Source organism: Roseateles chitinivorans (genome assembly GCF_050632145.1).
Taxonomy (GTDB): Bacteria; Pseudomonadota; Gammaproteobacteria; order Burkholderiales; family Burkholderiaceae_C; genus Roseateles; species Roseateles chitinivorans_B.
On the sequence record NZ_CP192577.1, the window covers coordinates 3,886,445 to 3,941,677 of the forward strand.

General features: G+C 68.4%; 53 protein-coding genes and 3 pseudogenes (2 of these 56 only partly in view). 36 read left to right on the forward strand and 20 right to left on the reverse strand.

What is annotated here, in order from left to right:
- The 4 genes from ACQ86G_RS17895 to ACQ86G_RS17910 form a co-directional block, all read right to left on the reverse strand.
- Positions 1–964, reverse strand: the 5' portion of a protein-coding gene (locus ACQ86G_RS17895) for an alpha/beta hydrolase family protein (protein ID WP_431256589.1). The gene continues 284 nt to the left of window position 1, outside the view; the window shows 964 of its 1,248 coding nt (coding positions 1–964); the start codon lies at positions 962–964; its stop codon lies beyond the left edge, outside the window.
- Between the two features lie 150 nt (positions 965–1,114).
- On the reverse strand, positions 1,115–2,860 hold the full coding sequence (gene ybaL, locus ACQ86G_RS17900; RefSeq protein ID WP_431256590.1) for a YbaL family putative K(+) efflux transporter: 1,746 nt from the start codon (positions 2,858–2,860) through the stop codon (positions 1,115–1,117).
- Positions 2,860–3,213, reverse strand: a complete 354-nt coding sequence (locus tag ACQ86G_RS17905) for a DUF4936 family protein (RefSeq protein ID WP_431256591.1) — start codon at positions 3,211–3,213, stop codon at positions 2,860–2,862. The genes ybaL and ACQ86G_RS17905 overlap by 1 nt, the downstream gene beginning before the upstream one ends.
- Positions 3,197–4,186 (reverse strand): YgfZ/GcvT domain-containing protein, encoded by a 990-nt coding sequence (locus ACQ86G_RS17910; protein ID WP_431256592.1) that lies wholly within the window; start codon positions 4,184–4,186, stop codon positions 3,197–3,199. The genes ACQ86G_RS17905 and ACQ86G_RS17910 overlap by 17 nt, the downstream gene beginning before the upstream one ends.
- 117 nt (positions 4,187–4,303) lie before the next feature.
- On the opposite strand from ACQ86G_RS17910, the gene mltG reads away from it, so the two are divergent.
- From mltG to ACQ86G_RS17965, 11 genes are all read left to right on the forward strand, one after another.
- The gene (gene mltG / locus ACQ86G_RS17915; RefSeq protein WP_431261439.1) at positions 4,304–5,290 is read left to right on the forward strand and encodes an endolytic transglycosylase MltG; all 987 of its coding nucleotides are present in this window, start codon (positions 4,304–4,306) and stop codon (positions 5,288–5,290) included.
- 49 nt (positions 5,291–5,339) lie between these two features.
- The gene (tmk, locus tag ACQ86G_RS17920) at positions 5,340–5,951 is read left to right on the forward strand and encodes a dTMP kinase (RefSeq protein WP_431256593.1); all 612 of its coding nucleotides are present in this window, start codon (positions 5,340–5,342) and stop codon (positions 5,949–5,951) included.
- Complete coding sequence (gene holB, locus ACQ86G_RS17925; RefSeq protein ID WP_431256594.1) at positions 5,945–7,018, forward strand: DNA polymerase III subunit delta'; 1,074 nt, start codon at positions 5,945–5,947, stop codon at positions 7,016–7,018. The genes tmk and holB overlap by 7 nt, the downstream gene beginning before the upstream one ends.
- A 109-nt stretch (positions 7,019–7,127) precedes the next feature.
- Positions 7,128–7,517, forward strand: a complete 390-nt coding sequence (locus tag ACQ86G_RS17930; RefSeq protein WP_431256595.1) for a PilZ domain-containing protein — start codon at positions 7,128–7,130, stop codon at positions 7,515–7,517.
- 65 nt (positions 7,518–7,582) lie between these two features.
- Positions 7,583–8,368: a TatD family hydrolase gene (locus tag ACQ86G_RS17935; RefSeq protein WP_431256596.1), complete on the forward strand. Its 786-nt coding sequence runs from the start codon at positions 7,583–7,585 to the stop codon at positions 8,366–8,368.
- Position 8,369: 1 nt separating this feature from the next.
- Positions 8,370–9,134, forward strand: coding sequence for an ankyrin repeat domain-containing protein (locus tag ACQ86G_RS17940; protein ID WP_431256597.1), 765 nt, complete (start codon positions 8,370–8,372; stop codon positions 9,132–9,134).
- 187 nt (positions 9,135–9,321) lie between these two features.
- On the forward strand, positions 9,322–9,591 hold the full coding sequence (locus tag ACQ86G_RS17945; protein WP_431256598.1) for a hypothetical protein: 270 nt from the start codon (positions 9,322–9,324) through the stop codon (positions 9,589–9,591).
- 164 nt (positions 9,592–9,755) lie between these two features.
- Positions 9,756–10,415: an OmpA family protein gene (locus ACQ86G_RS17950; RefSeq protein ID WP_431256599.1), complete on the forward strand. Its 660-nt coding sequence runs from the start codon at positions 9,756–9,758 to the stop codon at positions 10,413–10,415.
- A 27-nt stretch (positions 10,416–10,442) separates the two neighbouring features.
- Positions 10,443–11,153: a hypothetical protein gene (locus ACQ86G_RS17955; protein ID WP_431256600.1), complete on the forward strand. Its 711-nt coding sequence runs from the start codon at positions 10,443–10,445 to the stop codon at positions 11,151–11,153.
- Positions 11,154–11,420: 267 nt separating this feature from the next.
- Positions 11,421–11,582 carry a DUF1328 domain-containing protein gene (locus ACQ86G_RS17960; protein WP_067270282.1) on the forward strand — a complete coding sequence of 54 codons (162 nt, stop codon included), beginning with the start codon at positions 11,421–11,423 and terminating at the stop codon, positions 11,580–11,582.
- A gap of 62 nt (positions 11,583–11,644) precedes the next feature.
- Positions 11,645–12,193, forward strand: coding sequence for a hypothetical protein (locus tag ACQ86G_RS17965; protein WP_431256601.1), 549 nt, complete (start codon positions 11,645–11,647; stop codon positions 12,191–12,193).
- 362 nt (positions 12,194–12,555) lie between these two features.
- Here ACQ86G_RS17965 and ACQ86G_RS17970 read toward each other — a convergent pair whose 3' ends face one another.
- Positions 12,556–12,771 (reverse strand): hypothetical protein, encoded by a 216-nt coding sequence (locus ACQ86G_RS17970; protein ID WP_431256602.1) that lies wholly within the window; start codon positions 12,769–12,771, stop codon positions 12,556–12,558.
- A 218-nt stretch (positions 12,772–12,989) separates the two neighbouring features.
- Entirely contained in the window at positions 12,990–13,469 is a 480-nt protein-coding gene (locus ACQ86G_RS17975; RefSeq protein WP_431256603.1) for a carboxymuconolactone decarboxylase family protein, read from the reverse strand.
- A gap of 243 nt (positions 13,470–13,712) precedes the next feature.
- On the opposite strand from ACQ86G_RS17975, the pseudogene ACQ86G_RS17980 reads away from it, so the two are divergent.
- Positions 13,713–14,908 (forward strand): annotated as a pseudogene (locus ACQ86G_RS17980) (MFS transporter).
- Positions 14,909–15,045: 137 nt separating this feature from the next.
- On the opposite strand, the gene ACQ86G_RS17985 reads toward ACQ86G_RS17980, so the two are convergent.
- The gene (locus ACQ86G_RS17985) at positions 15,046–15,267 is read right to left on the reverse strand and encodes a hypothetical protein (protein WP_431256604.1); all 222 of its coding nucleotides are present in this window, start codon (positions 15,265–15,267) and stop codon (positions 15,046–15,048) included.
- A 335-nt stretch (positions 15,268–15,602) separates the two neighbouring features.
- On the opposite strand from ACQ86G_RS17985, the gene ACQ86G_RS17990 reads away from it, so the two are divergent.
- Complete coding sequence (locus ACQ86G_RS17990) at positions 15,603–15,725, forward strand: hypothetical protein (protein ID WP_431256605.1); 123 nt, start codon at positions 15,603–15,605, stop codon at positions 15,723–15,725.
- The gene (locus ACQ86G_RS17995) at positions 15,722–16,123 is read left to right on the forward strand and encodes a hypothetical protein (RefSeq protein WP_431256606.1); all 402 of its coding nucleotides are present in this window, start codon (positions 15,722–15,724) and stop codon (positions 16,121–16,123) included. Before ACQ86G_RS17990 ends, ACQ86G_RS17995 begins: the two co-directional genes overlap by 4 nt.
- 92 nt (positions 16,124–16,215) lie before the next feature.
- Here ACQ86G_RS17995 and ACQ86G_RS18000 read toward each other — a convergent pair whose 3' ends face one another.
- On the reverse strand, positions 16,216–16,911 hold the full coding sequence (locus ACQ86G_RS18000) for a Bax inhibitor-1/YccA family protein (RefSeq protein WP_431256607.1): 696 nt from the start codon (positions 16,909–16,911) through the stop codon (positions 16,216–16,218).
- A gap of 104 nt (positions 16,912–17,015) precedes the next feature.
- Here ACQ86G_RS18000 and ACQ86G_RS18005 point away from each other — a divergent pair, with 104 nt between their 5' ends.
- The 5 genes and pseudogenes from ACQ86G_RS18005 to ACQ86G_RS18025 all read left to right on the forward strand — a co-directional run bounded on the left by ACQ86G_RS18005 (position 17,016) and on the right by ACQ86G_RS18025 (position 23,335).
- Positions 17,016–17,417 carry a GlcG/HbpS family heme-binding protein gene (locus ACQ86G_RS18005; RefSeq protein ID WP_088406615.1) on the forward strand — a complete coding sequence of 134 codons (402 nt, stop codon included), beginning with the start codon at positions 17,016–17,018 and terminating at the stop codon, positions 17,415–17,417.
- 492 nt (positions 17,418–17,909) lie between these two features.
- Entirely contained in the window at positions 17,910–19,037 is a 1,128-nt protein-coding gene (carA, locus tag ACQ86G_RS18010) for a glutamine-hydrolyzing carbamoyl-phosphate synthase small subunit (RefSeq protein WP_431261440.1), read from the forward strand.
- Between the two features lie 18 nt (positions 19,038–19,055).
- Positions 19,056–22,321, forward strand: a pseudogene (gene carB / locus ACQ86G_RS18015) (carbamoyl-phosphate synthase large subunit).
- An 85-nt stretch (positions 22,322–22,406) separates the two neighbouring features.
- Entirely contained in the window at positions 22,407–22,886 is a 480-nt protein-coding gene (gene greA, locus ACQ86G_RS18020; RefSeq protein ID WP_088406621.1) for a transcription elongation factor GreA, read from the forward strand.
- Positions 22,887–22,897: 11 nt separating this feature from the next.
- Entirely contained in the window at positions 22,898–23,335 is a 438-nt protein-coding gene (locus ACQ86G_RS18025) for a DUF4149 domain-containing protein (protein WP_431256608.1), read from the forward strand.
- A 105-nt stretch (positions 23,336–23,440) separates the two neighbouring features.
- Here ACQ86G_RS18025 and ACQ86G_RS18030 read toward each other — a convergent pair whose 3' ends face one another.
- Positions 23,441–23,920 (reverse strand): YhbY family RNA-binding protein, encoded by a 480-nt coding sequence (locus tag ACQ86G_RS18030; RefSeq protein ID WP_431256609.1) that lies wholly within the window; start codon positions 23,918–23,920, stop codon positions 23,441–23,443.
- An 18-nt stretch (positions 23,921–23,938) separates the two neighbouring features.
- On the opposite strand from ACQ86G_RS18030, the gene ACQ86G_RS18035 reads away from it, so the two are divergent.
- The 11 genes and pseudogenes from ACQ86G_RS18035 to phoR all read left to right on the forward strand — a co-directional run bounded on the left by ACQ86G_RS18035 (position 23,939) and on the right by phoR (position 36,511).
- Complete coding sequence (locus ACQ86G_RS18035) at positions 23,939–24,613, forward strand: RlmE family RNA methyltransferase (protein ID WP_431256610.1); 675 nt, start codon at positions 23,939–23,941, stop codon at positions 24,611–24,613.
- Positions 24,614–24,846: 233 nt separating this feature from the next.
- Positions 24,847–26,751, forward strand: a complete 1,905-nt coding sequence (gene ftsH, locus ACQ86G_RS18040; RefSeq protein WP_431256611.1) for an ATP-dependent zinc metalloprotease FtsH — start codon at positions 24,847–24,849, stop codon at positions 26,749–26,751.
- 212 nt (positions 26,752–26,963) lie between these two features.
- Positions 26,964–27,812 carry a dihydropteroate synthase gene (gene folP, locus ACQ86G_RS18045; protein WP_431261441.1) on the forward strand — a complete coding sequence of 283 codons (849 nt, stop codon included), beginning with the start codon at positions 26,964–26,966 and terminating at the stop codon, positions 27,810–27,812.
- 155 nt (positions 27,813–27,967) lie between these two features.
- On the forward strand, positions 27,968–29,305 hold the full coding sequence (gene glmM, locus ACQ86G_RS18050) for a phosphoglucosamine mutase (protein WP_431256612.1): 1,338 nt from the start codon (positions 27,968–27,970) through the stop codon (positions 29,303–29,305).
- 377 nt (positions 29,306–29,682) lie between these two features.
- Positions 29,683–30,716, forward strand: a pseudogene (gene pstS, locus ACQ86G_RS18055) (phosphate ABC transporter substrate-binding protein PstS).
- Positions 30,717–30,885: 169 nt separating this feature from the next.
- Positions 30,886–31,899, forward strand: a complete 1,014-nt coding sequence (pstC, locus tag ACQ86G_RS18060) for a phosphate ABC transporter permease PstC (protein WP_431261442.1) — start codon at positions 30,886–30,888, stop codon at positions 31,897–31,899.
- The gene (gene pstA, locus ACQ86G_RS18065; protein WP_431256613.1) at positions 31,896–32,756 is read left to right on the forward strand and encodes a phosphate ABC transporter permease PstA; all 861 of its coding nucleotides are present in this window, start codon (positions 31,896–31,898) and stop codon (positions 32,754–32,756) included. Before pstC ends, pstA begins: the two co-directional genes overlap by 4 nt.
- Positions 32,757–32,829: 73 nt before the next feature.
- Positions 32,830–33,615 (forward strand): phosphate ABC transporter ATP-binding protein PstB, encoded by a 786-nt coding sequence (gene pstB / locus ACQ86G_RS18070; protein WP_067270340.1) that lies wholly within the window; start codon positions 32,830–32,832, stop codon positions 33,613–33,615.
- Between the two features lie 19 nt (positions 33,616–33,634).
- Positions 33,635–34,342: a phosphate signaling complex protein PhoU gene (gene phoU, locus ACQ86G_RS18075; protein WP_088406637.1), complete on the forward strand. Its 708-nt coding sequence runs from the start codon at positions 33,635–33,637 to the stop codon at positions 34,340–34,342.
- Between the two features lie 77 nt (positions 34,343–34,419).
- Positions 34,420–35,121, forward strand: coding sequence for a phosphate regulon transcriptional regulator PhoB (gene phoB / locus ACQ86G_RS18080; RefSeq protein ID WP_091733626.1), 702 nt, complete (start codon positions 34,420–34,422; stop codon positions 35,119–35,121).
- 10 nt (positions 35,122–35,131) lie between these two features.
- Positions 35,132–36,511 carry a phosphate regulon sensor histidine kinase PhoR gene (gene phoR / locus ACQ86G_RS18085; RefSeq protein WP_431256614.1) on the forward strand — a complete coding sequence of 460 codons (1,380 nt, stop codon included), beginning with the start codon at positions 35,132–35,134 and terminating at the stop codon, positions 36,509–36,511.
- 250 nt (positions 36,512–36,761) lie between these two features.
- Here the strand turns inward: phoR and ACQ86G_RS18090 are convergent, their stop codons facing one another.
- From ACQ86G_RS18090 to trxA, 5 genes are all read right to left on the reverse strand, one after another.
- Entirely contained in the window at positions 36,762–38,843 is a 2,082-nt protein-coding gene (locus ACQ86G_RS18090) for a hypothetical protein (protein ID WP_431256615.1), read from the reverse strand.
- Positions 38,844–39,012: 169 nt separating this feature from the next.
- Positions 39,013–40,662, reverse strand: a complete 1,650-nt coding sequence (locus ACQ86G_RS18095) for a hypothetical protein (RefSeq protein WP_431256616.1) — start codon at positions 40,660–40,662, stop codon at positions 39,013–39,015.
- Between the two features lie 226 nt (positions 40,663–40,888).
- Positions 40,889–41,158 (reverse strand): type B 50S ribosomal protein L31, encoded by a 270-nt coding sequence (locus tag ACQ86G_RS18100; protein WP_331614594.1) that lies wholly within the window; start codon positions 41,156–41,158, stop codon positions 40,889–40,891.
- Between the two features lie 140 nt (positions 41,159–41,298).
- Positions 41,299–42,561, reverse strand: coding sequence for a transcription termination factor Rho (rho, locus tag ACQ86G_RS18105; RefSeq protein WP_067270357.1), 1,263 nt, complete (start codon positions 42,559–42,561; stop codon positions 41,299–41,301).
- A gap of 235 nt (positions 42,562–42,796) precedes the next feature.
- Complete coding sequence (trxA, locus tag ACQ86G_RS18110; protein ID WP_067270361.1) at positions 42,797–43,126, reverse strand: thioredoxin TrxA; 330 nt, start codon at positions 43,124–43,126, stop codon at positions 42,797–42,799.
- Positions 43,127–44,604: 1,478 nt separating this feature from the next.
- Here trxA and ACQ86G_RS18115 point away from each other — a divergent pair.
- The 4 genes from ACQ86G_RS18115 to ACQ86G_RS18130 are packed head-to-tail and all read left to right on the forward strand — an operon-like array spanning position 44,605 to position 49,568.
- Positions 44,605–44,808 (forward strand): hypothetical protein, encoded by a 204-nt coding sequence (locus ACQ86G_RS18115; RefSeq protein ID WP_431256617.1) that lies wholly within the window; start codon positions 44,605–44,607, stop codon positions 44,806–44,808.
- The gene (locus tag ACQ86G_RS18120) at positions 44,787–46,160 is read left to right on the forward strand and encodes a RecB family exonuclease (protein WP_431256618.1); all 1,374 of its coding nucleotides are present in this window, start codon (positions 44,787–44,789) and stop codon (positions 46,158–46,160) included. The genes ACQ86G_RS18115 and ACQ86G_RS18120 overlap by 22 nt, the downstream gene beginning before the upstream one ends.
- Positions 46,161–46,198: 38 nt before the next feature.
- The gene (locus ACQ86G_RS18125; RefSeq protein WP_431256619.1) at positions 46,199–48,361 is read left to right on the forward strand and encodes a UvrD-helicase domain-containing protein; all 2,163 of its coding nucleotides are present in this window, start codon (positions 46,199–46,201) and stop codon (positions 48,359–48,361) included.
- The gene (locus ACQ86G_RS18130; protein ID WP_431256620.1) at positions 48,285–49,568 is read left to right on the forward strand and encodes a 3'-5' exonuclease; all 1,284 of its coding nucleotides are present in this window, start codon (positions 48,285–48,287) and stop codon (positions 49,566–49,568) included. The genes ACQ86G_RS18125 and ACQ86G_RS18130 overlap by 77 nt, the downstream gene beginning before the upstream one ends.
- Before the next feature lie 7 nt (positions 49,569–49,575).
- Here ACQ86G_RS18130 and ACQ86G_RS18135 read toward each other — a convergent pair whose 3' ends face one another.
- Positions 49,576–50,322, reverse strand: coding sequence for a hypothetical protein (locus tag ACQ86G_RS18135; RefSeq protein WP_431256621.1), 747 nt, complete (start codon positions 50,320–50,322; stop codon positions 49,576–49,578).
- A 133-nt stretch (positions 50,323–50,455) separates the two neighbouring features.
- Between ACQ86G_RS18135 and ACQ86G_RS18140 the strand changes: the two genes are divergently transcribed.
- Positions 50,456–51,148, forward strand: coding sequence for a glutathione binding-like protein (locus ACQ86G_RS18140; protein WP_431256622.1), 693 nt, complete (start codon positions 50,456–50,458; stop codon positions 51,146–51,148).
- 98 nt (positions 51,149–51,246) lie between these two features.
- On the opposite strand, the gene ACQ86G_RS18145 is transcribed toward ACQ86G_RS18140, so the two are convergent.
- Positions 51,247–51,474, reverse strand: coding sequence for a hypothetical protein (locus tag ACQ86G_RS18145; RefSeq protein WP_431256623.1), 228 nt, complete (start codon positions 51,472–51,474; stop codon positions 51,247–51,249).
- Between the two features lie 52 nt (positions 51,475–51,526).
- The gene (locus ACQ86G_RS18150; RefSeq protein WP_431256624.1) at positions 51,527–52,351 is read right to left on the reverse strand and encodes a PEP-CTERM sorting domain-containing protein; all 825 of its coding nucleotides are present in this window, start codon (positions 52,349–52,351) and stop codon (positions 51,527–51,529) included.
- 382 nt (positions 52,352–52,733) lie between these two features.
- On the opposite strand from ACQ86G_RS18150, the gene ACQ86G_RS18155 reads away from it, so the two are divergent.
- Positions 52,734–52,991: a hypothetical protein gene (locus ACQ86G_RS18155; RefSeq protein ID WP_088406659.1), complete on the forward strand. Its 258-nt coding sequence runs from the start codon at positions 52,734–52,736 to the stop codon at positions 52,989–52,991.
- A 28-nt stretch (positions 52,992–53,019) separates the two neighbouring features.
- Here the strand turns inward: ACQ86G_RS18155 and ACQ86G_RS18160 are convergent, their stop codons facing one another.
- The 3 genes from ACQ86G_RS18160 to ACQ86G_RS18170 form a co-directional block, all read right to left on the reverse strand.
- The gene (locus ACQ86G_RS18160; RefSeq protein WP_431256625.1) at positions 53,020–54,003 is read right to left on the reverse strand and encodes a PA2778 family cysteine peptidase; all 984 of its coding nucleotides are present in this window, start codon (positions 54,001–54,003) and stop codon (positions 53,020–53,022) included.
- Between the two features lie 7 nt (positions 54,004–54,010).
- Positions 54,011–54,478 (reverse strand): PA2779 family protein, encoded by a 468-nt coding sequence (locus ACQ86G_RS18165; RefSeq protein ID WP_431256626.1) that lies wholly within the window; start codon positions 54,476–54,478, stop codon positions 54,011–54,013.
- 209 nt (positions 54,479–54,687) lie between these two features.
- Positions 54,688–55,233, reverse strand: the 3' portion of a protein-coding gene (locus ACQ86G_RS18170; RefSeq protein WP_431256627.1) for a hypothetical protein. It continues 351 nt past the right edge of the window; the window shows 546 of its 897 coding nt (coding positions 352–897); its start codon lies off the right edge, out of view — the gene reads right to left on this strand; the stop codon is at positions 54,688–54,690.

Below are 55,233 nucleotides of genomic sequence, written 5' to 3' on the forward strand. Positions count from 1 at the left end.
GCTTCTGCTCGCGCTCGACATCCTCCGGACGCGGCTCGTTCCCGCCGAAGGCCGCGTGGCGGACCTCGTTCACGCTGAGCAGCCAGCCGCGACACGGCGGCATGGCGGTGAACGGCGCCCGGCGCCACTGGACGTCGCGCACCAGGCCGAGCACGTCGCTGTCGTCCGGCCCCGTCAGGCCGAGGACCGGAATGGCGACGTCGCGGTAGCGCGCCGGATCCGGCTGCGAGAACACCTGAGGACTGATCACGATCGCGGCGACGGGCCGGACCGTCTTCAAGGCGAGCACCGTCCCGTCCGCCTGCCGCTCGCCCGCCAGCGCCATCGCCGTCTGCGCGCCGAGCTCGTACCCGGCGACGACTGTCTTCGACCAGTCCAGCGAACGCCAGGGCGCGTCGCCCTGGCGGCCGAGCCGCTGCGCCTCGGCGAGCAGCTCGTCGAGCCGGGCCAGCCGCTGACGCATCTGGGCCTCGGCATAGTGCCGGCGGCCCAGTTCGGTGAATTCCGCGGAGCGGGCCAGCGCCGACGACCAGGCCGCGGCGTCGTCCTCGAGCGGCTGCAGCGACAGCACCGCATAGCCCGCCGCTGCCCAGGCGCGGCGCCAGCGGATGCCGGCGGCGTCGGACTCGCCGAGACCGGGCAGGTAGACGATGACCGGACGCGGAGCGGCGCTCGCGCTGCTCGGCAGCGTCAGGCTCAGCGGCACGTCGTCGCCGCGCAGGCGCCAGTTGATCGGCAGCACCGACACCGCCTCGCCCTGCGGCGCGTACCCGCGGGACGCGAACTCGCGTTGCTGCTGCTGTTCCTCGATGCGCGCCTTCGGCGGCCCGCCGCCGCAGCCGCTCAGCAGCAGCACCGTGCCGAGGAGGGCCACCGCCGCGAGCGCCAGGGCGCTTGCGCCGGCGCGCGAGGGCGGCGTGGCGGCGGAACCGGTACGGAAACGGGGACGGGTCGGGTCGATCATGGGCGGCGACGCTAAGCGGACGATGTAAAGCGGGGATTGCTGGGCGCAAGCCCCGACGCGCGGGCATGAAAAAGCGGCCCCGCGGGGCCGCCCATCATCGTCGCTGCGGCACCGCCCCGGCATTGATCGCGCGGCGCCGGAACGGGAGGCTCAATGCGCCGGCGCCGCGACCGGCGACAGGCCTTCCGGGAGGTCCGCGTTGAAGCGCTGCAGCACGTGGCGGCTCATGCCCTTGGCGAGTTCCTCCTCGCCGTAGAACACGGTGCCGAGCTTCTCCCGGCGCAGCAGCTCGGATTCCTCCTCGCCATGCGTGCGCAGCACGATCTCGATGCCGGGGTTCAGCTGACGCGCCGTGTCGGCCATCTGCCGCGCCTTCATCGAGTCGGGCACCGCCACGACCAGCATCGCCGCATTGGCGATGTGGGCCTGGATCAGCACCATGGGCTCGCTCGCGTCGCCGCTGACCGCCGCCATGCCGCGCTTGCGCAGCGCCTCGACGGTCTCGCGCCCCTCGTCCGCGACGACGAACGGGATGCCCCGCTCGGTCAGCGCGTCGGCGATGCGACGTCCCACGCGACCGTAGCCGACCAGCACGACCTGACCCTCCAGGAACTGGCGGTCGGTGGATTGCGGCAGCTCGGCGTAGGGATCGTCCCGCTCCTCGAGCTTGCGTGCGAACGACGAGCGCGCCAGCACCCAGCGCTGCAGCGGCGCGATCATCGCGAACATCACCGGATTCAGCGCGATCGAGATCAGCGCCGCCGCCAGCACCAGGTTCATCCCGGCCTTCGGCAGCAGTCCCAGCTGGACGCCCAGGCCCGCGAGGATGAAGCTGAACTCGCCGATCTGCGCCAGGCTGGCCGACACCGTCATCGCCGTGTTCAGCGGATAGCGGAACACGATCACCAGCGCCGCCGCCGCGATCGCCTTGCCCAGCATCACGATCGCGACCACGCCCAGCAGGTGCAGCGGCTGGTCGATCAGCGTCATCGGGTCGAAGAGCATGCCCACCGACACGAAGAACAGCACCGAGAACGAGTCCCGCAGCGGCAGCGATTCCTGCGCGGCGCGGTGGCTGTACTCCGATTCGCGCATCACCGTGCCGGCGAAGAACGCGCCCAGTGCGAAGGACACGTGGAACAGCTCCGAGGCGCCGTAGGCAATGCCGATCGCCACGGCGATGACCATCAGCGTGAACAGCTCGCGCGAGCCGGTCCGCGCCACCTGCCACAGCATCCACGGCAGCACGCGACGGCCGACCACCAGCATCAGCACGACGAACGCGGCCATCTGGGCCAGCGTCTCGGCGATGGTGCGCCACAGCGGCGCGTCGGCTGCGCCGGTTCCTGCGCCCGGTGCCGCGTTGCCGCCCAGCACCGACGCCAGCGGCGGCAGCAGCACCAGGATCAGCACGGTGGCGAGGTCCTCGACCACCAGCCAGCCGACCGCGATCCGGCCGTTCATGGATTCGAGCGTGCCGCGTGACTCCAGCGCCTTCAGCAGCACCACCGTGCTGGCGCAGGACAGCGTCAGCCCGAAGACCAGCGCCTGACCCGCGGGCCAGCCCCACCACATCGCCAGGCCCATGCCCAGCGCCGTGGCCGCGGCCATCTGCACGACCGCGCCGGGCAGTGCGATGCGCTTGACCGCCATCAGGTCCTTCAGCGAGAAGTGCAGGCCGACGCCGAACATCAGCAGCATCACGCCGATCTCCGACAGCTGCGCGGCGATGCCGACGTCCGCGACGAAGCCCGGCGTGGCCGGGCCGATCGCGATGCCGGCGAGCAGGTAACCCACGAGCGCGGGCAGCTTCAGCCGCTCGGCGATGAAACCCAGGATCAGCGCCAGGCCGAAACCCGCCGCCAACGTGGAAATGAGGGAGACGTTGTGTTCCATCAGTGCGCCGCTCCCGGACCGGCGACGGCGGCGAAGGCCTCGCGGTGACGGGGACCCTGCGCGAACGCGCCCAGGGCGGCGGCGATCCGGCGCTCCGCGTCCGCCGCGTCGGGCAGGTCGGGGCCGTAGATCTCCATCCAGGTCTGGAAGACCGGATCGTTGTCGTGGCGCTGGAGCAGCCGCACCGGCTGCGCCTCACGCGCCTGTTCGAAGGCGGCCAGCGCGGCCGTCAGCTGGTCGGCGTGGACGCGGTAGTAGACGTAGAGCTCGACCGGTGCGGTCGAGCGGTCGACAAGACGGGCAGGGGCGCGGCGGCGCGCGTCGGCGGCGATGCATTCATTCAGGTTCTCCAATGACGTAAGGCAGGGGACGGGGGGTGAGGACGGCGCCGGACGCGCTGCCCAGGTGCAGGGTGCCGGACTCGAGCGCGGCGAGTTTCACCTCCGCCAGCAGCAGCGGGCGGCCTTCCTGCCGGCCGAAGCCGGCGACCATGCCGGCGGGCTGGTCCGGATCGGCGCTGTGGAAGATCTCCTGGCCCGGCGTGGCATCGGCGTCGCTGCCGTCCAGCGCGAACAGGTGGGTGCGGCGCTTGATCGTGCCGCGGTACTGGCTGCGCGCGACGATCTCCTGGCCCGGATAGCAGCCCTTCTGGAAGTTCACGCCGCCCAGCAGCTCCAGGTTGAGCATCTGGGGCACGAACTGCTCCACCGTGCCCTGGCGCACCCAGGCCAGGCCTGCGGTGACGTCCAGGCCCTGCCATTCCTCGGGATCGATCACCGGCAGCGCGGGAGCGGGCGCGTCGGCGGGCTGCAGCAGCAGGAAGCGCGGCGTGAGGCCGTCGTCGGGCAGTCGCGTGGCCAGCGCCTCGCGGCCGTCGGCCAGGGGGACGCGGCCCACGGACCAGGTCGCCGCCGGGGCCGCGCCTTCCCCTGCCTCGGCCAGCCAGTCGCGCGCCTGGGCGCCGGACAGGCCCCAGACCGCCCAGGCCGCGCTGTCGTCGCTCAGCTTGCACTTGGCGCGCAGCACGAACATCGACAGCCGCTTGACCGTTGCCGGCACCACCTCGGCGGGCAGGGCCAGCAGCACGGACTGGTCGTCCGGCTTGACCGCCAGCATCGTCGCGAGCAGGCGTCCCTTGGCCGAGCAGTAGCCCGCCAGCCGGGCCTGGGCGCCGGTCTGCAGGGCCAGGTCTTGCGTCAGCTGGGTGTGCAGGAACTTGGCGGCTTCCTCGCCCTGGGCGCGGATCACGCCCCAGTCGGCGAGCCGGACGGCGCCCAGCGCCGAGGACGGCACGGGCGGCGGAGCGTGGTGGAGGTCTTCGATCATGGTCCGATTATCATCAGCCCCCGCATTTCACGAAGGGCATCGGGTCTTGTCACGCGCGAAAAACAGATCTCGCGGCACCGCGAGGAAAACGAAGAAGCAGTCGGGCCGCATCGGGCGCTGGCTGCTGTCCGCGCTGGTGGCGGCGATGGTGCTGGCCGGCGGGGCGCGGCCGCGCTCTGGTGGTGGCTGCAGGCGCCGCTGGTGCTGGAGAAGCCGGGCATCGAGCTGTCGATCGAACCGGGCACGCCGCCGCAGCAGGTCGCGCAGGACTGGGTGGCCGCCGGCGTGCAGACCGATCCGCGTTTCCTGTATGCCTGGTTCCGATATTCGGGGCAGGCCCGGAAGATCCGCGCCGGCAGCTACGAGATCCACGCCGGCGTCACGCCGCGCGAGCTGCTCGACAAGATGGTGCGCGGCGACCAGGTGCTGGAACAGCTGCGCCTGATCGAGGGCTGGAACTTCCGTCAGCTGCGCGCCGCGATCGCGGCCGCGCCGGCCCTGAAGCAGACCACCGCGGCGATGACGGACGAACAGATCATGGCCGCGCTCGGCGCGCCCGGCCAGGCGCCCGAGGGACGTTTCTTCCCGGATACCTATGCCTACAGCCTGGGCGTCAGCGACCTGACGGTGCTCAAGCGGGCGCATGCGCTGATGCAGAAGCGGCTGGAGAGCGCCTGGGCGGGCCGTGGCGACGGGCTGCCGCTCAAGAGCGCCGACGAAGCGCTGATCCTGGCCTCCATCGTCGAGAAGGAGACCGGCGCGGCGGCGGACCGCGGCCTGGTCGCGGCGGTGTTCGTCAACCGGCTCAAGGTCGGCATGCCGCTGCAGACCGATCCGACGGTGATCTACGGCCTGGGCACGGACTACGACGGCAACCTGCGCAAGATCCATCTGCAGACCGACACGCCGTTCAACACCTACACGCGGGGCGGCCTGCCGCCGACGCCGATCGCGATGCCCGGCCTGGCCGCGCTGCAGGCGACGCTGCATCCGACGCCGTCCAAGGCGCTGTACTTCGTGTCGCGCGGCGACGGCACCAGCCAGTTCAGCGAGGACCTGGCCGCGCATAATCGCGCGGTCAACAAGTACCAGCGCGGCCGCTGAAGCGCCCGCGCTTCGCTTTTTCCATTCGGGTTCCGAGAGAGCACCACGCGTGAGCGGTCGATTCATCACCTTCGAAGGCATCGACGGGGCGGGCAAGTCCACCCACATCGAGTCCGTCGCGCAGCACCTGCGCCGGAGCGGCGCCGAACTGGTCCAGACCCGCGAGCCCGGCGGCACGCCGCTGGCGGAGTCGCTGCGCGGCCTGTTCCTGCATCAGGACATGGACGGGCTGACCGAGGCGCTGCTGGTCTTCGCCGCGCGCCGCGATCACGTGCAGCGCGTCATCGCGCCGTCGCTGGCGCTGGGCCAGACGGTGTTGTGCGACCGCTTCACGGACGCGAGCTTCGCTTATCAGGGCGGCGGCCGCGGCATGGACGTCCAGGTGCTGGCCACCTTGGAACAGTGGGTGCAGCAGGGGCGCCAGCCGGACCTGACCTTCTGGTTCGACGTGGATCCGGCGATTGCCGCGCAGCGCCGGGCGCAGGCACGCGATGCGGACCGGCTCGAGCAGCTGGACCTCGATTTCTTCGCCCGCGTGCGGGCCGGTTACCAGCGCCGCGCTGACGCGTCCCGCGGGCGCATCGTGCGCATCGATGCGGGCGACACGATCGAGGGCGTCGCGGCCCAGATCCGCGCTGAACTGGAGCGCCGCGGATGGTGACCGAGGCCTCCCTGAACGCCGACGGCGCCGACGGCGCCGCGGTGCTGGCCGAGGGCGGCCGTCTGCCGCTGCCCTGGCTGGCCGAGCCGCTGCATCAGGCGCTGACGCAAGGCCGCAGCCATGCGCTGCTGCTGCAGGGGCCGGCGGGCGTCGGCCAGTTCGAGCTGGCGCTGCTGCTGGCCCAGGCCTGGCTCTGCGAGGCGCGCACCTCGACCGACCAGCCCGGCTGCGGCCGTTGCGCGAGCTGCCACCTGTTGCGCTCTCGCTCGCATCCCGACTTCCAGGTCCTGCTGCCCGAAGCACTGCGCGAGGCCCTGGGCTTCGGCGCGATGGAGGGGGATGGGGAGGGCGCGTCCTCGGCCAAGGCCAGCAAGACCAAGCCCAGCCGCGAGATCAAGATCGAGGCGGTCCGCCAGATGCTGTCGTTCGCGCAGGTCAGCGCGGCGCGGGGGCAGGCCAAGGTGGTCCTGGTGTACCCGGCGGAGGCGCTGAACACCGTGGCCGCGAACGCGCTGCTGAAGACCTTGGAGGAACCGGCCGGACTGTTGCGTTTCGTGCTGGCGAGCGCCGCGCCGCAGCAACTGCTGCCGACCATCCGCAGCCGCTGCCAGCCGCTGCAGATGGCGCTGCCCGCGCGCGACGCCGCGCTGGCCTGGCTGACGGGGCAGGGCGTGGACCAGGCCGGCGTGCTGCTGGACGCCACCGGGGGCCGTCCGCAGGAAGCGCTGCAGTGGAGTGAGGAAGGCATCGCCGCCAGAACCTGGCTGGAGCTGCCTCGCCGCATCGCCAAGGGCGAGGCGGTGGCGCTGACGGACTGGCCGGTGCCGCGCGCGATCGCCGCGATGCAGCGCCTGGTCCACGACCTGATGCGCATCGCCCACGGCGCCGGACCCGCCTACTTCCCGCGCGACGCGCTGCCCAAGCTTCCGGCGGTGCGCGCGGCGCTGGACCAGTGGGCCAGGACGCTGCAGCAGGCGGCGCGGCATGCGGACCACCCGCTCAACGCGGGGCTGCTGATGGAGTCCCTGGTGGCCCAGGGGCAACAGGCGATGCGGCCAGCGCGCTGAACAATGCAGGATCCGCGCGTGATCCACGTCTGCTCAAGGCGGTAACCAAGTCTGACGCCGGGGCGCGGCGAGTAGACTTGTGGCCATGAGCGAACTCAGCCTGAAACCGATGAGCACCACGCCCCCCGCGTCCGCCCCCGTCCCGGCTCCTGCCGGCGGTGCCCGACCCAGCGTGATCCAGCTGGTGTTCAAGGAGAAGGGCGCGCTCTACGCCGCCTACATCCCGATCTTCTCGGAAGGCGGCGTCTTCGTGCCGACCACGCGCGACTACAAGCTCGGCGAGGACATCTACCTGCTGATGACCTTGCCCGAGGATCCCAACCGCTATCCGGTCGCCGGCAAGGTCGCCTGGCTGACGCCGGCCAATGCCTCGGGCGGCCGCACGCAGGGCGTGGGCGTGAAGTTCCCCGGCGACGAGAAGACCCGGGTGATCAAGCTCAAGATCGAGGAACTGCTGGGCACGGCGATCTCCTCGTCCAAGCCGACGCAGACGATCTGAGATCCCGGAGATCGGCGGCGCTGGCCGCCGCAGCGCCCGGCCTTGAGCCGGGCGGAGTTGTTGCCATGTACATCGATTCCCACTGCCACCTGAGCTTCCCCGAGCTCCAGTCCCAGCTCCCCGACCTGCTCGCCGCGATGGACGCGGCCCTGGTGACGCAGGCCGTCTGCATCTGCACGACGATGGAGGAGTTCCCCGAGGTCCGGGCGATCGCCGACGCGCATCGGCAGCTGTTCGCCACGGTGGGCGTCCATCCGGACAGCGACGAGGTCCATGAGCCGAGCGTCGACGAACTGGTCGAAGGCGCCGCGCATCCGAAGGTGGTGGCCATCGGCGAGACCGGGCTGGACTACTACCGCCTCAACGGCAGGACCGTGGCGGAGATGGAATGGCAGCGCGAGCGCTTCCGCAACCACATCCGCGCCGCGAAGCGGACCGGCAAGCCGCTGGTGATCCACACCCGCTCGGCCGCCGAGGACACGCTGCGCCTGATGCGCGAGGAGGATGCCGGCCAGCCGGGCGGCGTCGTGCACTGCTTCACCGAGACCATGGATGTCGCCAAGGCGGCGCTGGACCAGGGCTTCCACCTCTCGTTCTCCGGCATCGTGACCTTCAAGAACGCGGCGGACCTGCGGGAGGTCGCGAAGATCGTGCCGGCCGACCGGATCCTGATCGAGACCGACAGCCCCTATCTGGCCCCGGTGCCCTATCGCGGCAAGCTGAACCAGCCGGCTTATGTGCCGCACGTGGCCAAGCTGATCGCCGAGGTCCGCGGCGTGCCCGTGGAGACGCTGGCGGCGCAATGCACGGCGAACACGCGGCGGCTGTTCCAACTGCCCGAGGCCGCCTGACATGACCGCCGGTTCGCCCCCGAAGGCCCCGGCCCTGAAGGTTCGGGTTGCGTTCGCCGTGGGAGGAGCGCTCGCCGGCCTGATGCTGGCGGCAATGCCCGTCACGGCGGCCCTGGCGCAGGGACGATTCGGATCGCAGGCGCCGACGGCGTCGTCCGACACCGCGGCAGTGCCCGAGCTGCATGTCGCCGCCCGCAACGACCATGCGAGCACCGTGATGAAACTGCTGCTGGCGGGCGTCGATCCGAACGTCCGCGACGCGCAGGGCAATACCGCGCTGCACGTGGCGATCCGCGAGGAATCCGGCAAGGCCTTCGAGACGCTGCTCAAGAGCCCCGGCACCGACGTCAGCGCGATCAACCAGGCCGGCGAGACGCCGCTGATGCTCGCCGCGCTCAAGGGCCAGCTGGACTGGGCCAAGGAACTCGTGAAGCGGGGCGCCTTCGTCAACGAGCCGGGCTGGTCGGCGCTGCATTACGCGGCCGCCGGTCCCAACGAACACGTGGTGCGCTGGCTGGTGGAGCAGGGCGCCGACATCGACGCCCGCTCGGCCAACGGCACGACGCCGCTGATGATGGCGGCCGGTTACGGAGGGCTCAGCGGCGCCGAGGTGCTGATCGCCGCGGGGGCGGATGCCTCGCTGAGCAATGATCACCAGATGACGGCGGCCGACTTCGCCCGCCGTGCCGGCCAGGACGAGATGGCCGAGAAGCTCGACAGGCTGGCCCGGGCGCGACATCCGTCACGCCCGCGCACGTCGCCGTGAGGCGGCTGCTGGCAACCCCCTAGGAATCCGTCTGACACGCGGTTTGGCCCGCCGCCCACTGTCGGCGGGACGGGTCGGTCCCTACAGTTCATTCCATGCCGACACGGTGTCGGTGCCGCCCTCGGGGCCTCGCAAGCCGCACTCGCGAGCCGCCCCCCGGAATGGACTGAATCCCCTGGAGACCGACATGCAGACCACGACCCAAGAGTTCTTCGTCGCCAACCCGTTCGCGATGCTGCTGGATCCCGAGCGTGTCGCCCATGAAGTCGCGACCTCCGAGCGTCTGTCCCGTCTGCGCAGCCGCATCTACCGTCCGCTGGACAAGCCGCTGATCGCGCACGTCGGTGCCGACGGCCAGGCCGCCTTCGACGAGGAAGTCGATGCCGCCGAACTGTCCGAAGCCGACCTGCTCCCGCTGGACGACGACACGTCGGCCGGCGCCCCGCTGAGCGCCTGATCACTGCCGGGGCAAGGATCCGGTGGCCGTTCGGTTTGTCAGTCCAGTCTGACTTGCGCTTCCGACAGCCGACTACACCTGCCGCCCCGCAATCTCCCTAGCATGACGCTCAGCAAGGTCGATTTATCGTGTGACCAAGCCCCACAGCCGCCCTGGAGACTGTCATGCGCCGCCCCCTCGTCCTCACCGTCCACGCCGCCGACGCCTCGCGCGTCTCCGTCGACAGCCGCTGGCGGCTGATGGCGGCGATGAGCCTGCCGGTACTGTCGGTGGCGTTGCTGCTGATGCTGGGTGGCTGCGGCTCGATGCAGGGCACCGCCGGCAGTCCCCAAGGCGCCGTGACCGGTACCGCGCCGGCTGCCGCTCCCTCCGTCCTTGGCGGCAACCTCTGGTCGCCGCAGATGGAAGAGCGCCGCCAGGCCCTTGTCCAGGCGGGCGCCGGTGCAGGCATCAGCGTTGCCCGTACTGCGGACAACCAGCTCAAGCTGAGCGTGCCCGCCGATTTCTCCTTTGACATCGGCCGTTCCGAACTGAAGCCGGCACTGCGGCCGGTGCTCGACGAGGTCAGCCGCAACCTCGACGACGCGGTCCGTGTGACCGTGGTCGGCCATACCGACAGTTCGGCCGGCGACGCGATCAACGGTCCGCTGTCGCTTGATCGTGCGGAAGCCGTGCGTGAGTATCTGGTCCATCACGGCGTCCGGCGTGGCCGGTTGCTGGTGGAGGGCCGCGGCGGACGTCAGCCGGTGGCCAGCAATGCCACCGAGGCCGGACGGGCCGCCAATCGTCGGATCGAGATTTTCCTGTCGCAACCCGCGTCCTAAGTTGTCATCAAGAACGGGAGTTGAGTCATGAATGCCTTCTGCCCCCGGAACCTCCTCCGCGCCGCATTGATGCCGGCGACCCTCTCGCTGGCCTCGCTCGCCCAGGCCGTACCCGCCGTCGATGCCGCGCCGAGTTCGCTCGACGATCATGTCGAGTTGTCAGGACGGAATCTGGCGGAGCGCACGCGCCAGCCATCCTTGCGCGATGCCTCGTCGGGCGCCCGCTACACGGTGACCCAGAGCGCCGCTGAACCGTTGGCCACGGCCAACCAATCCGCCGGAGCCGCTGGTTGGTACGGCCGGGCGCCGCAGGCCACGCAGACGATGCTCTGGGCCAAGCCCTTGTCCGGCAGCGGGCTTCGACTGGGCGTGGGGGTGGAGCAGCGGGGCGCCGCGGTCGGCGGCGGCTTGTACGCGACGCCTTACCAGAACCTGCGTCCCGGCGCGGCGGGGGATGCCGGTGTGCTGGTCGGGTTGGCGATGCCGACGGGGCCGCGTTCCCATGCCTTCGTCCAGACGCCGTTGGTCGACGCGCAGCGTGCGCAGATCGACGACCTCAACGTGCCAGGGCTCAACAACCGGGATCAGCGCCAGGTGCGCGTCGGCCTCGCGTTCAACAGCCGCAAGCCCTACGCGGATCTCCGCAAAGGCTTCAAGATGGAACTCAGCGGGCAGTCGTCGCTGACCTTCCGCCCACGGGGCGGGCGCGTCGGGGTGACTTTCCAGAAGATCTGGTGAGGCGGTCGTCTCAGCGACCTCGTCGTCCTCGTCCCCACTCCAGGAAAGCCGGCGTCAGCCGGCTTTTTCGTTGGCATCCGTCGCCGACTGCGCGGATCAATCCCCCTCAATCTCCCCTTCGGCAGGGGTTCCTCGACCGGTAGGTCCTCTCCTACAGCGCGTCGGTTGCGGCTCCGACGCACGCTCGCGGTGCGGGACTGCCTGGGGCGGCCCCGCCTGTCCCTACAGTTCATTCATCGCGGCACGGTGCCGCGCAGGAGAACCGAGATGCTGCACTACGCCGTCGTCTTTTTCGTCATTGCCTTGATCGCCGCGCTGTTCGGCTTTGGCGGCATCGCCGCCGGCGCCGCGAGCATCGCGAAGATCCTTTTCTTCGTCTTCGTGATCATGGCCGTCGTCACTTTCGTGATGAGCCTGCTGCGAAAGTGACGTCGCCGGACTTTCCGTCGACAGCTTCACTGCCTCCCTCCAAAAACAAGCAAAGGATGACCATGAACAAGCCCGCAACCACCGCACTGATCGCCGCCGCCCTGAGCCTGTGCGCCGGCATGGCGAACGCCGCCAATTTCTCCAAGTCGGTCTACGACGGTGCCAAGGACGACATCAAGAAGACCTACAAGGTCGACAAGGATGCGTGCGATCAGCTGTCGGGCAACGCCAAGGACATCTGCGTCAAGGAGGCCAAGGGCCGCGAAGACGTGGCGCTGGCCCAGCTCGAGTACAACTACAGCGGCAACGCCAAGGACGAAGCCAAGCTGATCGAGGCCCGCTATGAAGCGCGCTACGACGTGGCCAAGGAACGCTGCGACGACCGTTCGGGTGAAGCGAAGGACGTGTGCCAGCGCGAGGCCAAGACGTCGTACGAGAAGGCCAAGGCCGAGCTGAAGATGAACAAGAAGGTGGCTGCGGCGGTCGATGACGCAGAGGAAACCCGCGTGAAGGCCGACTACAAGCTGGCTTCCGAGAAGTGCAACACCCTGTCCGGCGATGCCAAGGACGTGTGCGTGAACTCGGCCAAGGCGCGCTACAACCAGCGCTGACCGGCCGGAGACGATTCAACCCCGGTGGGGGCGCGTTCGATCCGATGTCGTTCACGCCTGACGTTGCACCGGCGGATCCGGACCCACAACTCGAACATCGTCCGGATCCCCCTGTCGACACCAACTGCAACGGCGCCCCTCGGGGCGCCGTTTTCTTTGGGGTGGAGCCTTCTCGATCTGGCGGGATGACAGTCGATCAAGAGGCCGAGTCGCAGAACGTCGCTGCCGGGGGCGAGGCTGCAGAGGCGGTCTCCTCGGACCAGACCGGAGCCGTGAGGATCATTGCGCCGACGCCGGAGGCCAGGACGATGAGCAGGGCTCTGCCGACGAAGCTGCCGACGCTCCTCGTCCTTGTCGGGATTTCATGGAACACGATGCACCTCGTCGCCGAGGCGGCGGTCTGCCTGCAGCGCTTCGGAGTCGCTGATCTCGTTGCCGATCTTGATCCGCGGCAGCGGTCGTGACGGGGCGGCCGACGCGGCCGTGGGTGTCTGGGCGTCGATGTCGGCATCCGGTTCATCGCTGCCGCCGCCGCCGCACCCGGTCAGCACCAGGGCGCCGAACAGCAGCGGCGCCATGACGAAGGATCGACCGTAGCGGGGAAGCAACCGGGAAAGGGGGAGGGAGAGGGGAAGGGTCCGAAGGGAAGACGTCATCGAGGAACTCCGTGAGCAGGCTTCGACATGAAGCGAAGCGCTCATGGTCGGAATTCCTCGGGGAACGTCCTATGGCCTGCCCTGATTGCAGAGGCATGCAAGCCGGCAGGTCTAGGTGGGGCGATGGCTGAAATGGAGGATCAGACCAATCCGGCCTTGTCCAATCCGAAGGCTTTGTCCTGCGATCCAGGCACGTTGCGGAACGCGACATTGAGGCGGTTCCAGGCATTGATCGACGACACGAGCCAGGTCAGGTCGGAGAGTTCCTTTTCGCTGAAATGCTCGCGGACCTCGGCGTACACGGCATCGGACACGCCGTCCTCCGGGATGCGCGTGAGCGCCTCGGTCCACAGCAACGCGGCGCGCTCGCGGGCGGAGAACAGCGGCGACTCGCGCCAGATGGCGACGTGGTGCAGCCGCAGCGGCCGTTCGCCGCCGATGACGGCCTGCTTGATGTGCATGTCCAGGCAGAACGCGCAGCCGTTGAGCTGCGAGGCGCGGATCTCGACCAGGAACTGCAGGCCATGCTCGAGGCCGCCTTCCTTCAGGGTCATGGACAGCTCGACCAGTTTCTTGAAGGCGGCGGGCGATTGCTGCAGGTAGTTCAGGCGTTGGCTCATGGGGACTCCGTGATGGGTAGGGACAGTGAGGGACAGCTACCTACAAGACGACGCAGCCCCCGCACTTGTGACATCGCCCTGCGCCCAAGCGTGCGGGCGGCCTCGCTAAACTGGCCGGCGCCCGCCAAGAAGGCCTTGAACACATCGCGCCGTGACTGCTCCTGCTCCACCGTCCTCCCCGTCCTCCGGCGCCGCGCCGGCCCCAGGACCAGCGTCTTCCGCCATCCCGGCTTCACCGCGTTCCTGATCTGCCGCCTCGCGGCGGTGTTCGCCGGACAGATCCAGGCGGTGGTGGTCGCCTGGCAGGTCTATGACCTGACCCGCGAACCGTTGGCGCTCGCCTATGTCGGCCTCGCGCAGTTCATCCCGATGCTGCTGTTGTTGCTGCCGGCCGGCGATCTGATCGACCGCTTCAGCCGCAAGCCGATCCTGGCGATCAGCTGGGCCGTCAGCGCGAGCTGCAGCATGGCGTTGTGGTGGCTGTCCGGTCACGGTCACGCGGGCGTGGCCGGCATCTATGCCGTGCTGGTGCTGTTCGGCTGTGCGCGGGCCTTCTCGGGTCCGGCCTTGCAGAGCCTGCTGCCGCAGATCGTGCCGCGCGAGCAGCTGGCGCAGGCGATCGCCGCCAACAGCATGCTGATGCGGGTGGCCAGCATCGGCGGGCCCTTCCTGGGCGGGCTCCTGTACGGCTTCGGCGGGTCGGGCCTGACCTATCTCGTCTGCCTGGCCGGCTTCGCGCTGGGCACGGCGCTGCTGATCGGCGCCGTGCCGGTGCGCTTTGCCGCGCCGCCTTCGCCCGCGGGCGGGAACATCTGGCAGCGCTTCGGCGCCGGCATCCATTTCATCCGCTCGCGGCCCATCATCCTGGGCACGATCTCGCTGGACCTGTTCGCGGTCCTGCTGGGCGGCGTCGTCGCACTGTTGCCGATCTACGCCCATGAGGTGCTGCATGCCGGCCCGGAAGGCCTCGGCGCATTGCGCAGCGCGATGGCGGTGGGCGAGGTCACCGCCGGCTTCTACCTGAGCCTGCGCCCGTTCAATCGTCATGTCGGGAAGACGATGTTCGCGGCGGTTGCGGTGTTCGGTCTGGCCAACCTGGTGTTCTCGCTGTCCACGACCTTCTGGCTGTCGTTCGCGGCCCTGGCGATCGCCGGCGCGGCGGACATGGTCAGCGTCTACATCCGGGGCGCGCTGGTGCAGTTCTCGACCCCGGACGAGATGCGGGGGCGCGTCAATGCGGTGAACATGCTGTTCATCGGGTCTTCCAACGAACTGGGGAATTCCGGGCCGGCAGCGCGGCCGCGGCGCTGGGTGCGGTGCCTGCGGCCGTGACCGGTGCCGTGTGCACGCTGGGTGTGGTGGCGGCTTGGGCCGCCTTGTTCAAGCCGCTGCGCACCGTCGACCGCTTCGAGGAGGCGACGCCTGCCGTCACCCGCTGACGCGATGCCCGCGATACCGCGCGTCTGAAAAAGAGCCGCGCCGACCCGAAGGGTGCAGCGCGGCAACAGGGAGGATGCAGCCCTGGTCCGGCAAACGGTGCGCCCGTCGCAGGCCCCGACGGGCCTTGGCGCGGCGTTCAGTGGCTGTTGCGACCGCGCACGGCGGGCGGGAGGTAATCCTTGCCGACCATGGCCCGGGCGAACAGGTAGTTGTTGCGGGCCCGTGCCGGGAGGCTGTCCAGATCGACATGGCCTTGCGGGTCGCACGGGAAGGACATCGCACGACCGGCGTCGAAGATGGATTCGAAGCGGATCTCGAACTGGGACGCGGCGGCGTCTGCGGCGATCTGGAGGCTCATTTGGGTTCTCCTGGTGAGTTCCTTTGCTTTCACTATCGGCGCTGGGCCGAGTGCTTCCCATAAGCGCAGCTCGGTGTGCGATGTCGGTGCGGGGAGGTGGCCCGTGTCCGGCGTCGTCCTACAGCTTGTGGGCACAACGGAAGTGCGTCGGACGGCGTTGACGGTGCGGTCAGTGTTCGCCCAGGACTTCACACACATTTGCAGTACGGCGCGGGTCCGGCGATTGCTGTGGGACAGCACCTACAGCGCGTCGCGGTGGGCGCCGCTTCGCCAGCGGCCCGGCGGCGGCGACCATGCTTCATCGCAACCCGATCCCGCTCCGGTTCGAGGCCACCATGGACGACAACATGCTCATGCTGATGACGTTGGCCACCTGCACCGCCACCGCGTTGGCCGTGCGCATGTGGCAATGGCTCGATGAACTGCCGCGGGATGACTCCCAGGAGGACCTTCCATGAGCGCCCGACCCCCACTGCCGCCCGAGCATCCCGCCGACGCTTCCACGGTCGATCCTTCCGTTGAACGCCAATCCGGCGACGAGCAACGGCTGAGCCAATCCGCCTTCGTCTGCGGCGAGGTGACCTACCGGACCGGCGACGGTCCGATGATGGCCATCCGTCCCGGTGCCGTGCAGGTCGAGATCAACGAACACGACGTGACGCTGGGCTGGGAGGATGGCGACTCGAGGTTGAGCGCCCTCATGCCGCGCAGCGAATACGCGCGTTTCATCGGCACCGGCGCCATCAAGCCTGTCGTGACGCACCGTCCGGATGAGGTGGGCACCGCCGACGGCGCCGAGGCTGCATCCAGCGCGCAGCCGGAACTGGACAAGGCTCAGGGCAAGCCTGGTCATTGACCCCGGTCTGAATCCGGCGTCAGCGGTTCGCGCCGCCCCATGAAAAACGCCTCGGGGATCCGAGGCGTTGCTGTTTGCGGTTGGGCTGATGGTCAGTCGCGATCGCCGCCGAAGATGCCCAGCAGCTGCAGCAGCGCGGTGAACACGTTGTACAGGTCCAGGTAGATGTTCAGCGTCGCGCTGATGTAGTTGGTCTCGCCGCCGTCGATGACGCGCTTGACGTCGACCAGCATGAAAGCCGAGAAGATCCCCAGCACGGCGACCAGCAGCGCCAGATGCACGCCGGTGGACTGCAGGAAGACGTTGGCGATGCCGGCGATCATCGCGATCACGGCGCCGACGAACAGGAACTTCTGCAGGCCGGAGAGGTCGCGCTTGACCACGGTCGCCAGCGACGCCATCGCGAAGAAGATGCCGGCGGTGCCGCCGAAGGCCGTCATGATCAGCGTGCCGCCGTTCTTGAAGCCCAGGATCGTGGCCAGCAGGCGCGACAGCATCAGGCCCATGAAGAAGGTGAAGGCGAGCAGCGAGGCGACGCCGGCGGCGGAGTTCTTGGTCTTCTCGACCAGGAACATCAGCCCGAACGCGCCGACGAAGAACAGGATCATGCTCGCGCCGGTCCCCATGGCGGCGAGGAACCCGGTGCTCACGCCGATCCAGGCGCCGAGCACGGTCGGGATCAACGACAGCGCAAGCAGCGCATAGGTGTTGCGCAGGACGCGCTGGCGGTCGGCGGACAGCGACGAGCCGAAGCCGCCGGTGTTGAGGTCGATGATGCGATCGTTCATGTGCGTGCGCCCCATGAAGTGAGAGTTGCTGTCGATTGTAGGCGCGGGCCTTAAGGCTTCGTTAAAGTGATCGTCTTTCCTTCAATGATCCGACGAGGCCGCAGATGAAACAGAAGCCCTTCCTGACCCTGGACGACGTCAAGCGCATCGCCGCCGCCGCGGAAGCCGAGGCGCTGAAGAACAACTGGGCGGTGACCATCGCCATCGTCGACGATGGCGGACATCTGCTGTGGCTGCAGCGCCTGGACAACGCGGCGGCCACGTCGGCCGTGATCGCCCCGGCAAAGGCCAAGACGGCCGCGCTGGGTCGTCGCGAATCCAAGGTCTACGAGGACATCGTCAACAACGGTCGCAACGCGTTCCTCAGCGTCCCGCTGGAAGGGATGCTCGAAGGTGGCGTGCCGGTGCTCGTCGAAGGCTTCTGCGTCGGCGCGGTCGGCGTCAGCGGCGTGAAGTCGAATGAAGACGCGCAAGTGGCCAAGGCCGGCATCGCCGCCCTGGGTTGAGCCAACGACGTCCTCGGTCCCAGACCGTGGAAGTCCACGGTCGATCGGGGACGGCAAGGCGCGAGGTTTCGGACCTTGCGTCCGGGGAGAGGCGGACCGAGTTCAGTCCAGTGGACTGAACGACGCCGACGAGCGCTGGAGGACCGAAGGTCTGACAGCCTTGCGCCTTGGCGGCCAAGCGCGCCGAAGAGGGTAGTCAAGGGCTGCCAGCACATGTCCCCCTGATGACCGTTTGCGCAAATCTTCTCCGTGAATACCCCGACGGGTTATACTCGTCAGGTTTACCCGCAACCAACCGCGTCCCGCAAACTTCACCCCCGATCGCATCGGATCCCACTCGGATCGACTCCCTCACAGGAGACCCGGTCGCACCCGCGCGCCAGCCGTCCATGGCGCGTGCCGGCGGCGAATCCAGGGCCCTGAAGCAGAGCCGGGCGCGCGCACAACAACGGAGTTTCCCGTGCTGCCCGATCTGCTTTCCGCTCCCCCGCGATTCTTGCCCTGGCAGACGGCACGGTCTTCAAGGGTTCCGCGCTCGGCGCTGCCGGCCGGACCGTTGGTGAGGTGGTGTTCAACACCGCGCTCACCGGCTACCAAGAAATCCTCACCGACCCCAGCTACTGCCGCCAGATCGTCACCCTGACGTATCCGCACATCGGCAACTATGGCGTCAATGACGAGGACGTCGAGGCGTCGAAGATCTTTGCCGCAGGCCTGATCATCAAGGAGGCGCCGGTCCTCGACTCGAACTTCCGCAAGGGCCGCACGCTGCGCCAGTACCTGAAGGACGAGGGCACCGTCGCCATCGCCGATCTGGACACGCGCCGCCTGACGCGCGTGCTGCGCGAGAAGGGCGCCCAGAACGGTTGCATCCTGGCGTTGAACGCCGGCGAGCAGATCACCCAGGCGCACATCGACGAGGCGGTCGCGCTGGCCAAGGGCGCGCCGAGCATGGCGGGCCTGGACCTGGCGAAGGTCGTCAGCCGCACCGAGCGTGAAGTCTGGACCGAGACCGAGTGGACGCTCGGCAAGGGCTACGGCGAGCAGACCGCCCCGAAGTTCCACGTCGTCGCCTACGACTTCGGCGTCAAGAGCAACATCCTGCGCATGCTGGCCTCGCGCGGCTGCCGCATTACCGTGGTGCCGGCGCAGACGCCGGCCTCGGAGGTCTTCGACCTCGAGCCGGACGGCGTGTTCCTGTCCAACGGCCCCGGCGACCCGGAGCCTTGCGACTACGCCATCAAGGCCACCGCGCAGCTGATCGAGGCCGGCATCCCGACCTTCGGCATCTGCCTGGGCCACCAGATCATGGCGCTGGCCTCCGGCGCGAAGACCTTCAAGATGAAGTTCGGCCACCACGGCGCGAACCACCCGGTGAAGGACCTCGACAACGGCCGCGTCAGCATCACCAGCCAGAACCACGGTTTCGCGGTCGATCCCGACACGCTGCCGTCCAACCTGCGCGCGACGCATGTCAGCCTGTTCGACGGCACGCTGCAGGGCCTGGCCCGCACCGACAAGCCCGCGTTCTGCTTCCAGGGTCACCCGGAAGCGAGCCCCGGCCCGCACGACATCTCGTATCTGTTCGACCGCTTCATCGGTCTCATGTCCAAGGCCTGATGAAGAGGGAGACGACTCATGCCCAAGCGTTCTGACATCAAAAGCATCCTCATCATCGGCGCCGGTCCGATCATCATCGGCCAGGCCTGCGAGTTCGACTACTCGGGCGCCCAGGCGTGCAAGGCGTTGCGCGAGGAGGGCTACAAGGTCATCCTGGTGAACAGCAACCCGGCGACGATCATGACGGACCCGGACACCGCGGACGTCACCTACATCGAGCCGATCACCTGGCAGGTGGTCGAGAAGATCATCGCCAAGGAACGTCCTGACGCGATCCTGCCGACGATGGGCGGCCAGACCGCGCTGAACTGCGCGCTGGACCTGCACAAGCACGGCGTGCTGGACAAGTACAAGGTCGAGATGATCGGTGCCAACGAGCACGCGATCGAGAAGGCCGAAGACCGTCTGAAGTTCAAGGACGCGATGACCAAGATCGGGCTGGGGTCGGCCCGCTCGGGCATCGCGCATTCGCTGGAAGAGGCGTGGTCGGTGCAGAAGCGCATCCACGCCGAGATCGGCGGTGCGGGCTTCCCGATGGTGATCCGCCCCAGCTTCACGCTGGGCGGCACCGGCGGCGGCATCGCCTACAACCCCGAAGAGTTCGAGGAGATCTGCAAGCGCGGTCTCGACCTCTCGCCGACGAACGAGCTGCTCATCGAGGAGTCGCTGATCGGCTGGAAGGAATACGAGATGGAAGTGGTCCGCGACAAGGCGGACAACTGCATCATCGTGTGCTCGATCGAGAACCTGGATCCGATGGGCATCCACACCGGCGACTCGATCACCGTGGCCCCGGCGCAGACGCTGACGGACAAGGAATACCAGCTGCTGCGCAACGCCTCGATCGCGATCCTGCGCGAGATCGGCGTCGACACCGGCGGTTCGAACGTGCAGTTCTCGATCAACCCGGTCGACGGCCGCATGGTCGTGATCGAGATGAACCCGCGCGTGTCGCGTTCGTCGGCGCTGGCCTCCAAGGCCACCGGCTTCCCGATCGCCAAGATCGCCGCGAAGCTGGCCGTCGGCTACACGCTCGACGAACTGAAGAACGACATCACCGGCGGCATCACGCCGGCCTCGTTCGAGCCCAGCATCGACTACGTCGTCACCAAGATCCCGCGTTTCGCCTTCGAGAAGTTCCCGATGGCCGACTCGCGCCTGACGACGCAGATGAAGTCGGTCGGCGAAGTGATGGCCATGGGTCGCAACTTCCAGGAATCGTTCCAGAAGGCGCTGCGCGGCCTGGAGACCGGCATCGACGGCCTGTCCGAGATCAGCACCGACCGCGAGGAGATCGTGCAGGAGATCGGCGAACCCGGTCCGTCGCGCATCCTCTTCCTGGGCGACGCCTTCCGCATCGGCATGACGCTGGACGAGGTCTTCGAGGAAACGAAGATCGATCCGTGGTTCCTGGCCCAGATCGAACAGCTGATCAAGATCGAGCTGTCGCTGGGCGGCCGCACGCTGGCTTCGCTGAGCGTCGACGAGCTGCGCCTGCTGAAGAAGAAGGGCTTCTCGGACAAGCGCCTGGCCAAGCTGCTGGGTACCAACCAGCACGAGGTGCGCAAGACCCGTCACGCGTTGAACGTGCGTCCGGTCTACAAGCGCGTCGACACCTGCGCCGCCGAGTTCGCGACGCAGACGGCCTACATGTACTCCACGTACGACGAGGAGTGCGAGGCCAACCCGACCGACAAGAAGAAGATCATGGTGCTGGGCGGCGGTCCGAACCGCATCGGCCAGGGCATCGAGTTCGACTACTGCTGCGTCCATGCGGCACTCGCGATGCGCGAGGACGGCTACGAGACCATCATGGTCAACTGCAATCCGGAGACGGTCTCGACCGACTACGACACCTCCGACCGCCTGTACTTCGAGCCGGTGACGCTCGAGGACGTGCTGGAGATCGTCGCCAAGGAGAAGCCGGTCGGCGTCATCGTGCAGTACGGCGGCCAGACGCCCTGAAGCTGGCGCTGGACCTCGAAGCCAACGGCGTGCCCATCATCGGCACCTCGCCGGACTCGATCGACATGGCCGAGGACCGCGAGCGCTTCCAGAAGCTGCTGCATGAGCTGGGCCTGAAGCAGCCGCCCAACCGCACGGCGCGCAACGAGGACCAGGCCGTCGCGCTGGCCAACGAGATCGGCTACCCGCTGGTCGTGCGTCCCAGCTACGTGCTGGGCGGCCGCGCGATGGAGATCGTGCACGGCGACAAGGACCTGGAGCGCTACATGCGCGAGGCCGTGCGCGTCAGCGAGAAGTCGCCGGTGTTGCTGGACCGCTTCCTGGAGGATGCGGTCGAGGTCGACGTCGACTGCATCTGCGACGGCGAAGACACGATGATGGGCGGCATCATGGAGCACATCGAGGCCGCCGGCATCCACTCCGGCGACTCGGCCTGCTCGCTGCCGCCGTACACGCTGTCCAAGGAACTGCAGGACGAACTGCGCCGCCAGACCGCGGAGATGGCGAAGGCGCTGAAGGTCGTCGGCCTGATGAACGTGCAGTTCGCGATCCAGGGCGACGTCACGAAGGGTCTGTCCGAGAACACGGTCTACGTGCTCGAGGTGAATCCGCGCGCGTCCCGCACGGTGCCGTTCGTGTCCAAGGCGACCAGCCAGCCGCTGGCCAAGATCGCCGCGCGCTGCATGGCCGGCGTCAAGCTCAAGGACCAGAAGGCCGCCGGCGGCAAGCCGCCGGTCGAGATCCAGCCGCCGTATTTCAGCGTCAAGGAAGCCGTCTTCCCGTTCAACAAGTTCCCCGGCGTGGATCCGATCCTCAGCCCGGAGATGCGTTCGACCGGCGAAGTCATGGGCGCCGGCCGGACCTTCGGCGAAGCGATGCTGAAGAGCCAGCTGGGCGCGGGCTCGCGCCTGCCGCGTCAGGGCAACGTCCTGATCACCGTCAAGAACAACGACAAGGACCGTGCCGTCGCGCTGGCGCGTGATCTGGCGGCGCTGGGCTTCGGCGTGGTGGCGACCAAGGGCACGGCCGCGGCGATCGAAGCCGCTGGCATCCCGGTGCGCGTCGTCAACAAGGTCAAGGACGGTCGTCCGCACATCGTCGACATGATCAAGGGTGGCGACATCCAGCTGGTGTTCACGACCGTCGACGAGACCCGCGCGGCCATCGCCGACAGCCGTCACATCCGCCAGGCGGCGCTGGCCAACCGGGTGACCTACTACACGACGATGGCCGGCTGCGAGGCTGCCGTCGAAGGCATGAAGCACAAGGACGGCCTGCTGGTGCAATCGCTGCAGGAACTGCACGCCGAACTGCATTAAACTTGGCTCATCCCATTCCGCCGCCGCTGCTCAGCGATCCTGAGCGGCAGCGGCGGTTTGTTTTGTTACTCAAGGTTCTAGAGACATGGCCACGACGATTCCATTGACCAAGCGCGGCGCTGAGAAGCTCAAGGAAGAACTGCATCGGCTGAAGACGGTCGAGCGGCACGCCGTGATCAACGCGATCTCGGAAGCCCGCGCGCAAGGCGACCTGTCGGAAAACGCCGAGTACGAAGCGGCCAAGGACAAGCAGGGCTTCATCGAAGGCCGCATCCTGGAGATCGAAGGCAAGCTGTCCTCGGCCCAGGTGATCGATCCGTCGTCGGTGAATGCCGGCGGCAAGGTGGTGTTCGGCACGACGGTCGACCTCGAAGAGGAAGAGTCCGGCAACGAGGTCACCTACCAGATCGTCGGCGACGACGAAGCCGACCTGAAGCAGGGCCTGATCTCGATCAGCTCCCCGATCGCGCGCGCGCTGATCGGCAAGGAGGCCGGCGATGTCGCCGAAGTGGTCGCACCAGGCGGCATCAAGCGCTACGAGATCGTCGACGTCCGCTACATCTGAGGCGTCGGGCGATGCTGCTGCGACTCCGTGCGTTGCTGGCCACGCTGTGGGCCGGCGAGTTGCTGGCGGTGGCGCTGCTCGCGGCGCCGAATGCGTTCGCGACCCTCGATCGGACCGCCGCCGGCAAGTACGTCGCCCGGTTGTTCGAGATGGATGCCCGCGTTGCGCTGGCGGCCGGCGTGCTGCTGATCCTGATGGAGCGACGCCTGCACCGCGACGGCGTCGTGCGCGGCTCGGCGATGAGTGCGGACTTCTGGCTGCCGTTGCTGGCCATCGGCTGCACGGCAGCCGGCTTCTACGCGCTGCAGCCGCTGATGGAAGCCGCACGGCAAGGGCAGGGGAGCTGGACTTTCCTGCAATTGCATGCGGTGTCGCTGGGGCTCTTCGGCGTGAGAGCCGTCGCCGTGCTGGCGCTGGCCTGGCGGGTGAACGGGCCGGCATCCCGCTGACCCGTCGTCGGTGTCAACCTGGGCAGCCGCCACAAGGGCAAAGAAAGACGGCCCGCGGGCCGTCTTGTCGTTGATGCTGGAACGTGGTGACGTCGTGTCGCCGCTTCAGCCTTGGCTGGACTTCTTCACGCTGGTCTGGCGCGGCTTCTTCGCGCGCTTGACTTCGCCGCCGTAGGTGACGCGCTGGTTGCCCAGCACCGTGACCTTCTTGATCTGCGGGCGGTTGTTGCCGCTCTTCGAGAACTTCACGATCTTCACGACCTTGGGCGCCAAGCGGCCATCGTCCTTGGAGGCGGCCTTTTCCTTCTCCGGCATCGGGCGCCACAGGACGAGCAGCTTGCCGATGTGCTGGATGGGCGCGGCGTCGAGTTCCTCGGCCAGGGTGGCCAGGATGGCTTCGCGGCCGTCGCGGTCGTCGGACATGACGCGCACCTTGATCAGTCCGTGGGACTTCAGCGCGAGGTCGACCTCCTTGGTGACGGCGGCCGTCAGGCCATCGCCGCCTATCATCACCACCGGGTCCAGGTGATGAGCGTCGGCGCGTTTTTCCTTGCGCTGGGCAGGGGTCAATTGAATAGCAGGCATCTGCTTATTATCAGTGCAATGAAAGTCGATACCAAAAGCAAGAAGCTGAACAAGGCGTGGTTGAACAACCACGTCAACGACACCTACGTCAAATTGGCCCAGAAAGAGGGCTATCGCTCCCGTGCGGCCTACAAGCTCAAGGAGATCGACGAGGAGTTCCAGCTGATCCGGCCGGGGCAACTGGTTGTCGACCTCGGCGCGTGCCCGGGGGCCTGGAGCCAGTACCTGCGCCGCCGTTTCGCACCCAAGGAAGCGGGGGCGGGCGGCGCTGCGGTAGGCGAACTGAACGGCCGCATCATCGCGCTGGACCTGCTGGATTTCGAGCCGATCGAAGGCGTCGAGTTCGTCCAGGGCGACTTCCGCGAACAGGAAGTGCTGACCCGGCTGGAATCGATGCTCGATGGCCGGAAGGTGGATCTTGTGGTCTCGGACATGGCGCCCAACCTGTCGGGCATCGAGAGCACCGACGCCGCACGCATGGAGCACCTGATCGAACTCGCGCTGGAGTTTTCCCAACAACACCTGAAGCCGGAAGGCGCGCTGGTTGCCAAGGTGTTCCACGGCAGCGGGTACGACCAGCTCGTGCACGCCTTCCGGGCCCAGTTCAAGCGGGTGAAGACCGCCAAGCCGAAGGCGTCGCGGGAAAGATCGGCGGAGAACTTCCTCGTCGGCATCGGGCTGAAAGGGCGCTGAAGAGGCGATGCAGGCGCCATGGCGGCGCGGTGAAGACCCGATGAGGCGTCAAAGTCAGGGGTGCTTCGACCGGTCGGCCGGCGGGGCGCGTGGCAATATCTATCGAGGTGTATGGGAATGCCAATCAGGTCTGGGGACTTGACTGGCCTAGAATCCGCCCCATATGCCGTGAAAGTCCGCTGCCTGAGGTTGTATTCATGGGCGTGCGGTGATGGAATGACAAAGGAGTCGCGGTGAACAATCAGTGGTTCTCGAAAGTGGCTGTATGGATGGTGATCGCCCTGGTGCTGTTCACTGTCTTCAAGCAGTTCGATCGCAGCGCAACCCAGGGGAATCCGATCGTCTACTCTGACTTCCTCGATGAAGTCCGTGCGAAACGCATCAAGCAGGTCACGCTGCAGGAAACCCCGGCCGGGACGGAAATCGTGGCGCAGACCAGCGATGGCAACAAGCTGCGCACGACCGCCCCGTACATGGATCGCGGCCTGATCGGTGACCTGATCAACAACGGCGTCAAGTTCGACGCCAAGCCGCGGGAAGAGCCCTCGGTGCTGATGAACATCCTGCTCAGCTGGGGCCCGATGCTCCTGCTGATCGCCGTGTGGGTGTATTTCATGCGCCAGATGCAGGGTGGCGGCAAGGGCGGCGCGTTCAGCTTCGGCAAGTCGAAGGCGCGCATGCTCGACGAGGCCAACAACTCGACCACCTTCGCCGACGTCGCCGGCTGCGACGAGGCCAAGGAAGAGGTCAAGGAGCTGGTCGACTTCCTGAAGGACCCGCAGAAGTTCCAGAAGCTGGGCGGTCGCATTCCGCGCGGCGTGCTGCTGGTCGGCCCTCCGGGGACTGGCAAGACGCTGCTGGCCAAGGCCATCGCCGGCGAGGCGAAGGTCCCGTTCTTCACGATCTCCGGCTCCGACTTCGTCGAGATGTTCGTCGGCGTGGGCGCTGCCCGCGTGCGCGACATGTTCGAGCAGGCCAAGAAGAGCGCGCCCTGCATCATCTTCGTCGATGAAATCGACGCGGTCGGCCGTCATCGTGGTGCCGGCCTGGGTGGCGGCAACGACGAGCGCGAGCAGACCCTCAACCAGATGCTGGTCGAGATGGACGGCTTCGACACCAACCTGGGCGTCATCGTGATGGCCGCGACCAACCGTCCGGACATCCTGGATCCGGCGCTGCTGCGTCCGGGCCGTTTCGACCGCCAGGTCTATGTGACGCTGCCGGACGTGCGCGGCCGTGAGCAGATCCTGAACGTGCACATGCGCAAGGTGCCGGTCGGCCAGGACGTGCGTGCCGACATCCTGGCGCGCGGCACCCCGGGCTTCTCGGGCGCCGATCTGGCCAACCTGGTCAACGAAGCCGCGCTGTTCGCCGCCCGCCGCAATGGCCGGGTCGTCGACATGCAGGACTTCGAGAAGGCCAAGGACAAGATCATGATGGGCCCCGAGCGGAAGTCGATGGTCATGCCCGAGGAAGAGCGCAAGAACACCGCGTACCACGAAGCCGGCCACGCGCTGGTGGCGCGCCTGTTGCCCAAGACCGATCCGGTCCACAAGGTGACGGTGATCCCGCGCGGTCGCGCGCTGGGCGTGACGATGCAGTTGCCCGAGGGTGACCGTTACAGCATGGACAAGGAGCGCATGCTGTCGACGATCTCCGTGCTGTTCGGCGGCCGGATTGCTGAAGAAGTCTTCATGAACCAGATGACGACGGGCGCCAGCAACGACTTCGAGCGCGCCACGGCCATCGCCCGCGACATGGTCACCCGCTACGGCATGACCGACGAGCTGGGCCCGATGGTCTACGCCGACAACGAAGGGGAAGTCTTCCTGGGCCGATCGGTCACGAAGACGACCAACATGTCGGAAGAGACGATGCGCAAGGTCGATCAGGAGATCCGCAAGATCATCGACGAGCAGTACACGACCGCCCGCGATCTGATCGAAGGCAACAAGGACAAGATGCACGCGATGGCCACGGCGCTGCTCGAGTGGGAAACCATCGACGCCGACCAGATCAACGACATCATGGAAGGTCGTCCGCCGCGTCCTCCGAAGGACTGGACGCCGCCGGCCAACAAGCCCGACAGCGGCGGCACGCCAGCAGTCAGCACGGGCAGCGCGCCGGCTGCGGCCTGACGGCTGAACCACAGAGGGGCATCGGATGGGCCGCAACGGCATCTGATGCTCGATGCTTCCTCGAAGGGCCGGTCTTGCGACCGGCCCTTCTGCTTTTGCGATCTACTCCGACCGGCATCGCAGGTTCTTTCGGGCTTGCGTCATACTCCCCGTTTGGCGTGGCAGTCCCTGGCAATCGAGCGCGGGGCCGCATTCTCGACATCCAGCCGTTCATGACTTCTCCCTCGATCTGGCAGACCACCCGTTTCGATCTTGATCTGGCGGAGCGACCGTTGGTGATGGGCATCGTCAACGTCACGCCCGATTCCTTCTCCGACGGTGGCCAGTTCACCGATCCGTTGAGCGCGATCAATTACTGCGAACGGCTGCTGGGCGAGGGCGTCGACATCCTGGATCTGGGTGGTGAATCGACGCGCCCGGGTGCTCCGCGCCTCGAGGCGGATGAGGAATGGAAGCGCCTGGAGCCGGTCGTGCGCGCAGCGCTGAATTTCGGCGTCCCCGTGTCGGTCGACACCTGCAAGACCGAGGTGATGCGTCGTGCGCTGGATCTGGGCGTCGACATCATCAACGACGTGCAGGCGCTACGCGACGAAGGTGCCGACAGACTGCTGGCCGATCATGGCAGTGCCGGCATCTGCCTGATGCACATGCGCGGTCAACCTGCGGGCATGCAACAACTGGCCGACTATGGTGACATCGTCGGGGAGGTCGCTGATTTCCTGCGCGAGCGGATGGGCCATCTGATCGATGTCGGCGTGACGGCCGAGCGGATCACGCTGGATCCGGGGTACGGTTTCGCGAAGACGGTCGAGCACAACCTCGAATTGCAGCGACGTCAGCGTGAACTGCTCGCGCTGGGGCGGCCCTTGCTCGTCGGCTGGTCGCGCAAGTCGACGCTCGGCGCCGTGACCGGCAAGGCGGTCGATGACCGCATGCCAGCCAGTGTCGGCGCGGCCTTGGCGTCGGTGGCGCTGGGGGCGCGCGTCGTGCGCGTGCATGACGTCGGCCCGACGGTCGACGCGCTCAAGGTCTGGCAGGCCTTCGGCGCCTCGCAAGACTGAGCGCCCCGCAGGCCGCGTGCGACCGGCCCCTCCGGCGGCCGGGGCGGTTCCAGCGCCCCCCGATCGAGTGCCCCCTTCGTGGGCGAGCAGCGACCAACGCCGCATCGGCGACAATCCGCGGATTCAAGATCCAGAAGTCGCAGGAGATCGCCTCAATGAGCCGGAAGTATTTCGGAACCGACGGAATTCGCGGAACCGTGGGTCGTACCCCCATCACGCCAGACTTCATGTTGAGGCTGGGACACGCCGTCGGGCGCGTGCTCAAGCGCAGCTACGCCAAGCCCAGCGTGCTGATCGGCAAGGACACCCGCATCTCCGGCTACATGCTGGAGTCCGCACTGGAGGCCGGCTTCGCATCCGCCGGCGTCAACGTGCTGCTGACAGGGCCGCTGCCGACGCCGGGCGTCGCCTACCTCACGCGGGCGCTGCGCCAGCACCTGGGCGTGGTGATCTCGGCATCGCACAACCCGTTCGCCGACAACGGCATCAAGTTCTTCTCGTCCAAGGGCGAGAAGCTGCCCGATGCCTGGGAGCTGGACGTCGAGGCCGTGCTGGACGAGCCCCCGGTCTGGGTGGATTCCGCCAGCCTGGGGCGTGCCCGGCGCCTGGACGATGCGCAGGGCCGCTACATCGAGTTCTGCAAGGCCAGCTTCAGTACCGACCTCAGCCTGCGCGGCATGAAGCTCGTGATCGACGCGGCTCATGGCGCCGCCTACCAGGTGGCGCCGTCGGTGTTCCATGAACTGGGTGCCGAGATCATCACCATCGGCAACAAGCCCGACGGCTACAACATCAACGACAAGGTCGGTGCCACCGCACCGCAGGCGCTGGTGGCGGCCGTCAAGGAGCACCAGGCCGACTACGGCATCGCGCTCGACGGGGATGCCGACCGCCTGCAGATGGTCGATGGCGAAGGCCGTCTGTACAACGGTGACGAGTTGCTCTACGTGATGGTCGCGGACCGGCTCGCCCGCGGGGAACGCGTCCCTGGCGCGGTCGGCACGCTGATGACGAACATGGCGGTCGAACTGGCGCTGCGTCAGCGGGATGTCGAGTTCGTCCGCGCCAAGGTCGGCGATCGTTATGTGCTCGAGGAGCTGGCTGCCCGGGGCTGGCAGCTGGGCGGGGAGGGCTCCGGCCACCTGCTGTCGCTGGACCGTCATACCACCGGCGATGGCATCGTCAGCAGCCTGCTGGTGCTGGAGGCGGTCTGCCGTAGCGGTCGCCGCCTGGCGGATCTGCTCGACGGCGTCACGCTGTTCCCGCAGACGCTGATCAACGTCCGCCTGCAGGCCGACCATCAGGACTGGAAGAGCAACCCGGCGCTTGCCCGTGTCGAAGCCGAGGTCACGGCCGAGCTCGGCGACCGGGGACGCGTGCTGATCCGCAAATCGGGCACCGAACCGCTGCTGCGGGTCATGGTCGAAGCCAGTGATGCCGATCTGGCGCAGCGCTGCGCCGAACGGCTCGCGGACGCGATCCGCGGCGGCTGATCACCCAGGTCTCCCGAAAAGAAGGGCCGCCGACGCGGGAGCGTCCGCGGCCCAATTTGCATTGGTCAGGTCGCCTTGAGCGCGACTCTTCGGGAGCTGGGCGGGTGACTCTTTCGCCTCATCATGTACGCCGTGGCGTCGTCACAAGGGTCGAGAGGGTATTCCCGCACGTCCTGAAGGCTAGAGATCGAAGATGACAACGGGGTGAATCGAATATGACAATGGTCGATCGATGCCCATCGCAGGCCCGTTTCTCCTCTGGGCGCTGTACGTAACGACATTTTTCCGGTTCCTGGCCGGCGTCACGGATGTGTCACATTCAGGTCATAGCATCCGCTCCGTTCGCCAACCAACCCAAGCGATAGGACTGAATGATCATGAATCAACTGCGTGCTGGCCTGCTGTTCGCCGCGTGCGCCGCGATGTTCTCCGCGGCCCATGCTCAAGAAGTGACCGGTGCGGGTGCTTCGTTCCCGGCCCCCGTGTACGCCAAGTGGGCCGACGCCTACAACAAGGCCACCGGTGTCCGCATCAACTATCAGTCGGTCGGTTCCGGCGCCGGCATCAAGCAGATCCAGGCCAAGACCGTCGACTTCGGCGCGTCCGACGCCCCCTGAAGGACGACCAACTGGCCAAGGACGGCCTGGTCCAGTTCCCGACCGTGATCGGCGGCGTCGTGCCGGTGATCAACGTCAAGGGCATCAATCCCGGCCAGCTGAAGCTGGACGGCAAGGTCCTGGCCGACATCTACCTGGGCAAGGTCACCAAGTGGAATGACCCCGCCATCGCGGCCCTGAACTCGGGCGTCGCGCTGCCGGACGCCGCCATCGCCGTGGTCCGCCGCGCCGACGGTTCGGGCACCAGCTTCCTGTTCACGAACTACCTGTCCAAGGTCAATGCCGAGTGGAAGGACAAGGTCGGTGAAGGCACGGCCGTGAACTGGCCCACCGGCGCGGGCGGCAAGGGCAACGAAGGCGTGTCGGCCTTCGTCACGCGTCTGCCGAACTCGATCGGCTACGTCGAATACGCCTACGCCAAGCAGAACAAGATGACCTACGTGCTGATGAAGAACGCCAGCGGCGCCTTCGTCAGCCCGAGCGACGATGCCTTCAAGGCCGCCGCCGCCGGCGCCAAGTGGGACCAGTCGTTCTACCAGGTGCTGACCGAGCAGGCCGGCAAGGACAGCTGGCCCATCACCGGCGCCACCTTCATCCTGATGCACGTCGCCCAGGACAAGCCGGCCCAGGCCGCCGCCGCCCTGAAGTTCTTCGACTGGGCCTACACCCAGGGCGACAAGATGGCGGACGACCTGGACTACGTGCCGCTGCCCGCCAGCGTCAAGGACCTGGTCCGCAAGCAATGGACCGCCAGCGTCAAGGACGGTTCGGGCAAGGCGGTCAGCTTCAAGTGATCAAGGCCTGACGACGACGGCCCGGTGCTCTCCTCGAGGACACCGGGCTTTCGCGCAGGACCTCGACAAGATCTCGAACGAGACGTCGTGACGGACGCGTCGGACCGGCCGGAGGAGGCGGGCGGCGCGCCAGGAATTCAAACACTCCAGCGGAGGCCCCGTGGCCGCAATACTTCCAGCCAATTCCCTTGACCGAGAGCGCGGCGAGGAGCGCGTCAAGCCCGGTGGCAGCCCGACGCCGCGACGTCGCGTCGCGCCGTGGGCCGACGCGGTGTTCTCGCTGCTGACGCATGGTGCGGCCTGGCTGACGCTGGCGCTGCTGGCCGGCATCATCGGCTCGCTGCTGATCGGCGCCGCGCCCGCGATCAAGCAGTTCGGCCTGAACTTCCTGATCACCGCGGAATGGGATCCGACCAAGGAACAGTTCGGCGGCCTCGTGATGATCTACGGCACGCTGATGACCTCGTTCATCGCGCTGCTGATCGCCGTGCCGGTGAGCTTCGGCATCGCGCTGTTCCTGACCGAACTCTCGCCGGGCTGGCTGCGCCGCCCGCTGGGCATCGCCATCGAACTGCTGGCTGCGGTCCCGTCCATCGTCTATGGCATGTGGGGTCTGCTGGTGTTCGGTCCCATCCTGGCCACCTACGTGCAGCAGCCGCTGCAGTCGCTGTTCGGCGGCATCCCTTACCTGGGCGCGCTGGTGTCCGGCCCGCCGGTGGGTATCGGCATCCTGTCGGCCGGCATCATCCTGGCCATCATGATCATCCCGTTCATCGCCTCGGTGATGCGCGACGTGTTTTCGGTCACGCCCGCGATGCTCAAGGAATCGGCCTACGGCCTGGGCTCCACGACCTGGGAAGTGGTCTGGAAGGTCGTGCTGCCTTACACCAAGACCGGCGTCGTCGGCGGCATCATGCTCGGGCTGGGTCGCGCGCTGGGCGAGACCATGGCCGTCACCTTCGTGATCGGCAACATGAACCAGCTGAATTCGCTGTCGGTGTTCGAAGCCGCCAACAGCATCACCTCGGCGCTGGCCAACGAGTTCGCCGAAGCCGGCGCGGGCCTGCACCAGGCCTCGCTGATCTACCTGGGCCTGGTCCTGTTCTTCATCACCTTCGTGGTGCTGGCGTTCTCCAAGGTCCTGCTCAACAAGCTGAAGAAGAACGAGGGAGCCCGCACATGAGCGCCACCGACGCCAAGCGCCTGGCGATGTACAAGAAGCGCCGCCGCATCAACACGATCGCGCTGTCCCTCTCGCTCGCCGCGATGGGCTTCGGCCTGGTCTGGCTGATCTGGATCCTGCTGGAGACCCTGATCCAGGGCATCGGCGGCCTGACGATCGCCACCTTCACGCAGATGACGCCCGCGCCGATGTCCGAGGACGGCGGCCTGGCCAATGCGATCTACGGCTCGCTGGTGATGGTGGGCCTGGCAACCTGCATCGGCACGCCGATCGGCGTGCTGGCCGGCGTCTACCTGGCCGAGTACGGCCAGAAGACCTGGCTCGGTGCCGTGGTGCGCTTCATCAACGACATCCTGCTGTCGGCGCCGTCCATCGTGGTCGGCCTGTTCATCTACACGGTCGTCGTGACGCGGATGAAGTCGTTCTCGGCGCTGGCCGGCATCCTGGCACTGGCGCTGATCGTGATCCCGGTGGTGATCCGCACGACCGAGAACATGCTGAGCCTGATCCCCAACGCGCTGCGCGAGGCCGCCTACGCGCTGGGTACGCCGAAGTGGAAGGTCATCATGACCGTCACGCTGAAGTCGGCCCGCGCGGGCGTGATCACCGGCGTGCTGCTGGCCCTGGCCCGCATCTCGGGCGAAACCGCGCCGCTGCTGTTCACCGCGCTGTCCAACCAGTTCTGGACCAGCTCGCTGGGCAGCCCGATGGCCAGCCTGCCGGTGACCATCTTCAAGTTCGCGATGAGTCCCTACGAGAACTGGCAGAAGCTGGCCTGGGCTGGTGTCTTCATCATCACGATCGGCGTGCTGGTGCTGAACATCCTGGCGCGTGTGCTGTTCAAGGAAAAGCATTGACCGGTTGAGCCGTGCCGGGGCCTGAGGGCCCTGGCGACTCACGATCCACGAATCCAACGAATCGAGAAACAACATGGACGTCAAAGTCGACATGCCGGTGACCGAGAAGGCGAAGCTCTCGGTGAAGAACCTGAACTTCTACTACGGCAGCTTCCACGCGCTGAAGAACATCAACCTCGACATCCCCGAGAACAAGGTGACCGCGTTCATCGGTCCGTCGGGTTGCGGCAAGTCCACGCTGCTGCGCACGCTGAACCGCATGTTCCAGCTGTATCCGGAACAGCGCGCCGAAGGCCAGATCCTGCTGGACGGCGAGGACATCCTCACCAGCAAGGAAGACGTCTCGCTGATCCGCGCCAAGGTCGGCATGGTGTTCCAGAAGCCGACGCCGTTCCCGATGTCGATCTACGACAACATCGCCTTCGGCGTGCGCCTGTTCGAGACGCTGTCGCGCGTCGAGATGGACGAGCGCGTCGAATGGGCGCTGAAGAAGGCGGCGCTGTGGAACGAGGTCAAGGACAAGCTCAACCAGAGCGGCTCGGGCCTGTCGGGCGGCCAGCAGCAGCGCCTGTGCATCGCGCGCGGCATCGCCATCAAGCCGGAAGTCCTGCTGCTGGACGAACCGTGCTCGGCGCTGGACCCGATCTCGACCGGCAAGATCGAGGAGCTCATCCACGAGCTCAAGCACGACTACACCGTCGCGATCGTGACCCACAACATGCAGCAGGCCGCGCGCTGCTCGGACTACACGGCCTACATGTACCTGGGCGACCTGATCGAATTCGGACCGACCGCGGAGCTCTTCATGAAGCCCAAGCGCAAGGACACCGAGGACTACATCACCGGACGCTTCGGCTGATCAACAGGGAGAGAACACCATGACCGACAAGCATCTGTCTACCCAATTCGACGCCGAGCTGAGCGGCATCTCCACGCGCGTGCTGGAGATGGGCGGCCTCGTGGAATCGCAGGTGGCGCAGGCCGTCGAGGCGCTGGGCACCTTCAGCGGCGACATCGCCAGCCACGTGCTCAAGCAGGAAGAGATCGTCAACACGATGGAGATCGAGATCGATCGCGACCTGTCGACGATCATCGCCCGCCGCCAGCCGACCGCGCGCGACCTGCGCCTGCTGATCGCCGTGTCCAAGACGATCGCCAACCTCGAGCGCGTCGGCGACGAGGCCGCGCGCATCGCCCGCACCGTGCAGCGCCTGATCAACACCGGCGTGTCGAGCCGCCTGCGCCTGCCGATGTCGGACCTGTCGTACGAGGCCGAACTGGCCACGGCGCAGCTGCGCAAGGCGCTGGATGCGTTCGCGCGCCTGGACGTGGATCGCGCGCTGGAAGTGCTGAAGGCCGACGACCAGATCGACAAGGAATTCGACGGCCTGATGCGCAAGCTCATCACCTACATGATGGAAGACCCGCGCACCATCTCGTCGTCGATCGATCTCGTGTTCGTCGCCAAGGCGATCGAGCGCGTCGGCGACCACGCCAAGAATCTCGCCGAAGTCATCATCTACGTGGTCAAGGGCACCGACGTCCGCCACAACTCGCCGGACGCCGTCGAGAACATGGTGCGCTGAGCACCGACGAGCGATCACCCGTCCGGCCCGCCCGCCACGGGCGTCCCGGCGGGACCCAATAAGAGGAGTTACCCCGCATGAGTCGCATCCTGGTCGTCGAGGACGAATCCGCCATCGCCGAGCTGATCTCCATCAACCTGCGTCACGCCGGTTACGAGGTCACGCTGGCCGGCAATGCCGAACAGGCGCAGCTGGAAGTGGACCGCGTGCTGCCCGATCTGGTCGTGCTCGACTGGATGCTGCCGGGGCAGACGGGTCTGGCGCTGGCGCGCCAATGGCGCGGTGCCACGCGCACCCGCGAGCTGCCCATCATCCTGCTGACGGCGCGCGCGGAAGAGGTGGACAAGGTGTCCGGTCTGGACGCCGGCGCGGACGACTACCTGACCAAGCCGTTCTCGACGAACGAGCTGCTGGCCCGCATCCGCGCGGTGCTGCGCCGCAAGGCGCCCGAGGCGCTGGACACGGCCGTCGAGGTCGGCGGACTCGTGCTCGACCCGGGGACGCGCCGCGTCAGCCGCGAGGGCGTCGAGGTCAAGCTCGGCCCGACCGAGTTCCGCCTGCTGCACTTCTTCATGACGCACCCGGAGCGCGTGCACAGCCGCTCGCAGTTGCTGGACCGCGTCTGGGGCGACCACGTGTTCATCGAGGAGCGCACCGTCGACGTCCACGTCAAGCGCCTGCGCGAGGCGCTCGAGAAGGTCAGTTGCGCGCGCATGATCGAAACGGTCCGTGGCGCCGGCTACCGGCTGACCCAGCAGAGCAGCGCCCTGTCGGCCTGAGGACGCATCCATGGCATGGATGTTGTCTCGCGTCCTGATGCTGGTGCTGGGCACCGGTGTGGCGGGCGGCCTGGGGTACTGGCTGGGCGAGTGGACGGGGATGCCGCATCTGGCTGCGGCGCTGGCCGCGGCGGCGGCCGTCATCCTGATGGCGGTCTGGGACGCGGCCCGGGCGCACCGGCTCGTGACCTGGCTGCGCGGCGAGCAGAACGACGACGCGCCGCGCGTCGGCGGCCTGTGGGGCGAGATGGCCTACCGCGTCGAGCGTGGCCTCCGGGACCGCGAGCGCCGCTATGAGCGCGAACGCCAGCAGCTCGAGCAGTTCCTGCTGGCGATCGAAGCCTCGCCCAACGGCGTGATCCTGCTCGACGGGCAGGATCACATCCAGTGGTGCAACGTCGTGGCCGGCGATCATTTCTCGCTGGACCCGCAACGCGACAAGCTGCAGCGCATCACCAACCTGGTCCGTTATCCGGCTTTCGTGTCCTACCTTCAGAACGGCAACTTCCAGCAGCCGCTGACCTTGACCAACACCCGCGCCAAGTCGACCTTGCAGGTGCTGGTGCGCGATTACGGTGTCGGCGGGGAGTCTCGCAAGCTGGTGCTGTCGCTGGACGTCACCGACCGCGAGCGCAACGAGTCGATGCGGCGCGACTTCGTCGCCAACGTCTCGCACGAAATCCGCACGCCGCTGACGGTGCTGGCGGGCTTCATCGAGACGATGGCCAGCCTGCAGCTGACCGAGGCCGAGCGCAAGCGGGTCCTGCACCTGATGCAGCAGCAGACGACGCGGATGCAGACCCTGGTCGGCGACTTGCTGACGCTGGCGCAGCTTGAAGGCAGCCCGCGGCCGGGCGCGGATCACTGGCTCTCGCTGGATCCGCTGCTGCAACGCATCGGCGCGGACGCGCAGGCGCTGTCGAACGGGCGTCACGAACTCGTCTGCGAACGTCATACGGGCGTTGAACTCGCCGGTGTCGAGACGGAGATCCTCAGTTCGATCGCCAACCTGGTGAGCAACGCGGTGCGCTACACGCCGGAAGGCGGACGCATCGAACTCCAATGGCGCTGGCTGCCGGACAACGGCGGGGAGATCTCGGTGATCGACAACGGACCGGGCATCGCGCGGGAACACCTGCCGCGACTCACGGAGCGCTTCTATCGCGTCGACGGCAGCCGCTCGCGCGACACCGGCGGCACCGGCCTGGGACTGTCCATCGTCAAGCACGTCGTGCAGCGCCATGGCGGCGAACTGCGCATCGAGAGCGAACCCGGGAAGGGCTCCAGGTTCAGGCTGCTGTTCCCGGCAGCGCGGGTACGGCTGGTCGATGCGACGGCCATGGGCGATGAAGCGGCCCCGGCCTTGCTGGCAGGGCGAGAAGAGCTCTGAGGCTTGCTTGTGGGTCTTACTCGAAAGAATGGCTCCAGTAAGGAGCCATTCCGCTTTCTGAGCTTGCTGTCGTTCGGGAGGTCGGCGCGCTTGGCCGCCGATGCATGGGGCCCGGACGGCAAGCGTCCGAACCCCACGCATCGCCGCCCCCGAACCACCCAGGACTCGCACGGTCTGGGACCGAGGAATTCATCGATGTTCAATCGGAGGGGCTGGGCCTCGGGTCAGCGTCTGCGTCGGGCAGGTCGCATCATGGCTGCTGCCTCGCGTCCTTCGGCAACCAGATCACCGTCGTGCGCAGGTTCGGCGAGCCGTTGAAGCCGAGCACGCGATCAGACAGCGGCACCAGCAGCTGCATCGAGTCCTGACGGTCAGGCAGCACCTCCAGGGAGCGCACCGGGGCCTGCGTCATCGGCACGCTGCCGCTTTCCAGCCAGGACAGCTTCAGCTGCGTCGTTGGGAGCGACGTCTGATCCAGCCACATCGGCTTCCACGTCGGTTCCAGGTGATACAGACGCTGGCCGCGCCCCACGAGCTGGTTCATCCCCGACGTGACCGACAAGCCGGGTGCAAGCTCCGTGTCGATCGCACCCGTGCCGCCGGCCAGCGGCTGGAAGCTGTCTGAGAAACGCAGCATCCCGACCCCCGGCAGCGCCGCGCCCGCGACCAGCGGACGGACCCACACCAGCGTGCTGCCGCTGGGCTGGCTGAAGAACAGGCGCTCGGGCTGATAGGTTTCCACCGCGTTGGCCAGGCCGGTCGCGATCGTGCCGGACGAGCCGCCCAGCGTCGATGGATCCAGCACCGCCAGCTTCTGCGCGTAGGACCCTGGTGTGCCCTCCGCCCACGTGACCAGCAACTTCCCACCGGACAGCAGCACCTGAAGACCTGAGCTGTTCTCCGTCGTGATCACCGCTTCAGGCGTGGCCGGCGCCCCGGACAAATCGAAGCCGCGCAGCACCAGTTCGTTGGCCATCGTGATACCGGGTGCCGTGCGCAACCAGGTCAGCCAGACCGTGCGGCCGTCCGTCGCGCCCGCCAGCGGGGCGGAGCGCAGGAACGCGGCGGGCCGCGTGCTCGTCGCGGCCAGATCGATGACGGGCCTCGTCGCGGACAACTCGCCGGTGGCGGAGAGACTCGTCAGCTGCACCTGGAATTGCAGACCGTTGGCCGGCGGCCCCGCGAGGACCGCGCCATTCGCATGGAACATCGGCGGCACGTAGGTAGCCGGGCTGAACGCGTGGCGCAAGGTGCGCACCACCTGACCGCGCCGGTCGATCGTCGACGCGAGAAGATCGGATTCGCTGAGGAACGAACTGGTCCGCTGGAGCAGCAGGACGGAGCCGTCGAACTCGCGAGCGCCGAGGATCAGCGCCGCATCCGGCAGCGCGCTGCCGCCCATCGCCGGCGAGGACGCCGGGACCTGCGCGATTCGGCTGAACGCGAGCCCGTCGCCGAAGTCGCCGAGGTCGTAGCCCACCAGCGTCTCCAGCATCTCCTGCGTGCCCACGCCGACCGGCTCGCGGGTGCGTTCCTGCACGAGGCCGATGCCCGGCGCGTACCAGTCCTGGATCTCCAGCGTCTGCACGTCGGAGAGCTTGCCGGTGCTGCTGAGCACCGCGCGCACCAGCACGCGCGTGTCGACGCGCACCGCTTGCAGCGGCGCCAGGCGCGGCAGCGTGAGCGTCTCCGTTCCGATCACGCGCGCATAGATCGCGACGTCGAGTGCATCGGGCTTGCCGTCTTGGTCGGCGTCGACGGCGGTGTCGGTGAAGCGCCGCTCGAGGATGGTCCACTGGTCGTCCGCCCGCACCGGCGAGCGCAGCTGCGTGAGCTTGACGGTCTCGCCCGGGCCCTTGCCGGTGAAATCGAATTGCTCCGTCACGACGATGCTGCCGCCTTCGAGCGTGATCGGATGCGAGGCGGCGCCGTCATTGGCGGCATTGGTACCGGATTCGGTCAGGGCGCCGCCGGCAGCCGAGGTGATCGAGGTGTCCGTCGAATAGGTCGTCGTGGTCTGGCCGGGCACGCCGCTGGCGGTGCCGCGGTATCGCCAGACCGCGCCGGGCGTGAGCGGTCGCAGCGTGGCGGCATCGGCGAACAGCACGGCGCCGGGCGTCGGCGCCGCGGGAATCATCGAGCTGCTGCCGACCGGGGGCGGGGGCATGCTCTCGGCGCCTCCACCCCCACCTCCGCCGCAGCCGGCCAAGGCCAGCGCGCCGGCGACGGCCCACGCCCAGGTCCATGTTCGTTGCGGAGCGGCGTCGCGCGGTCCGGTGCCGGGCGTCCCAACTCCCCACGCCGTCGGCGCGGCGCTGATCGACAGAGCCATTCCTCACTCCCTGATCGGCCGCAGCCGACGATGCTGTTCTTGTCTGGCGCCGGAGTGTAAGGGGGCCCTGGATCGGTTTGAAGAGAGGAGCGTATCGCCCGAACCCCCGCCACGCCCACCGGCCCAGCATCGCCACCATCTCAAGGTGAGTTGCCCGGACGCCTGCGGATCATTGATCCTTCTGCATGACCAGGTAGGTGCCGAAGCGGTCCGTCGGGCGGCGGACCACGCCCAGCACGCGCCAGCCGCTGGGCGGCATCGGGGTGCTTTCGGCCTGCACCGTGATCGCGACGGGGCAGGTCGTGCGGTCCAGGCCTTGCGTCGCGTCGACCTTCCAGTGGCCCTGGAACTCGAACGCCGCCAAGGCGTGTGTCGGCACGCCCGGTGCGGCGATGCAGTCGACGTCCGCCGGCAGGTGCGCGGCAATGCGCTCGATCAGCGGCATGTTGCTGCGTGCGTAGTTCAGCGTGTGCAGTCCCAGCGTCATCGCCAGCAGCCAGGCCAGGGCCACGCCGCCGGCCGGCAGCGCGAGGCTCTTCCAGAGCGCGTGACGATGGCGCGCGGTGCGCCAGCGCACCAGCCACAGCCAGGCCAGCGTGCCCAGCACCGCCACGACGAAGGTCAGCAGGCTGAACTGCGGCTCGTAGCCTTGTGCCAGCTTGCGGACGTTGGCCAGCAGCTTCGCCGGCCAGCCGATCTGCAGCGCCATGTAGTACAGCCACAGGAAGATCGCGCCGACGGTGAAGAAGAAGACCGAGAACCAGTCGAGCAGGGCGCTCGCGCTGCGCTGGAAGGTGGGCAGCGCGAAGCTCGCCAGCACCGCCAGCGGCGGCAGCGCGAGCAGCATGGCGCGATCGTCGGCACCCATCAGCAGGCTGGTCAGCAAAGGCACCAGGGACGCCAGCAGCGGCACCGACAGGTGTCGGCGCATCAGGTGCGAGCGCCAGCGCCACAGCGACCAGGCGGCGAGCGGCCACGCAGGCCAGCAGAACCAGCCCAGCAGCCGCAACCAGTCGAGCACGCTGCGTTCGCTGGCCTTCACGCGCCAGGCCCAGCCATGCATCGGCCAGGCGACCAGCGCGGCCAGGGCCATCGCGGCCAGGATCCAGGGCAGGAACTTGCGGGCGTCCTCGTAGGTCGACCGGAAGCAGAGCCACAACGCGCCGACGGCCAGCGCCAGCGCGACGGCGGGCGCGCCGCTGGTGGCGAGCACCGGCAGCGCCACGAGCATCGCCGTGCGCGCCTTCCAGGCGCGGAAAGGCAGCGCCGCGAGGCTGTAGACGAACAGCGTGATGCCGAGCAGCTGGAGGATCTCCGGCGTGATCTCATGGCCCAGGCGCAGCAGCCCCAGGCTGGCGATCAGCGCGAGCAGGCAGCCGTCGGCCATCGCGCGGGCGTAGTCGACCGCATGGGCTTCGCCGCCGAAGGCGAAGGCCACCGGCTGTGCGGCTTCGGTGCGCGCGAAGTGCAGGCAGCTGTACCACGCCAGCGCCAGCACCGCGGCCAGCATCAGTCCGAACGGGATCCGCGCCGCGACGGCGGGATCGAGGAAGGGGAGCAGCTTGATGCCGAGCGCCCCGACCCAGTACGGCAGCAGTCCGCCGTCGGCGGGCAGGCCGGCGATCGCGGGCTGCAGCCAGGGGGCGTGGCCTTGCGCGATGCTGGCGATGAAGCCGAAGGCGGTCAGGTCGGCATTGCGCCACGGGTCGCGGCCGAACAGGCCGGGCAGCACGTAGGCCGCGCACAGCAGCAGGAGGGCCCAGCGCGGGATCGGGTGTGTACTGCGCTCGGCCACGACGGCCGGGGTGGGCAGATTCATGCGCGTCTGTCTCGTTGTCGTTGTGGATGCCGGTGCGCATCATGCCGCAGCTTGGGCGGGCTCAGGATGAGTCTCCTGACAGGGCACGGTAAAGGGGGACGAAGGCAAGGCGGCGGGGGCGAAGGGCTGAGAGGGGGCGATAGGGGGGACGGGCGCGCCATGAAAAAGGCAGCCGGAGTGGCTGCCTTTTGCGGTGACCGGATCAGGTCCGGTCGGGCGGGCCTGCTCAGGCCTTGGCGCCAGGGCGCAGGTTCGCAAACTTGTTGCGGAACTTCTCGACACGACCGCCCAGGCTGTCGATGCTCTTCTGCGTGCCCGTGTAGAACGGGTGCGATTCGCTGGAGGTTTCCAGCTTGACCAGCGGCAGTTCGCGGCCGTCGTCCAGCTTGATCGTTTCCTTCGTTTGAACCGTCGAGCGGATCACGAACTGGGAACCATTGGACTGGTCAACGAAGACCACGTCGCGATAGTTGGGGTGAATGCCTTCTTTGGCCATTTGAAAATCCTCGCTGCAGTGCCGCCAGCCACACTGCCCCTTGCAGCGCACTTGTCGACAGCGGAAAAACGCGGAGTATAGCGGAAATGAGAGAAGCCGCCCAGAGGCGGCTTCTTTGAAGTCCAGAGAGGGGGCTGATCTCAGCCGCCGCGTCTCATCATGTCGAAGAAATCGTGGTTGTTCTTCGAGGACTTCATCTTGTCGAGGATGAACTCCATCGCCTCGATCTCGTCCATCGGGTACAGCAGCTTGCGCAGGATCCAGGCCTTCTGGAGGATCTCCGGCTTGAGCAGCAGCTCTTCGCGGCGGGTGCCCGACTTGTTCAGCAGGATCGACGGGTAGACCCGCTTCTCGGCCATGCGACGGTCCAGATGGATTTCGCAGTTGCCGGTGCCCTTGAACTCTTCGTAGATCACCTCGTCCATCTTGGAGCCGGTGTCCACCAGCGCGGTGCCGATGATGGTCAGCGAGCCGCCTTCCTCGATGTTGCGCGCGGCGCCGAAGAAGCGCTTGGGGCGCTGCAGGGCGTTCGCGTCCACACCGCCGGTCAGCACCTTGCCGGAGCTGGGCAGCACGTTGTTGTAGGCGCGGGCCAGGCGGGTGATCGAGTCCAGCAGGATGATCACGTCCTTGCGCAGTTCCACCAGGCGCTTGGCGCGCTCGATGACCATTTCCGCGACCTGCACGTGACGCGCGGCCGGTTCGTCGAAGGTGGAGCTGATGACCTCGCCGCGCACGGTGCGCTGCATCTCGGTCACTTCCTCGGGGCGCTCGTCCACCAGCAGCACCATCAGGTGGGCGTCGGGATAGTTGGCCGCGATCGAGTGCGCCAGATGCTGCATCATCATCGTCTTGCCCGACTTGGGTGGGGCGACGAGCAATGCGCGCTGGCCTTTGCCCAGCGGGGCGATCAGGTCGATGATCCGGCTGGTGATGTTGTCGTCGCCGCGGATGTCGCGTTCAAGCTTGAACTGCTCTTTCGGGAAGAGCGGCGTCAAGTTCTCGAACATGATCTTGTGCTTGGACTCCTCCGGCGTCAGGCCGTTGACGCGGTCCACCTTGACCAGCGCGAAGTAGCGCTCGCCGTCCTTGGGCACGCGCACTTCGCCTTCGACCATGTCGCCGGTGTGCAGGTTGAAGCGTCGGATCTGGCTCGGGGACAGGTAGATGTCGTCCGTCGAGGCCATGTAGCTGGCCTCGGGCGAGCGCAGGAAGCCGAAGCCGTCTGGAAGGACTTCCAGCACGCCGTCGCCGAACACCTGCTCGCCGGCCTTGGCGCGCTTTTTCATGATCGCGAACATCAGCTCCTGCTTGCGCAGGCGGGCGACGTTGTCGATCTCCAGCTCTTCGCCCATCTGGATCAGGGCGGAGACGTGAAGCGCCTTCAGTTCAGAAAGATGCATGGGGGGTTGACCCGGTCTGTCGTCCAGAGCCTGCCAAGGCCAGAGACACAAACAACGGCGAGCCCAAGGGACGCGCATCCGCGTTGCGGCGGACTTGAGGAAAGCGTGGAGACTTGGGCGCCGAGTCCACGCGCTCACCCGGAACGTCGACGGCGTCCGAGGACGCCGTTGGGCCCGGGAGGGCGTGGTGGCAAGTTGTTCGCCAGGACCGCAGGGGCCCCGACGAATGGAATCATTATAGGTTGGCGTCGAGGAAGGACGTCAACTGTGCCTTGGACAGCGCGCCGACCTTGGTCGCCGCGAGCTGACCGTCCTTGAACAGCATCAGGGTCGGGATGCCGCGGATGCCGAACTTGGCCGGCACTTCACGGTTGTCGTCGACGTTCAGCTTGGCGATCTGCAGGCGGTCGCCATAGTCCTTGGCCACTTCGTCCAGGATGGGGGCGATCATCTTGCAGGGGCCGCACCACTCGGCCCAGTAATCGACCAGCACGGGTTTGTCGGACTGGATGACGTCGCTGTCGAACGAGGCGTCGGAGATGTGTTTGATCTGTTCGCTGCTCATGGAGATGGTCCTTGCGTGATGTCCCTGCCGGGCGGATGCCTCGGGCGGGCGGCCAGCCGGGCGACAATGTGTACCGCTCCGGGGGCCCCAGGGTTGCAGGGTGAGACGATTCTCACACAAGCCCGGAAACCTCGGCCCGAGTAGGCGCTCCCTCGACATGACGGTGCGCAAGGCGCATCTCAAGGGGGCAGGGGGCTTGGATTTCGCTATCGTCGCGATGCACTCACTCTTCGGAGTGAATGCCCGGGCCCGCCAGCGCTCGCAATGGCTCCGCCGCCGCCACGTTCCACCACCGTCACCGCCAGCAACACCGCCTTGTCGATCACGCCGCCGCCCTCGATGACGTCCCCGCCGCCGGTCGACTTTCCACTGTCGTCGGTCGACTTTCCGTTGTCGCCGGCCCACACCAGCGCCGCCATCTGGGACGGCGTCGCCCGCCGGGCGGCGGATTGGCTGGAGGCGCAGGGGCTGTCCGCCCGCGACGCGGTGCTGCTGCTGCCCTTCGCGCAGCACTTGAAGCCCGCCCGCGTGGCATGGATGAAGCTGTCCCGCTGGCAGCCGCGCATCGAGACGACGCGCAGCCTGGCCTCGGCGCTCGGCCCGAGTCCGCTGCCCCACGCCCAGCAGATCACCGAGGACGCGGCCATCGATGCCTTGGCGGCCCGCACGCTGCTGGGCGGCCAGACCTGGGCCGAAGCGCTGCGCCAGGAAGATCCGCGCGCCTATGACGCGGCGGTGCAGCGCCTCGTCGAGGCGGCGCACGCGCTGGCCCGCGCCGCCGCGCTGCGCGATCCCGCGCACCGCGGCGATTTCTGGGAGCAGGGGCGCCAGGCACTGGCGCAGCAGGGCGGCGTGGGCCATCTCGAGCGCGCGCTGCTGGCGGTGGCGCTCGAATGGGCCGCGGCCGACCCGCGCGCGCCGGCCACCGATGCGCTCTTCGCGCTGCGCCCGAGCGCCTGGCTGCATCTGCAGTGCGGCGGGCCGGACCCGCTCGCCGAGGCGCTGCTCGCGAGCGCGGAGGCCGCCGGCGTTCCCTGTCTGCGCCTGGATGCCGATCTGCCGCTGGATGCCGCCTTCGACGGCGGCGCGCCGGTCGGGCGCATCGAGCAGGCCGTGTGCGACGATTTCGAAGACCTGGCGCAATGCAGCGCCGCGTCGGTGCTGGACCACCTGCAGGCCGGCCGCGCGCCGGTCGCGCTGATCGCGCAGGACCGCGTGCTGCTGCGACGCGTGCGCGCGCTGCTGGAGCGGCAGGGCCTGGGCATCCAGGACGAGACCGGCTGGACCCTCGCGACGACCGCGCCGGCCGCGCAGCTGATGGCGATGCTGCGCGCCGCGCGCCGCGAGGCGACGGTCGACGACTGGCTCGCCTGGCTGAAGACGCCGCTGGCCGCGTCGCTGCGGGAGAAGGGGGCGGCGCCTCGCTCAGCGCGCTGGAAGCGCACTGCCGCCGGCGCGGCTGGTCCGCGCCGCAGGCGGTGCGCGCCGATCGCCTGCCGCCGGGCAGCGAGCGGCTCTGGGAGGGCGCGCGCGAGGCCCTCCTGCCGCTGCAATCGCGCGGTGCGCAGCCGCTCGAGGCCTGGATCGCCGCGCTGGGGCAGGCGCTCCAGCAACTGGGCGCCGACGAGCAGCTCAAGCGCCAGCCCGCCGGGGGCCGCAGGTGCTGGAGGCGCTCTGGCTGAGCAAGACGCCGTGGCCGGGATCGGGCCACGAGGCGGTCCTGCGCGGCGCGCAGCTGACGGCGTCCGAATTCGTCGACTGGGTGTCGCAGACGCTGGAGGCCGGCGAATACAAGCCACCGCTCGAAGGCGGCCTGCAGATCATGATCACGCCGCTGGCGCGCACGATGCTGCGCCCGTTCGGCGCGATCGTGCTGCCGGGCGCGGATGCCGCGACGCTCGGGCCGGTGCCGCCGGGGCCGGTGCTGATCGGCGACACGTTCGCGCGCGAACTCGGCCTGCCGACCGTCGAAGGCAAGCGTCAGGCGCTGGCCTGGCAATTCGCGCAGCTGCTGCGCGCGCCGGCGGTGACGCTGCTGCGTCGCGGGCATCTCGGCAGCGAGCCGCTGGCGGCGAGCCCGCTGGTGGATCGGCTGGACCTCGCGTTGCAGGCGGCCGGCCACGTGCTGCCGCATTGGCAAGATCCGCGGCTCGAGGCGACCGTGCCGACCGCGCATGTCGACCGGGCCGCCGCGCAGGCGGAGGGACGCCTGCCGTCGGCGCTCAGCGCGAGCGCGGTGGAGTCGCTGCGCCAGTGCCCGTACCAGTTCTTCGCCCGCGTGCTGCTGGGGCTGCGCGAAGCCGGCGAGCTCGAGGTCCAGGCCGACAAGCGCGACTACGGCACCTGGCTGCACGCGGTGCTGCACCAGTTCCACACCGAGCGCGTGGAGCGCCGCGACCCGGATCTCGACGACGACGCCCGCCTGCAGCGCGCGGCGCAGGACCAGATGCGCGAGCTCGGCCTGGCGCCGGCGGAGTTCCTGCCGTACTCGGCCAGCTTTGCGCGGTTCGTGCCGACCTACCTCGGCTGGCTGGCGGAGCGCGAGGCCGAAGGCCGGCGCTTCGAACGCGGCGAGGTCGATCGCCGCGTGCAGCCCTGGGCGGAGATCGAGCCCGCGCTCGCGCAGCTCGCGCTGCTCGGGCGCATCGACCGGATCGACGATGCCGCCGATGGACAGCTGCTCGTCGACTACAAGACCGGCAGCGTGAAGGGCCTGAAGGACAAGGTCGCGAACCCGCTCGAGGACACGCAGCTCGCCGTCTATGCCGTGCTGATGGGCTTCGGTCCGTCGCATGACGCTCATGGGAAGCTCCGCGCGCAATACCTGGCCCTCGATGACTCGAAGGGCATCGCCGAGATCGAGCACGAAGACGTGGAAGAGACGGCGACCGTGATGCTGGACGGCTTGCGCCAGGACCTGATGGCGATCCATGGTGGCGATCCGTTGCCTGCCTTGGGCGAAGGCGTGGCCTGTGCGTACTGCGAGATGCGCGGCCTGTGCCGCCGCGACGACTGGGACGGGGCCGCGCCGTGACCGAGCCCACGAACGACACCCCCACGAACGACACCCCCATGAACGCCGCCGCCTACACGCTCGACGGCGCGCCGGTCGCGCGCGAGCGCTTCTACGAACTGGCCTGCGACCCGGCGCGCAGCGTCGTCGTCGAGGCCTGCGCCGGCGCGGGCAAGACCTGGATGCTGGTTTCGCGCATCCTGCGCGCGCTGCTGGACGGCGCGCGTCCGCAGGACATCGTCGCGATCACCTTCACCCGCAAGGCCGCCGGCGAGATGCGCGCGCGCCTGAACGAATGGCTGCACGAGTTCGCGCACTGCGACGACGCGGGCCGAGTGCTCGCGTTGCGTCAGCGCGGGCTCCCGCAGGCGCAGGCCGTCGAGCTCGCGCCGCGCCTGGCGACGCTGCAGCAGCGCCTGCTGCAGGATGCGCGCCCGGTGGAGATCCGCACCTTCCATGCCTGGTTCTCGCAGCTGCTGCGCGCCGCGCCGCTGGAACTCCTGCGCGCGCAGGGCCTGTCGCCCGAACTCCAGCTGCTCGAGGATGAGAGCGACCTGATGCCCGAGCTCTGGCAGCGCTTCCACGCCGCCGTGCTCGAGGACGAGGCGCTGCTCGCGATCTACCGCGACCTGAGCCTGATCCATGGCCGCAACAAGCTGCTGGACTGGCTGACCTCGGCCTTCGACAAACGCGTCGAACTGCGCCTGGCCCACCAGCACGGCCGGCTCATGGACAGCATGCCGACGGCGGCCGAAGCCGTGCCCGAGCTCGCCGCATTCGCCGATCCGATCGAGGCCTTCGCGCCGATGCGGGCCGACCTGCAGGCGCTGGCGATCGAGCTCGGCCAGTCGACCAAGGTCACGCCGAAGAAGTGCGCGACCGCGATCGAGCAGGCGCTGCGGCTCGCCGACGACGCGGCGCTGGCCGGCGTGCGCCAGGCCTTGTTCACGGCGGAAGGCGCACTGCGCAAGAACCTCGGCGACTCGCCCGCGTTGTCGGCGGTATCGGACCGGCTGCAACGCCTGATGCTCGCGATCGACCAGGATCGCGCGCGCTTGTGGCACCAGCAGATGTGCGCGCTCGCGCTGACGCTGCTGGATGCGTTCGACCGCCTCAAGCGCGAGCGCGGCATCGTCGACATGAACGACCTGGAGCGCGGCGCGCTCGCGCTGCTCGGTGATGTCGACCTCTCGGGCTGGGTGCAGGAGCGGCTCGACAGCCAGGTCCGGCACCTGCTGATCGACGAGTTCCAGGACACGAGTCCGCTGCAATGGCACGCGCTGCATGCGTGGCTGTCCGGCTATGTCGGCGCGGGCGGCGGCGCCAGCGGTCAGCGGCCGCCGTCGGTCTTCATCGTCGGCGACCCCAAGCAGAGCATCTACCGTTTCCGCCGCGCCGAGCCCCGCGTCTTCGCGGCGGCGCGCGATTTCGTGCGAGAAGGCCTGGACGGCGTGCTGCTGGCCTGCGACCACACGCGGCGCAACTCGGTGCCGGTGCTGGCGGCGGTGAACGCGGTCTTCGAATCGGCGAGCCTGGCGCAGCAGTACAGCGGCTTCCGCCCGCACACGACGGAGTCCGGCGGCGGCGATCCGCTGGATGGCGTCTTCTTCATCTCGGGCGATCAGGCCTCCGACGACGAAGCCTCCGGGACCGGTCGGGAAGAGGGTGCCTGGCGTCCGAGTCTCACCGAGCCGCGGCGCGAGCCCGAGCTGCATCGCCGCGAAGCCGAGGCCGAGCGGATCGCCGCCTGCATCGGCGATCTGCTGGCCAGGGGGAGGCCCAGCCGGGCGAGATCTTCGTGCTGGCGCGCAAGCGCGAGGGCTGCGCGTGCTCGCGCAGGTCCTGAAGGGTCAGGGCATCGCCCACGCCGCGCCGGAGGACATGGCACTGCTGGACGCGCCGGACGTGCGGGACCTGCTGGCACTGCTGGATGCCTTGGCGTCGAGCGGGCACCAGCTGTCGCTGGCGCATGCCTTGCGCAGCCCGTTGTTCGGCGCCAGCGAAGCGGATCTGCTGTGGCTTGCCGCCGAATCGCGGTCGGTCAAGTGGTTGGGCGAACCGGTCGTCGAGCCCGTGGCCGACGGCGCGGAAGGTCCCGTCGTGAGGAGTTGGTGGGAAACGCTGCTGCAGGCCGAGCCCGGGGCCTTGAGCGGGCCGCTGTGCCGTGCGCAGGGGCTCCTGTCGCGCTGGGCGTCGACGGCGGTCCTGCGCAGCCCGCATGACCTGATCGATGCGATCGTCCATGAAGGCGACCTCATGGCGCGCCTGGCGGCCGCCGTGCCGGCCAGCGAGCGTCGCGCGCGGCTGCATGCGGTGGAGGCGCTGCTGGCGCTCGCGCTGGAGCTGGATGGCGGCCGGTATGCCGGCTTGTACGGCTTCGTGCGCGCGCTCAAGAGCCGCGCGCTGAAGCTGGCGGCGCCCGCCGAGCCGGATGCGGTGCAACTGCTGACGGTGCACGGCGCCAAGGGGCTGGAGGCGAAGGTCGTGATCCTGATGGACGCGGAAGCCGGCCCGGCGCGCGCGGAGAGCATGGCGCTGGCGATCTCCTGGCCGGTGCAGGAGGCGGTGCCTCGGACGGTGGCCTTCCTCGTGTCGGAGGCGAAGCCGCCGCCGTCGTTGCAGGCCTTGCTCGACGACGAGAAGGACCAGCGCCAGCGCGAGGAACTCAACGCGTTGTACGTCGCGATGACGCGCGCGCGGCATCGCCTGCTGCTGAGCCGCACCCCGGCGAAGCGCCAGAGTTCATCGGGGACCTGGTGGACGCGGGTGCAGCCGCAGGCCGAGGCGATGGTCGTGCCGGAGGTCGCCGACGACCCGACGATGCCGGATGACGACGTCGCGCGGCTCAAGGTGCTGCCGCGCGTCGATCCGTTGCCGGCCGAGGTGGCCGAGGCGGTCGCGGACGTCGGCCAGAGCCCGGACGAGGTCGACGACAGTGCCGCGCTCGGCGAGGCCCTGCACCGCGTGCTCGAATGGCACAGCGGGCCGCAGGGCGGCGCGCATGCGCTGGAGCGTCTGATGGCTGCCGCCGCGCAGATGTACGGGCTCGACGCGCGACGCACCGAGCGCCTGGAGCGCAGCGTGCGCGCGATCCTCGGCAGCGCGGATTGCGCCCTGTTCTTCGACGCCGCGGCGCTGGACTGGCACGGCAACGAGGTGCCGCTGAGCTGGAACGGACACGACATGCGGCTGGACCGCCTCGTCAGCCGCCGCGACGGCGCGGGCGGGCGCACGTGGTGGGTACTCGACTACAAGCTGCATCCGGCGCCGCAGCGCAATCCCGACTACATCCAGCAGCTCTGGCGCTACCGCGAGGCCGTGATGGCGCTGCAACCCGGCGAGCCGGTGCGCTGCGCCTTCATCACCGGGCAGGGGCGCCTGATCGATTGCACGGAAGCGGTGGCCGGCGCGGCCGACCTGTTCGCCTGACCCGGGGTCAGGCCGGCGAGCCGTAATCGCCTTCGGACGGCCGGCTGTGCCAGGCCACCGACGTGGTCGTCGGCCACGGGCCGCCGTCCCCCAGGCGCTGGTGCACCGCCTGCGCGCTCGCCGCCGCGGCCTCCAGCACGCGGGTCAGCGCCTGGAACTCCGCCAGCGACGGCTCCGGCATCGACGTGCGCAGGTAGACGTTGCCTCTCAGGCTCAGCAGCACGAACGGCCGGCCTTCGACCAGCACGTCCTGCGTCGCCTGCGCCAGCCGTTCGGACAGGTCCTTGTCCAGCCAGGCCATCACCAGCTCGCGGTTGATGCCCACCGCGCCGAAGCGCTGCCGCACGAGCTTGGATTCCAGCTGCGAGTGCTTGGGGAACATCACCAGCCAGCGCATCTCCTCGGGCGTGTCCGTGTCCACGCGCGTGCGCAGCGTGTCGGTGTAGGCCTCGAAGACGCTGCTCTCCAGACGCTCCATCAGCTTGCGCTCGATGAGCATCATCTGCATGTCGGGGTTGATCTTGAGCTCGCAGCGCATGCGCAGCTCGTAGCCGTCGATGTAGCTGCGCTGCGAGGGGCCCCACTCGATGCGGGTCAGGCCGGGCAGCGTGCGGGGCAGGTCGATGACGAAGCCGCGCCCGTCGCGGGCCTGGCGCAGCTGGCCGCCGCGTTCCGTGGCCCATTCGCTCAAGGGACGCCACCGGGCCGCATTGGCACGGGCGGCGAACCACAGTTTGATTTGTTTGATTACCATGAGGCGGGACGATGCGCGAGGGGCCCGGGGTCCGTGCATTGACGAGTCGCTTGACAGATCGATTGACGAGTCATCCGACGTGTCGACGGTCGTGTCGACGAACAGGGCCTCGCGCCCGAACGGAGAACGCTTGATGATCGAAGTGTATTCATGGCCCACGCCCAATGGCCACAAGGTTCACATCATGCTGGAAGAGTGCCGGCTGCCTTACCGGGTGATTCCCGTGGACATCGGCGCCGGCGACCAGTTCGACGCGAAATTCCTGGCCATCAGCCCCAACAACAAGATCCCCGCGATCGTCGATCCCGACGGCCCGGACGGGCAGCCGATCTCGCTGTTCGAGTCCGGCGCGATCCTGCTGTACCTGGCCGGCAAGACCGGGCAGTTCCTGCCGCCCGACACGCGCGGACGCTACGAGGCGCTGCAGTGGCTGATGTTCCAGATGGGCGGCGTCGGGCCGATGCTGGGCCAGACCCACCACTTCCGGATGTACGCGCCCGAGAAGATCGAGTACGCCATCGACCGGTACACCAACGAGGCCAAGCGCCTCTATGGCGTGATCGACCGGCGGCTGGCGCACACGAAGTACATCGCGGGGGACGCGTACGGCATCGCCGACATGGCGATCTTCCCGTGGCTGCGCGGCGCGAAGAACCAGGGCGTGGAGATGTCGGACCATCCGCATCTCAAGGGCTGGTTCGACGAGATCGCGAAGCGGCCCGCCGTGGAACGCGCTGTCGAGGTGCTGGCCGAGAAGCGCCGGCCGCTGGTCGACGACAAGGCGCGCGAGGTGCTGTTCGGCAAGACCCAGTACGAGCGGCGCTGAGGCGGGGCGAGCGGTGGGTAGCGCGGCGGGTAGAACGGAAGGTAGGGCGGCAGCTTGAACCCTGGAGCGGGCGTCCGGTCGACCGGACGTCGCGGGGGTCAGATCTTGCCCAGCCGTGCCCGGTCGCCGAGCTCGGTCAGCCAGCGGCGGCCGTCCTCGCGGATGGCCGTCGCCAGGCCCTTGTCCTGCAGGCGCTGCTGCATCTCCTCGCTGACCGGCATGCCGCCGGGCGATTGCGGCAGGAAGTAGAGCGCGGCGCGCTCGTCCTCGGTGATCACCAGGTCGGCGGGCGGGACGGGGAAGGTGAAGGTCGGCGGCGTGGACATGCGCCGCAGTATCCCTCAGGGTCCCGCCCCGTCAGAGCTCAGGCGTCGGAGCTCAGGCCTTGGCCACGCGGCTGCGACGTCGACCCGCCACGCCCGCGGCCAGCGCGGCGATGCCCAGCAGCGCGAGCGAGCCCGGCTCCGGCAGCTCGCCGGCGGCGAAGGCCAGCGAGTTGGCCATCAGCAGCGCGCCGTCGGTCGACGGATTCCATCCGCCGGGCGCGACGTCGCTGGACGTGGGGAACATGTTCAGCCCGACGACCACGCCGTTGTGATCCATGCGGTACCCCGCCAACGCCTGTCCGTTGCTCCAGCCGGCGACGATCTCGGCGCCGGCCTTGGCCGTGAGCCGGTAGCACAGCGCGGACGCGCCGCCGTTGAAGCTGGTGATGTCACGCATCAGCGGGCTGTCGGCGCGGATCATCTGACCCAGGCCGCCGCAGGAGTTCTGGTTGTTGCTGGTGTTGAAGACGTCGTAGTTGGCGGAGACGAACCGGCCTTGCATGCCCTTGAAGCCGGCCGTCGCATGCGACAGGCCCGCTTCGACGACGCCGCCGCCGGCGTCCACATAGTCCGCCAGCACGTTGCCCAGCTGCACGGCGCTGGAGAAGGGCACCGTGGCGCTCTCGTTGTAGACCAGGACGGCGTCGTAGGCGGTCAGCATCGCCAGCGTGGGCGTGCCGGTGGCGACATTGAAGACGTCGACCACGCCGCTGAGCCGACCCGTGGCGGCGATCTTCGACTGCACGTCGGCCAGGCTGCCCGCCTGCACCGGCGCGCCGAGGATCAGCACCGAGGCCTGCGCGGCGAGGGTGGTGGCGCACAGGGCGGTGGCGGCCAGGGTGGACCGGAGGACGGGAAGGAAGGTCGAGCGCTTCATCGGGGGTTCTCTCTGCTGTCTGTCGTTCTTGTCGTCGGAGGCGGGACGCCACACTCCGGAAGGCGGAAGGCGAGGCCGGAAACCGGACCCGGCAAGCAACATCCAAGCCACGGCGCCGGAATGTCCCGCGCCTCAACGACTTGCAACACCTGTCCCTGGAGAATGGGTCAGCAGGTGTAATGAATCCCGACACTTCCGGCGTGGAAGTTGCTTCGCGGACCGCCCGCGCGCGCGGGCCGCGGCCGCCCTTGTAATGCGGGGGTAAAACACCGTCGGCGCGCGTGGCGTCCGGCGACGGTTGGAGGGAAACTTGCCCTGGCGTGAAGGCGCAACCTGCTTGTCAGCGGGTCGCGATTCCGATCACAACGCAAAAGGAGTCCTCATGTCAGCCAAGCCAGACCACACCGACGCCGTCGGCGGCGTCGAGAGTCACAACGGACGCTGGTTCGTCCGCGAAGTCGTCGGCGAGGCACCGCCGTTCCGGGCCCGCTACCTCGTGATCGCCGCGCATCCGGCGCCCGGCGGCAAGCCGGAACTCAACGGCTACTGGCATGAGCTCGAGCGCAGCTTCGACACCTGGAGTTATGCGGCCGATGCGGCGCTCGAAGCGGCGCAGCGCACGATCGATTTCCGCCCCTGACGGGCCCCGACGGGCCGGGACCGCCGGCTCACATGCCGGCGGTGATCTTCTTCTGCAGTGCCTTGTACTGCTCCAGGCGCGGGCCGCCCAGCGCGACCGCGCGTTCGATCGCCTGCGAGGCCTTGTAGCGCAGCCCCTGCTCGAGCAGCACCTGCGCCAGGTTGTTCCAGCCGTCCGGCAGGTCGGGCCGCACATCCGTCAGCCGGGCGTAGTGCCGCGCCGCGGTGCGCCGGTCCTTGGCCGCATAGGCGGTGTTGCCGGCGCCGAGCAGCAGCACGGGCTCGCCGGGCCAGCGCGTCAGCGCGGCGGTGTAGCCCTTGCGCGCGGCGGACGCGTCCAGGCGTTCGAGCGCGGCCAGCGCCGCGCCGGTGCCCGCGCCGTCCAGCGAGGCCGGCAGCAGGTCGGGCGGGAGCGTCGTCATCGCCCAGTAGTCGCCGCGCGCCCAGGTGCGCTCGAAGACCGGCAGCTCGACCTCCTGCCGCGCGGTCTTGCCGCTGTGCAGCAGGATCGTCCGGCGTTGCCGGTCGTAGCCCACGACCACCGCGTAGTGCCACACCGGCGCGATGTCCAGCGACAGGTTCTGGAACACGATCACCGGATGACCGGCGGCGACCTCGGCCAGCAGCGCGTCCAGCCGCGGCGGCAGCACGTAGGCCGGCAGCCCCTGGCGGCGCGTCGCGACCAGCATCTCCGTCTGGAGCGAGCCCTTGCGGCCCGGCAGGAAGACCTGCGGCTTCAACTGCTCCACCGTCGTGGACTTGCCGGCCGTGCGCAGCAGCATGGCGAGCGCGGCGGGGCCGCACTCGTAGTCGTCCTGCATGATGAACGGCGTCTTCCCGGACAGGTCGATGCGCGCCGGCAGGTCGGCGGGCCATTGCCGCTCCAGCGCCTGCAGCTGCGGCGGCGTGCTCGCGCACCCGCCGAGCAGCAGCGCGAGCGCCAGCGCAGGCGCGGCCAGCGGGATCAGCGGTCGCGAGGACAGGGCGGAGCGCGCCGGCCGGGTCATCGGCATGAGGGCCTCAGCGGATCGATCGCGTGAACGGGAAGACCTTGGTGAAGCCCAGGATGTCGGTCACCAGCAGGATCACGAACACGGCGAAGATGATGCCGAGCACGTCGCCGCCGGCGGGCGCCTGGGCGATGCGGCCGTCCAGCGCGCGGATCTCGTCGTCCGACATCGCGTCCACGCGCGCTTGCGCGGCGGCGGTGTCGACGCCTTCCTTGACCATCGCCTGACGCACGTCCTCGCGCGCGAAGAACGCGTTGACGCGGACGCGGCTGTCCGCGGCCGTGCCGGCGGTCGCGGGCTGCACCAGCGCATCGGTCGGCACGACCTGCGCGCTCGCGTGCATCGGCAAGGCCATCAGCGTGCAGGACGCGATGAGCGTCGACGCGATCGCGCGCTTGGCCAGCGAGGGGCGCGACACCAGGGGCGCGGGCGCGACGGCGGTGTGTGCGGCCTGGAAAGCTTGTTCTTGTCGGTTCATGGTGGACCTGGGTGAAGGGGTGGCGAAATCCTAGGTCCGCGACCGAAGCTGTTACAAGTTCGATTACCGGGCGTCACATCGGATGCAATTGCCGGGTGATCCCGTCCCGGGGGAGGGCGGTCGAACGTGTTAAGGCAGCGTGGCGCTGGAGCGGTCTGGCGATGCCGTCCGCCGCCTGGCCGGCGCCAATGTCGATGTCGATGTCGATGTCAGCGATCGCAGCGCTGGCCGCTGGCGCTGCGCAGGATCCAGCGCTCCGCCTTGCGCGACAGCAGCGCGGTGGAACTGAGCGTCCCGAGGTCGCAGGTCCCCGCGTCGACTTCGGCGAACTGCGCCAGCTCCACCGTGTCCGCGTTGCGCCAGCGCATGAAGCGGAAGCTGATGGCCGTCTGCTCCGGCGTGGGCTGGAAGCGGTAGCGCTCGACCAGCCGGCCATCCTCGAGGCTCCAGAGGACGACGCCGTTGAACTCCCGGCCCGGCGACGCATGCGTCACGACCAGGTAGCGGCCGTCGGGCGACGGATGCACGTTGCCGTGCATCTCATACCGCGTGCCGTCGGCACGCGACACCCACAGCAGTTCGCTGCCGGCGGCCAGCGTCGCGCGCACGACGTAGAACTGGCCGTCGGGCGACAGGCCGTCGAGGCGGAAGTCCACCGAGGGCAGCAGCGGGTCGGCGGGATCGGGGCGCTGGCTGTCGAGGATCACCGGCCGGCCCTTGGCGACGGGCAGCCACAGTCGCAGGTCGTCGCGACG

Excerpts from the sequence above, each read along its gene's own strand:
- rho (WP_067270357.1), bottom strand. The coding sequence starts at position 42,561 with ATGCATCTTTCTGAACTGAAGGCGCTTCACGTCTCCGCCCTGATCCAG.
- ACQ86G_RS17910 (WP_431256592.1), bottom strand. The coding sequence starts at position 4,186 with ATGATCGAAGACCTCCACCACGCTCCGCCGCCCGTGCCGTCCTCGGCG.
- ACQ86G_RS18155 (WP_088406659.1), top strand. The coding sequence starts at position 52,734 with ATGTCAGCCAAGCCAGACCACACCGACGCCGTCGGCGGCGTCGAGAGT.
- ACQ86G_RS18100 (WP_331614594.1), bottom strand. The coding sequence starts at position 41,158 with ATGGCCAAAGAAGGCATTCACCCCAACTATCGCGACGTGGTCTTCGTT.
- ACQ86G_RS17930 (WP_431256595.1), top strand. The coding sequence starts at position 7,128 with ATGAGCACCACGCCCCCCGCGTCCGCCCCCGTCCCGGCTCCTGCCGGC.
- ACQ86G_RS18140 (WP_431256622.1), top strand. The coding sequence starts at position 50,456 with ATGATCGAAGTGTATTCATGGCCCACGCCCAATGGCCACAAGGTTCAC.
- ACQ86G_RS18035 (WP_431256610.1), top strand. The coding sequence starts at position 23,939 with ATGAAAGTCGATACCAAAAGCAAGAAGCTGAACAAGGCGTGGTTGAAC.
- ACQ86G_RS18145 (WP_431256623.1), bottom strand. The coding sequence starts at position 51,474 with ATGTCCACGCCGCCGACCTTCACCTTCCCCGTCCCGCCCGCCGACCTG.
- ACQ86G_RS17935 (WP_431256596.1), top strand. The coding sequence starts at position 7,583 with ATGTACATCGATTCCCACTGCCACCTGAGCTTCCCCGAGCTCCAGTCC.
- ybaL (WP_431256590.1), bottom strand. The coding sequence starts at position 2,860 with ATGGAACACAACGTCTCCCTCATTTCCACGTTGGCGGCGGGTTTCGGC.
- ACQ86G_RS17955 (WP_431256600.1), top strand. The coding sequence starts at position 10,443 with ATGAATGCCTTCTGCCCCCGGAACCTCCTCCGCGCCGCATTGATGCCG.
- ACQ86G_RS17960 (WP_067270282.1), top strand. The coding sequence starts at position 11,421 with ATGCTGCACTACGCCGTCGTCTTTTTCGTCATTGCCTTGATCGCCGCG.
- ACQ86G_RS17990 (WP_431256605.1), top strand. The coding sequence starts at position 15,603 with ATGGACGACAACATGCTCATGCTGATGACGTTGGCCACCTGCACCGCC.
- ACQ86G_RS17945 (WP_431256598.1), top strand. The coding sequence starts at position 9,322 with ATGCAGACCACGACCCAAGAGTTCTTCGTCGCCAACCCGTTCGCGATG.
- ACQ86G_RS18025 (WP_431256608.1), top strand. The coding sequence starts at position 22,898 with ATGCTGCTGCGACTCCGTGCGTTGCTGGCCACGCTGTGGGCCGGCGAG.
- ACQ86G_RS18090 (WP_431256615.1), bottom strand. The coding sequence starts at position 38,843 with ATGGCTCTGTCGATCAGCGCCGCGCCGACGGCGTGGGGAGTTGGGACG.
- ACQ86G_RS18160 (WP_431256625.1), bottom strand. The coding sequence starts at position 54,003 with ATGCCGATGACCCGGCCGGCGCGCTCCGCCCTGTCCTCGCGACCGCTG.
- ACQ86G_RS18000 (WP_431256607.1), bottom strand. The coding sequence starts at position 16,911 with ATGAACGATCGCATCATCGACCTCAACACCGGCGGCTTCGGCTCGTCG.
- ACQ86G_RS18150 (WP_431256624.1), bottom strand. The coding sequence starts at position 52,351 with ATGAAGCGCTCGACCTTCCTTCCCGTCCTCCGGTCCACCCTGGCCGCC.
- ACQ86G_RS18135 (WP_431256621.1), bottom strand. The coding sequence starts at position 50,322 with ATGGTAATCAAACAAATCAAACTGTGGTTCGCCGCCCGTGCCAATGCG.
- ACQ86G_RS18030 (WP_431256609.1), bottom strand. The coding sequence starts at position 23,920 with ATGCCTGCTATTCAATTGACCCCTGCCCAGCGCAAGGAAAAACGCGCC.
- pstB (WP_067270340.1), top strand. The coding sequence starts at position 32,830 with ATGGACGTCAAAGTCGACATGCCGGTGACCGAGAAGGCGAAGCTCTCG.
- ACQ86G_RS17950 (WP_431256599.1), top strand. The coding sequence starts at position 9,756 with ATGCGCCGCCCCCTCGTCCTCACCGTCCACGCCGCCGACGCCTCGCGC.
- ACQ86G_RS18165 (WP_431256626.1), bottom strand. The coding sequence starts at position 54,478 with ATGAACCGACAAGAACAAGCTTTCCAGGCCGCACACACCGCCGTCGCG.
- folP (WP_431261441.1), top strand. The coding sequence starts at position 26,964 with ATGACTTCTCCCTCGATCTGGCAGACCACCCGTTTCGATCTTGATCTG.
- phoB (WP_091733626.1), top strand. The coding sequence starts at position 34,420 with ATGAGTCGCATCCTGGTCGTCGAGGACGAATCCGCCATCGCCGAGCTG.
- trxA (WP_067270361.1), bottom strand. The coding sequence starts at position 43,126 with ATGAGCAGCGAACAGATCAAACACATCTCCGACGCCTCGTTCGACAGC.
- holB (WP_431256594.1), top strand. The coding sequence starts at position 5,945 with ATGGTGACCGAGGCCTCCCTGAACGCCGACGGCGCCGACGGCGCCGCG.
- ACQ86G_RS18005 (WP_088406615.1), top strand. The coding sequence starts at position 17,016 with ATGAAACAGAAGCCCTTCCTGACCCTGGACGACGTCAAGCGCATCGCC.
- ACQ86G_RS17965 (WP_431256601.1), top strand. The coding sequence starts at position 11,645 with ATGAACAAGCCCGCAACCACCGCACTGATCGCCGCCGCCCTGAGCCTG.
- ACQ86G_RS17975 (WP_431256603.1), bottom strand. The coding sequence starts at position 13,469 with ATGAGCCAACGCCTGAACTACCTGCAGCAATCGCCCGCCGCCTTCAAG.
- pstA (WP_431256613.1), top strand. The coding sequence starts at position 31,896 with ATGAGCGCCACCGACGCCAAGCGCCTGGCGATGTACAAGAAGCGCCGC.
- ACQ86G_RS18125 (WP_431256619.1), top strand. The coding sequence starts at position 46,199 with ATGAACGCCGCCGCCTACACGCTCGACGGCGCGCCGGTCGCGCGCGAG.
- ACQ86G_RS17985 (WP_431256604.1), bottom strand. The coding sequence starts at position 15,267 with ATGAGCCTCCAGATCGCCGCAGACGCCGCCGCGTCCCAGTTCGAGATC.
- ACQ86G_RS17970 (WP_431256602.1), bottom strand. The coding sequence starts at position 12,771 with ATGGCGCCGCTGCTGTTCGGCGCCCTGGTGCTGACCGGGTGCGGCGGC.
- ACQ86G_RS18095 (WP_431256616.1), bottom strand. The coding sequence starts at position 40,662 with ATGAATCTGCCCACCCCGGCCGTCGTGGCCGAGCGCAGTACACACCCG.
- greA (WP_088406621.1), top strand. The coding sequence starts at position 22,407 with ATGGCCACGACGATTCCATTGACCAAGCGCGGCGCTGAGAAGCTCAAG.
- ACQ86G_RS17995 (WP_431256606.1), top strand. The coding sequence starts at position 15,722 with ATGAGCGCCCGACCCCCACTGCCGCCCGAGCATCCCGCCGACGCTTCC.
- phoU (WP_088406637.1), top strand. The coding sequence starts at position 33,635 with ATGACCGACAAGCATCTGTCTACCCAATTCGACGCCGAGCTGAGCGGC.
- glmM (WP_431256612.1), top strand. The coding sequence starts at position 27,968 with ATGAGCCGGAAGTATTTCGGAACCGACGGAATTCGCGGAACCGTGGGT.
- ACQ86G_RS17940 (WP_431256597.1), top strand. The coding sequence starts at position 8,370 with ATGACCGCCGGTTCGCCCCCGAAGGCCCCGGCCCTGAAGGTTCGGGTT.
- phoR (WP_431256614.1), top strand. The coding sequence starts at position 35,132 with ATGGCATGGATGTTGTCTCGCGTCCTGATGCTGGTGCTGGGCACCGGT.